Here is a 57,107-nt window from a genome sequence, read left to right on the forward strand (position 1 = left end):
AGGTGCATATCGGTCGGCAGTCGATCGCCGAGTTCTACAGGGCCGCTGAGAATACCCAGATGGTGACCGAACTGCTCCAGATCCGCGTAGGGGGGCGCTCGGCGGCGTTTCTCTTCGCGGTCACCATCGGCGCGGGTGAGGACCGGATACGCATCGAGCCCATCGAGACGATGACTTTCAATGGTGCCGGTGAAATCGCCTCGATGAAGGCCTACTGGTCGCCCGCCGACATCACGGAGGTCTAGAACGCAACAAACGCCGATGCCCCTGGCGTATTGCCGGACCCATATTCCGCTCATTGGGCTGTCTCTCGTTCTTGAGGTGAATCATCAATAGGATCAACGCTGTCCACATGTGGAAGAAGGCTGATGACGACACAGACCCCCGTAGGCACAGAGCTGCATGAGACCGTCGACCTGCTGGTGGTCGGATCGGGCACCGGCATGGCGGCCGCGCTGGCCGCCAGCGAGCTCGGAATGTCCTCCCTCATCATCGAGAAGACACACCAAGTAGGTGGTTCGACGGCGCGGTCCGGCGGAGCGTTCTGGATTCCGGTCAACCCCATCCTCAGGCGCTCCGGCTCCCCGGACTCCCTCGAGGAAGCGCGCCGCTACCTGGCTACGGTGGTCGGCGACCAGGCGCCCGCGGATCGTTGGCAGAGCTTCCTCGAACACGGATCGGCGACCGTCGACATGCTCTCACGCACAACTTCGATGAAGTTCGAATGGGCCGAGGGATATTCGGACTATCACCCGGAGGAGCCAGGTGGCAGTGTTGCCGGCCGGACCTGTGAGTGCCGCCCCTTCAATGCGTCGGTGCTCGGTAGGCACCGCAAGGCGTTGCGCCCGGGTGTGTTGAACCCGCCGATCCCCATGCCGATCACGGGAGCGGATTATCGGTGGATCAACTTGCTGTCCAGAGTGCCACGAAAAGCGATACCGCGGATGATGAAGCGGATATTCCAGGGTATTGGTGGGTTGCTTGTCGGCCGTCGTTATCTCGCGGCAGGTCAAGCGTTGGCGGCCGGAATGTATGCCGGGGCTCTGCGCGCCGGCATCCCGGTGTGGACCGATACGACGCTGGTCAGACTCACAATGGACAACGCCCGGGTGACTGGNGCCGTGCTGACGCGGGGCGGCAGCACGGTCAAGGTTGTGGCGCGGCGCGGTGTCGTGCTGGCCGCCGGTGGATTCGACCACCGGATGGACTGGCGCTGGAAGTTCCAGTCTGAGTCGCTGGGCGAAGAACTCAGCCTTGGAGCCGAGGGAAACACCGGCGATGCGATCCAGGCTGCCCAGGAGGTGGGCGCCGATACTGCGTTGATGGACCAGGCATGGTGGTTCCCGGCGTTCGCCCCGCTGCCCGATGCCAAACCTCAGATGATGCTGTCGGAGAGGTCGCTGCCGGGCTCGCTGATCGTTGACCAGACCGGCACCCGCTTCGTGAATGAGGCGTCTGACTACATGTCGTTCGGACAACGAGTTCTGGAACGCGAACGGGCCGGAGAGCCGATCGAAGAGATGTGGCTCGTCTTCGACCAGCAGTACCGCAACAACTATCTGATGGCTGGCGAGCTCTTCCCTCGTATGCCGATCCCGCGAGCCTGGTACGACGCCGGTATCGCCCACCGCAGCGATGATTTCACGGAACTCGCCGCGAAGGCAGGCCTGCCCGTGGGCGCGTTTACGGCCACCATGATGCGTTTCAACCAGATGGCTGCGGCCGGCCATGATCCTGACTTCAACCGAGGCCAGAGTGCATACGATTGGTACTACGGCGACCCGACCATCACGCCGAACCCGAACCTGCGTCCGTTGACTCGCGGCCCGTTCTACGCAGTAAAGGCGGTGCTCAGCGACCTGGGTACTTGCGGGGGCCTGCGCGCTGACGCGCGCGCCCGGGTTCTGCGTGAAGACGGGGCAGCCATCGACGGGTTGTACGCGATCGGCAACACGGCCGCCAATGCGTTTGGGACCAGCTATCCCGGTGCGGGTGCAACGATCGGTCAGGGCTTGGTGTTCGGCTACATCGCCGCACACGATGCCGCGGAACGGCGCGGTTCTGCCTAGCAGAACTGTGTATCAATGAGCACGTCCTCCGTCGAAAGCCGGACTGCGCCCGCACGTCAGTAAGCGTATGCGCCGCAGAGTGGGCTCGAGTGCTCCCGCACGGCCGCAACGGATCTCGAATACCCGATCGCTAACATCGGCCTCCCGCCAAGCGGAACCGGGCTGGTGATCACGTAATGAGGCGCGCAAGATCATTGAAGCGCCATGGCCACAGCGTCTGTAGGTCAGGAAAGGGATGGAGACACGTATGAGCACCCAGATCGACACAGCCGCGGCCGATGTCGGGATGATCGAAAGCGGCACGGGCCCTGCACGGTTCGCCCGTGGGTGGCACTGCTTGGGGCTGGCGAAGTCGTTCCGTGACGGCAACCCCCATCAGATCGACTCGTTCGGCACGGCGTTGGTCGTCTTCGAGTCCTCTGACGGGCAGCTCAATGTACTCGATGCCTACTGCCGTCATATGGGCGGAAACTTGGCGCAGGGCACCATCAAGGGAGACGCGGTGGCGTGCCCGTTCCACGACTGGCGGTGGGGCCCGAGCGGGGCCTGCACGGGTGTCCCATACGCGCGCAGAGCGCCCAGGCTGGCCCGGACGAGATCCTGGCCGACCCTGGAGCGCAACGGGTTGCTGTTCGTATGGAACGATCCTCAGCGCCGACCACCCCCGGATGACGTCACGATTCCGGTCCTCGACGGGTACGGGACAGGCGAGTGGACCGACTGGAGTTGGAACTCGCTGCTGGTCGAGGGCAGCAACTGCCGCGAGGTGATCGACAACGTCGTCGACATGGCGCACTTCTACTATGTGCATCTGGTGAAGCCGACGTTCTTCAAGAACGTCTTCGAGAACCACATTGCTTCGCAATACATGTCGGCGACGGGACGCCCGGACATCGAGCTGGACTCCAACTACGGCCAGCAGGGTCTGCTGATGGACTCCTGGGCGACGTACTACGGCCCGTCTTTCATGGTCAACGGGCAGACGCTCACCTCGGGGGGAATCTCTTCAGAGGGTCTGCTCATCAACTGCCACTATCCGGTGACTGCGAACTCCTTCGTCCTGCAATGGGGCGCCATCGTGAAGAAGTTGCCGGGAATGTCGGATGCCGAGGGAGAACAGCTGGCCACCACCTTCTCGGACAGCCTCGGCGACGCCTTCATGCAGGACGTCGAGATCTGGCAATCCAAGACCCGTGTCGACAACCCGCTGCTGTGCGACGAGGACGGCCCGGTGTACCAGTTGCGCCGGTGGTACGACCAGTTCTACGTCGACGTCGAAGACATCAGCCCCGACATGGTCAACCGATTCGAGTTCGAGGTGGACACGACTGAGGCACAGGCTAAGTGGGATGACGAGATGGCCCTAAGCGTCGCTGCCCGTGCGAACCAGATGGCCCCAGCCAACCAGACCTAGGACGGCAGAACAGGAGTTGCACCATGACCACCCCAGTGCTTGAGAAGTTGTTGTGCGCGGCGGACCAAATTCGACTCGATGCTCTCGAGGAGGAGCAGCTCTGCCGGCTGACCACCGCGACGGCCACGGCCCTTCGCGATGCCGGCATGATCAAGATGCTCCAGCCGAAGCGATACGGCGGCCACGAGGCGACGCCCCGTGAATTCGCGGAGACCATCATGGGTTTGGCGGCAATCGATCCGGCAGCAGGATGGGTCAGCGGGGTCGTGGGCGTACATCCATGGCAGCTGGGATTCGCTGATCCGCTGGTCCAGCAGGAGATATGGGGTGACGACGACGACACTTGGATCGCTTCCCCCTACGCACCCCAGGGCATTGCAGTACCCGAGGATGGCGGATATCGGTTGAACGGTCGGTGGCAGTTCTCTTCCGGCACCGACTACTGCCGGTGGGTCATTCTCGGCGCCATGCTCGGTGGAGCCGACGGGAAGGTTCAGCAGCCGCCGGTGATGCTCCACGTCATTCTGCCCCGCACTGACTACGAGATCGTGTCTGACTCCTGGGATGTATTGGGACTGCGGGGCACCGGATCGAAAGACATCATCGTCCGAGATTCCTACATCCCCGGCTACCGCGTGATGAACGGTGACCATGTGCTCGGCGGGCAGGCGCAGGCGGACGCGGGCTGTCAGGAGACCTTGTACCGCTTGCCGTGGTCGCATGTCTTCCCTCTGGGGATCAGTTCAGCGGTCATCGGCGCTGCAGAGGGTGCACTCGCCGCACATCTGAGTTATCAGCGCTCACGGGCGGACGCGATGGGCGCGGCAGTGCGTGAAGATCCGACGCTGCTCTATGCCATCGGCGAGGCGTCCGCAGAGATCGACGGAGCACGCCAGGAGTTGCTGGGTAACGCCGATCGGATGTGGGATGTGGTGGACTCCGGCAAAACACCGACTTTCGAGCAGCGCGCGATGGGACGTCGCACCCAGGTGCGGGCGGTGTGGCGCGCTGTCGGCGCCGTCGATGCTTTGTTTGCGCGTTCGGGCGGCAACGCCATCCGCAACGGCAATACGTTGCAACGGTACTGGCGGGATGTGCATGCCGGACTCAATCACGTGATCCACGTGCCCGGCAACGTCTACCAGACTGCGTCGATGGCGATGCTCGGCATGGAGCCGTCGCCGAAGATGAAGTTCATGATCTGAGCCCAAACCGGCGACACGGTCATCCGCAAACCACATCGATAGGAACTCCCAGCATGCTCCATGACGGCCCCCTACTCAGTTCTCTTGGCTACATGCGAATTCAGGCAACGGATCTCGCGCGCTGGCGCACCTTCGCCTTCGATGTGCTCGGGTTCGCCGAGGGCAATGGACCCGACCCGGCGGCGCTCTACCTGCGGATGGACGAGCACTGTGCGCGCTTGGTCGCTGTCGCCGGTGATGTCGACCGGGTGCTAGCGGTGGGATGGCAGGTAGCCGACGGTGAGGCGCTTCGGAACGTGGTTGCCGCAGTGGAGAAGAGTGGAATCGAGGTCCGGTCCCACTCCACCGGTGAGGCCGATGAACGCCGGGTCGAGGAGTTGGTCTCGTTTGAGGACCCATCAGGGGTGACCCTGGAAGTGTTCCATGGTCCGCGGCTCGACCACTCCCCGGTGGTTCCGCCCTTCGGAGCGCGTTTTGTGACCGGGCCAGCGGGGCTGGGCCACGTGGTGCTGCCGGTGGACGACATCGACACCAGCTTCGACTTCTATACCCAAGTCCTGGGCTTCTTGCCCCGGGGTGCGTTCCGACTGCCGCTGCCGTTGGGGGTTCCACCCCAGCGCGTCCGATTCCTGGGTATCAACGAGCGCCATCACAGCCTGGCGTTGTGCCCGACACCAGGTTTCGGTTCGCCGGGCCTGGTTCACGTGATGGTCGAAGTAGATACCCTCGATGCAGTCGGTCAGGCGCTGGATCGGGTTGTGCAGCAGGGGTTCTCTGTCTCGTCGACGCTGGGCAGGCACACCAACGACAAGATGGTGTCGTTCTATGTGCGTGCGCCAGGTGGTTGGGATATCGAGTTCGGCACGGACGGATGGCAGGTCGACCGTGGCTACCACTGTGCTGAGGAGATCTCGGCGGACAGCTACTGGGGCCACGACTGGTCGGGCAGCGAGCCGTTGGCCGCGTTGCGTCCGGCGACTCAATGAGGATGGCCGGCGGCGCGGCCCGGCACACCAACATTCGCCCCACCGAACCCCACGGGGTTGCAGCCCACAGAATCCAAACGCCTTCAACGGCGAAGTAGAGAAGTAGAGGAAACGACATGACGGGTCGGCTTCAAGGCAAGGTCGCTTTGATCTCGGGAGCGGCTCGTGGGCAGGGACGCGCCCATGCTGTGCGTTTCGCCCAGGAGGGTGCCGACATCATCGCCTTCGACATCTGCGATCAGTTGGCTACCGCCCCCTACCCGATGGCCTCGCTGGACGATCTCAAGGAAACCCAGCGCCTCGTCGAGGCGTTGGGGCGGGGGATCGTCACCGCTGAGGCCGACGTGCGCGACGGCGCGGCTGTCAGGTCACTGGTTGCGGCGGGGGTCAGAGAGTTTGGGCGACTCGACATCGTCAGTGCCAACGCCGGTTTCATGAGCTGTGTGTCCAACACCTGGTCGATCACCGAGGAACAGTGGACTGAGTTGATCGGGGTCAACCTCACCGGTGTGTGGAAGACCGTGTCGGCCGCCATCCCGGCGATGATCGAAGCCGGCAACGGGGGATCCATCGTCATCACCAGCTCGGCGGCCGGCACCAAGGGCATGGCCAACCTCGCGCACTACGTCACCTCAAAGCACGGCCTCGTCGGGTTGATGCGCACGCTGGCCAACGAGCTCGCCCCACACGCCATTCGGGTCAACACCGTCCATCCGTCGGGGGTGCGCACCAAGATGCTCGACAATGACCACCTCCACGACTTCATGGCCGCGCACCCCGAGTGGGTGGCCAACCTCGTCAACCCGTTGCCGGTGGATCTGTTGGAGCCAGAGGACGTCAGCAATGCGCTCGTGTGGCTGGCATCTGAGGAGGGCCGCTACGTCACCGGTGTGGCGTTGCCCGTTGACGCCGGCTTCACAGTCAAATAGTGAAAGGACACCCATGACCGCGAGCCCTGAGCTGGCAACGTTGGCCGGATATGAGAGATTCGCGCCGTGGCTTCTGGTGGACAAGGTCGGCTCCGTCCACGTGGTCCGTATCAACAGGCCAGAACAGTTCAATGCCGTCAATGAAGAACTCCACCAAGCGTTTGCCCATGTCTGGGCACAGCTCGCTGCCGACCGGGACGTGTTCTGCGTGGTTGTCACCGGTAATGGGAAGGCTTTTTCGGCGGGCGGCGACATGCAGATGTTCAGTCGGATGATCGACAACACGGCCATGCGCCGAGCCATGTTCGCAGAGGCACGTTCGTTGTTCCTCGCAGTGATGAACTTTCCCAAACCTCTGGTTTCGGCTGTCAACGGTCCGGCGGTTGGTCTCGGTTGTTCCCTCGCGCTGCTCAGCGACCTCTTGGTGATGGGCGAGCGCAGTTATCTGGCAGATCCCCATGTTCCGGTGGGACTGACTGCCGGCGACGGCGGTGCCGCGATGCTCCCGCTGCTGGTGGGAATGATGAAGGCCAAGGAGTATGTGCTGCTGGGCGATCGCATCACGGCCGCAATCGCGGACAAGCTCAATCTCGTCACCAGGGTAGTCCCGGACGACCGTGTGCTCGACGAAGCGCTGGGACTTGGCGAACGTCTTGCCCGCCTCCCCGCTCAGGCAGTGCAGACATCAAAGGTGGCGATGAACCTGCATCTGAGCCGTGCCGCCCTGGGGGTACTCGAATACGCGCTCGCCGAGGAATATACGTCCTTTGGGACACCCGAGTTCAACGACAACGTGGTGGCTTTCCGATCGCGGCCAACGGGCTCAAACCAGTAGCGAGCTAGGCGATTACGCGAACTCTATAGGTGTCCCGCTGACCGGTAATCGACTAGGCGGCGATCATTCGCGGCATCTACTGTCGAACGTGACGGACAACACACAAGATGGGCTCGAGCGAAGGCGGGCTGCTTGCAAAGAGTTCGTCCTCTCGGCGCCGGCGCACGTGGCCGCACTTCGAGTGTCTTCCTGAACAAGGAGTGTCATGATCCTGCCAACCACGACCGCAAGAGTCCTGCGGCTGCGGGGTGCTTGCGTTCGGAGCCCCCGTGGTCTGGGGCCGCACGCTTGTCGAGTGCGCTGTGCCGCAACGTCGTACATGAATCGGATCGGCTCTGAATCGGGGGCAAGGTCTATGCTCTTGCCGGGCCTGCTCGGAGAACTGGGATGAGCAACGGACGCGCCGACTTCGCCAAGCCTCTGCGCGGTTTGGGTGACTTCTACGCGACGGCTTTGGACACGTTGATCCTGATCCCACAGCGACCGTTCGCCTGGCGTGAGTTCCTGCTTCAGAGCTGGTTCATCGCTCGGGTGTCCATCGTGCCTGCACTGCTGCTCGCTGTGCCCTTTACAGTGCTGGCGGCCTTCACTCTCAACATCCTTTTGTTCGATTTTGGCGCCGCGGACTTCGCCGGTACCGGCGCGGGGATCTCGCTGGCGCAGCTCGGGCCGATCGTCACGGTGCTTGTGGTCGCAGGGGCGGCGGCGACCGCGATCTGCGCTGATCTGGGGGCTCGGACCATCCGTGAGGAACTTGATGCTCTGCGGGTACTGGGTATCAACCCACTTCAGTCCCTGGTGGTACCAAGGGTTCTCGCCGGCGGCGTAGTGGCAATCCTGTTGTCGGCGATCGTGTCGCTGGCTACCCTGATCGGCTCCTTCTTCTTCTCGGTGTTCGTCCAGCACGTGACACCCGGCGCTTTCGTCGCAGGCCTGACATTGCTGACGGGGCCAGAAGACGTTGTCGTCTCGCTGGTGAAGGCCGGGTTGTTCGGTCTGGCGGCAGCAATGATCGGCTGCTACAAGGGCATTTCGGTCGGCGGAGGACCTGCCGGGGTCGGTAATGCGGTGAACGAGACGGTGGTGTATTCGTTTGTCGCGCTCTACGTCATCAACCTCGTGATCACGGCCGTCCAGTACGGAGGACCACAATGATTGCGAGCGCTCCCAGCCGACTGCCAGCGCTGCGGCGGCGCTACGACCGCTGGGCAGCGGGCTGGGTGCGCATCGGACGCCAGACCCAATTCTACGGTCACACCATTAGATCCACGGCCGACGCCTCATTGCACTACAGCACGGAGATCGTGCGGTTGATCGCCCAGATGAGCCTGGGAACCGGGGCGTTGGCGCTCATCGGAGGGACCATCGTCGTGGTGGGCTTTCTCACGCTGTCCGCGGGTGCGTTGATCGCCGTCCAGGGATACAACCAGCTTGCGGGTATCGGCGTCGAGGCGTTGACGGGCTTCATCTCGGCCTATGTCAACGTGCGGATCATCGCCCCGGTGACGGCGGGGATCGCGCTGGCCGCCACCATCGGCGCCGGTGCGACCGCGCAGATCGGAGCGATGCGCATTTCGGAGGAGATCGACGCACTGGAGGTGATGGGTATCCGATCGGTCGCCTACCTGGCCTCCACTCGGGTCATCACCGGCGTGATCGTGGTGATCCCGCTGTACTGCATTGCCGTGCTGATGTCGTTTCTGGCCGCGCGGGTCGGTACGACATTCGTCTACGGACAGTCAAGCGGCGTCTACGACCACTACTTCAACACCTTCCTCATCCCCACCGATCTGCTGTGGTCGTTCGTTCAGGCGATCACGATGGCGATAGTCATCATGCTGGTCCATACCTACTACGGGTACACGGCGTCCGGGGGACCTGCCGGTGTCGGTGAAGCTGTGGGACGGGCAGTTCGAGCATCTCTGGTGTCCGCCGTGACGGTGAGCCTTCTGGTTTCGTTGGCGGTGTACGGCCAGTCCGGCAACTTCCATCTGGCGTCGTAGCTGATGGAACCGCGACCCGGACAGCGCAGTCTGCACCCAGGCTGGTGGACACTGATACTTCTCGCCGTGATCGTCCTGCTGGTCGGGTTGACGGGCGCCCTGTACAGCGGGTCGTTCACGTCCTACGTGCCTGTGACGCTGTCGTCCGACCGCGCAGGTCTGGTGATGGAATCCGGTGGCAAGGTGATGATGAACGGAGTCCAGGTCGGACGCGTTGCGGCCGTCGCCGGGGCCCGGGATCCGGTCAGCTTGACACTTGAGATATCACCCGCCGAACTGGACAACATTCCGGCGAACGTCGGTGCGCAGATCCGCGCGACCACAGCGTTCGGTGCAAAGTTCGTCGACCTGATCTACCCCGCGGATCCCAGTCCGCAGCGACTCGCCGCTGGCGCGGTCCTGCGCTCACGCAACGTCACCACCGAGGTGAACACTGTCTTCGAGAACCTGGTGGGTCTGCTCGACCAGATCGATCCCGCGAAGCTCAATGCGGTGCTCACCGCCTTGTCCGATGGCTTCCGGGGGCAGGGTGAACGCATCGGTGAGTCCATCACCGACGCCAACCAGGTCCTGCTGGCGATCAATCCGCGCAGCGACGCGATGGGTGAGAACTGGCGTGCCTTTGAGGAAGTCAGCGACATCTACGGCCGATCGGCCGACGACATCCTTGCGGTACTCGACGCCGCAAGCACCACCAGCACGACGATCACGCAGCACAGTGCAGCCCTGGATCAGCTGCTCCTGCAGACGATCGGGTTCGCCGAAGCAGGCACAAACCTTCTCGCCGTGAACCAGAAGAACCTCGTAGACACCATCACCACGGCTGCACCCACCACCGCGCTACTGCTGAAGTACGACCCGACGTACACGTGCATGCTCCTGGGCGCGCAGTGGTGGCTGGACAACGGCGCCCGTGCCGCGATCGGTGGCAACGGACGTACATATGTCGCAGATGCCGCGGTCCTGCTGGGTGATGACAAGTACGACTACCCGAGACACCTGCCGATCGTCGCGGCGAAGGGCGGCCCGGGCGGCAAACCGAGCTGCGGTTCACTCCCCGATGCGACCAAGGCGTTCCCGGTGCGCCAGCTGGTGACCAACACCGGGTGGGGCACCGGGGTGGACATCCGGCCCAACCCCGGCATCGGGCACCCGTGTTACGCCAACTACCTGCCGGTGACACGAGCGGTACCGGAGCCGCCGAGCATCCGGCAGTGCATTCCGGGTCCGGCGCCGGGCCCCATCCCATATCCGGCCGCGCCGCCCTACGGAGCGCAACTCTACGGCCCTGGAGGGCAACCACTCTGGCCCGGACTCCCACCTGCCCCCGGATTGCCTGCGGCGCCCGCCGAAGGGAACCCATATTCGCCAGGCGGCAGCCCCGCGGCGGCACCATGACAACCCGACAGAGCAGGACCGACGAGGTGAGAACACGATGACACAGAGTCTTCGGGGTGCGGTCTGGCGCCTGATGATCTTCGTACTGGTCTGTTCGACGGGGATCATGGGGCTGTTCGCCATCTTCGCGCAACTCCGTTTCCAGGAGGACCGCCTCTATCGCGCTGAGTTCGCCAACATCAGTGGGCTGGCCACCGGGAACTTCGTGCGCGTCGCCGGGGTCGAGGTCGGCAAGGTGAAGGCCATCTCGCTGGCGCGCGATGCGACGGTGACCGTCGAATTCTCGGCCGATCCCTCGGTGGTCCTGACGGAAGGCACCCGGGCGGAGATCCGTTACGACAACCTCATCGGTGGCCGCTACCTGGCGCTCGAAGAGGGGGCCGGTGAGGCAAGGGTACTGCGACCCGGCGCCACGATACCGTTGGCGCGCACCGCCCCTGCCCTCGATCTCGATGCTCTCACCGGTGGGTTCCGCCCGCTGTTCCGGGCGCTGGACCCCGATCAGGTCAACGAGCTGACGCAGCAGTTGATCTCGGTATTCCAGGGCGAAGGAGCCACCATCGGTTCACTTTTGGCGCAGACTGCCGCGGTGACGGGCACCCTCGCCGACCGCGACCAGCTGATCGGGCAGGTGGTGACGAACCTCAACACCGTGCTGGCCTCGCTCGGGGAGCACAGCGGCCAGTTGGACACCACGGTGACTGCATTGTCAGAGCTGGTGGAGGAGTTGGCCGACCGAAAGACCGACATCAGTACCGGTTTGGCATATGCCGACGCAGCTGCCGGCAGCACCGCCGAGCTGCTTTCCAATGCGCGACCAACGGTCAAGGACATCGTTGCCCAGACCGACCGGGTGGCAGACACCGTCATCTCTGACCGCGAGTACTTCGACAAGCTGCTCGAGACCTTGCCGGACAAGTACCGGCTGCTCGGGCGCCAGGGACTCTACGGCGATTACTTCAGCTTTTATCTCTGCGACATTGTTCTCAAGCTCAACGGAAAAGGTGGCCAGCCGGTGTACGTCAAGGTTGCCGGCCAAGACACCGGGCGGTGTGCGCCCAAATGAGACCGTTCGTGGAGCGCAACAAGATCGTCGTCGGTGCCACCGGGGTCGCGCTGACCATCTCAGCAGTGCTGGGGGTCCTCAATTCTCATCGAATCCCGTTCATCGGGTCGGGAACCGCGCACTCGGCCTACTTCGCCGAAGCGGGTGGTCTCACCTCCGGTGCGGCCGTCCAGGTCTCGGGCTATCAGGTGGGCAGCGTCACGGGCGTCGACCTCGACGGAGACCGCGTCCGAGTGGACTTCGAAGTCAAGGGCGATGTTCATCTGGGTGAGTGGACAGAAGCGGTGATCCGGACCAAGAGCCTGCTGGGCGCAAAGGTGCTGGACGTGCTGCCGCGCGGGGACGGCGACCTCTCGGGTCCGATTCCGTTGGACAACACGACCTCACCCTACGAACTCGGCGACGTGCTCGGCGATCTCGCAACGACGATCCAGCAGACGAACACCGATCAGCTGTCGACGTCGCTGGCGACGCTGGCGGAGACCTTCGCCGACACGCCACCCGAGCTGCAGGTCGCCATCACGAGTCTTTCGCGGTTCTCCCAGACGCTCAACGCTCGCGACCAGCAACTCCGAAATCTGCTTGCCAACGCCAACAAGGCCACGGGCGTACTGGCGCGGCGCAGCGACCAGGTAGTCGGGCTGATCGCCGATTCCAACGCGCTCCTGGGGCAGTTGCGCACCGAAAGTATCGCGTTGGACGAGATCGCGGGCCAGATCAAAGGTTTGGCAGGACAGTTGTCGGGATTCATTGACGAGAACCGTGACCAGTTGCACCCCGCGCTGGACAAGCTCAACACGGTGCTGACCATCGTCGCCAACCGGAAGGAGCGTGTTCAGGAATCGATACACCGGCTCAACGGTTTTGCGATGTCGCTGGGTGAATCGGTGTCGTCAGGACCGTTCTTCAACGCTTATGTGGCAAACCTGCTCCCGGGTCAGTTCCTACAACCGTTCATCGACGCGGCGTTCTCGGATCTGGGCCTGGACCCGAACGTCAAGCTTCCCTCGGAGTTGACCGACCCGCCTGTCGGCCAGCCCGGTACTCCGGCACTGCCCGTACCGTTCCCCCGCACGGGGCAGGGGGGCGAACCTCGGATGACGTTGCCTGATGCGATCACCGGCAAGCCTGGGGATCCGCGCTATCCCTACCGGGAGCCCCCGCCCGCGCCACCGCCGGGTGGGCCGCCGCCCGGCCCTCCGGCAGTCACGACGTCTCCTGGCGGCGCGCCCGCCGAACCGACGCCGTCACCTGTCCGTAACCCGGCACCCGAGGTGCCGCCGACGAACGAGGCCGCACAGTGATAAGCAAGGGGCGCATTCGAATTGGATTGTCTGCATCGCTGGTGGCGCTGCTGCTGGCCGGCCTGGGAACGCTCACCGACATCGGCTCTGGAGTCGGGAGGACCCAGGTCACCGCGTACTTCGACAACAGCAATGGGATCTATCCCGGTGACGAGATCCGCATCTTGGGGGTGCCGGTCGGCGAGATCGAGTCGATAGAACCGCAACCCCAGCGGGCCAAGATCACCTTCTGGGTCGACAACAAGTACCAGGTTCCGGCGGAGGTGACGGCGGTGATCCTGTCGCCGTCGCTGGTCACCGCCCGCGCGATCGCGCTCACCCCGGCTTACTCCGGCGGCCCGGTGTTAGGGGACAAGGCCGTGATCCCGCAGAACCGGACCGCCGTGCCGGTGGAGTGGGATCAACTGCGCAGCCAGCTGGACAAGCTGAGCCGAACTCTGGCGCCCACCGATGGCGGCGGTGTGTCGACGATGGGGGCTTTCGTCAACACGGTTGCCGACAATCTGCGCGGACAGGGCGCCAACATCCACGACAGTGTGGTCAACCTGTCGCAGGCGCTGTCGATACTCGGAGATCAATCCAAGGACGTGTTCGGGTCACTGAACAACCTGGCGGTGCTGGTGTCGGCGTTGCAGCACAGTGCGGACCTGACGGCGTCGTTGAATCGCAACCTCGCCGCGGTGACCGCGCTGCTGAGCAACGACGGCGACGAAGTAGGTGAGGCGGTGGTCGCGCTGCGGACACTCGCCGACGACGTTCAGGCGTTTGTCGGCGAGAACCGCGACGCGGTGGGGACCACCACCGACAAACTGTCGGAGGTGACGGCGGCGTTGGGGGAGCGCATCGATGACATCGAGCAGGCCTTGCACCTGTTGCCCAGCACGCTGGCCAACTACGTCAACATCTACCAGCCCGCCCAGGGATCGGTGACCGGCGTGCTGGCCGGAACGAATTTCAGCAATCCGATCGAGTTCCTTTGCGGAGCAATACAAGCCGCGTCACGAATGGGCGCCGAACAGTCGGCCAGGCTGTGCGTGCAGTACCTGGCGCCCATCGTGAAGAACCGTCAGTACAACTTCCTGCTACCGATCGGCTTCAATGCGTTCGTCGGCGCCCAGGCACGCCCGAATGAAGTCACCTACAGCGAGGACTGGCTCCGGCCGGACTACGTCCCACCTGCGGCGGCGCCCGTGACCGTAGGTGGTGGTGCTCCCGAGGAGCCGAGCACTCCGGCTGCGCCGGCCAGTGCCGTGGCCACCGATCCTGCGGCCGGTTTGCCCGGGTTGATGGTTCCCCAAGGAGACGGTTCATGAAAGGGGCGGTGCTGCGCCGGCTGGTGATCGGGCTGTTCGTCGTGCTGGCTGTCCTCGGCACTGCGGGGTGCGGATGGCGGGGGCTGAACTCGTACCCGCTGCCGGGGACGAGAGGCGGAGGCCCCGACTCCTACCTGATCGAGGCCCAGATGCCTGACGTCAGCAACATCCAGGAGAACTCGCGGGTCAGGGTGGGCGACGTCAACGTCGGCACCGTGACCAAGATCGAACGGCAGGGTTGGCACGCGCTGCTGACGATGCGTATCGACGGCGGCGTCGAATTGCCGGCCAACGCCACCGCCAAGATCGGACAGACCAGCCTCTTCGGGTCACTGCACATCGAGTTGGCACCACCGATCGGAGTTCCGCCCGAGGGGCGCCTGAGGAACGGATCGCTCATCGCGCTGACCAATGCAGGCGCCTACCCGAGCACCGAACAGACCTTGGCGGCGGTGTCGCTGTTGCTCAACGGTGGCGGCGTCGGGCACATCCAGGAACTGGTCGAGACGTTCAGTACCGCGCTGCGTGGCCGCGAGGACGAGTTGCGCAGTCTGATCGACCAACTCGACGTGTTCTTCACCAACATCAACGGCCAGACCGACGACATCATCGCCGCCACAGACAGTCTCGACAGGCTGGTCGGGCGCTTCGCCGAGCAACGGCCCGTGCTGGATCGTGCATTCGAGACGATACCGGAAGCGCTTGCGGTCCTTCGTGACAACCGCGCCCACCTCGCCGAGGCGGTCGACAAGCTGGGTGAGTTCAGTGCGTTGGCTGCAGACTCGGTCAACCAGACCAAGGAGAACCTGGTCCGCGAACTCAAGGACATTGCCCCCGTGCTCAAGTCGCTGGCCGACGCCGGTCCTGCGCTGACCCGCTCCCTGGGAATGCTGGCGACGTATCCGTTTCCCCTGGATACGCTCGACAACTGGTTCCGTGGTGACTACGGCAACATGACTGCGATCGTCGATCTGACGCTGAGCCGGCTGGATGCGGCGCTGTTGACCGGGACTCGATTCGAGGGTGCGCTCACCGAGCTGGAGATGCAGTGGGGCCGGACGATCGGTCAGATGCCGAGCCCCTACACCAGCGTCAATCCACTGGTGGTGCCCTACCACCACGATCAGGGGCGCTGACATGCGGGTGAACAGACGCATCAAGGTCCAGTTGGTTGTCTTCGCGGTCATCGCGCTCATCGCTGGGTCGGTGATGATGCTCGGCTACGTGCGGTTGCCGGCGATGTTCGGTGTCGGCCGTTACACCGTGACAATGGAGCTGCCCAACTCGGGCGGTCTGTACCCCACAGGCAACGTCACCTACCGGGGCACCCACGTCGGCAAGGTGACATCGGTGGCTCTGGAACCGGATGGCCTGGTGCGGGCCCAGCTATCGCTGGATTCCGGTGTTTCGATCCCGTCCAACCTCCGGGCAGAGGTACACAGCCAGTCCGCGATCGGCGAACAGTATGTGGCGCTGCTGCCGCGTGACGACACCTCCCCGCCGCTGAAGAACGGCGATGTTCTTCCCCTCGCGGACACCTCCGTGCCACCACCCATCGACGGGCTTCTCGACTCGGTCAACGTGGGACTGCTGGCGATACCGCATGACAGCCTCCGGACGGTCGTCGACGAGTCGTATCTGGCCTTCGGTGGCCTGGGCCCTGAACTGTCGCGAATCGTCAAAGGTGCCACCACCTTGTCCGCCGATGCGCGAACCAACCTGGACTCCATCACCACCCTGATCGACGAATCCCAGCCGTTGCTCGACGCACAGATCGACACCGCCGACGACATCCACTCCTGGGCGAGAAACTTGGCGGACATCACCGGTGAATTGCGGGACAACGACCAGGCACTGGCCGGATTGATCGACACCGGTGGACCCGCCGCTGCGGAGACCACAGCGCTGATCGACAGGGTGGCGCCGACGGTCCCGATCATCCTGGCCAACTTGGTGAGCCTCAGCCAGGTCGCGGTCACCTATCACGATGGAATCGAACAGCTACTGGTGCTGATACCTCAGGGTGTGTCGATGGCACAGGGCGGAATGGTGGCCAACCATGGCCACCAGCAGGATTACAACGGCACCTACCTGGACTTCAACCTGAACATCAACCTGCCGCCGCCCTGCACGACCGGTTTCCTGCCCCCATCGCAGCGCCGCACACCTGCACAGACCGACGCACCCGACCGTCCCGTCGGTGACCTGTACTGCCGCATTCCGCAGGAAGCTCAACAGAATGTCCGCGGGGCGCGCAACATCCCTTGTCAGACACGCCCCGGTAAGCGGGCACCGACGGTCAAGATGTGCGAGAGCGATGAGCAGTACGTCCCGCTCAACGACGGCATGAACTGGAAGGGTGATCCCAACGCGACACTGTCCGGTCAGGGCGTCCCGCAGCTGCCGCCGGGCACGCCGCCGGTCGCTGCGGCGTCACCGGCACCGCCGATACCGGAGGCTCCACTCGCGGTTGCTCAGTACGACCCGTCCACCGGTTCCTACATCGCACCGGACGGGCGCGTGTACACGCAGGCTGAACTGTCCCGGGTCGCGCCGGAGGAGAAGACGTGGCAGACGATGTTGCTGCCTGGCGGTTAGCCGCGCTGGGGGCGGCAGGCCGGTGCGCCCGCCGGGCTACCGGCGGATCTGCTTGGGCAACCGCAGGATGTGGTCGGCGATGAGACCGCGCTGCACCTCTGCCGAGCCGCCCATGATCGTGGCGGCGCGCGAGTACCACCACTGTGCCCGCGCCGCGTCCAGCCCGCGGTGCGCCGGTTCCTCGCCGTTGATCATCCACGCCTGGCGAACATCGAAGACCAGATCCTGGACTCGCTTTTCAGCACTGCTGAACAGCAACTTGTCAACGCTGCTCCCGGGACCGATCGTCTGTCCGCCGGCGAGCTGACGAACTGTCTGCGCTGCTCTGGCCTGCGCGGCCACCACCTCGATGTAAGTGCGGGCGAAGCGGTCGCGGTTGGTGCCAGAAGTGCCCTGAACGCTGATCTGCGAGCGCAACGTCGCCAACTCGGCAAGCATGGTGGTCAGTAGCGCATATCCGTACATGCCGCGTTCGAACTGCATCAGGTACATCGCGACCGCCCATCCGTCGCCGACCTCGCCCACGAGTCGGTCTCGCGGCACCCGGACGTCGTCGAAGAACACCTCGGCCAATTCGCGGCGACCACTTGCCAGTGCGATCGGACGGATGGTGACACCGGTGGTGTCGGCGTCGACCATCATCATCGTCAACCCGCGGTGCCGGCTGTCGGCAGGTCCGGTGCGCACCAACACCAGCAACCGCGTCGCGGTAGGCCCCTGGCTCGTCCAGATCTTCTGGCCGTTGACGGTGAAGCCGTCGGAGCCGTTGTCCGCAGCCCTGGTTCGCAACGCCGCGAGATCGCTGCCCGCCTCCGGTTCGGAGAAGCACTGTCCCCACCACTCGGTACCGGCGAGGTACGCCGGCAGATGCGCTTGCGCCACAGCCGGTGCGAACGCCAGGAGCGCGGGACCCAGCGTTTCCAGGGTCCAGTGCTGGGCCGGTACCGGAAGGCCGGCTCGGCCGAGTTCTTCGTAGTACGTCGCGCGATGGATCTCGTTGCCGCCCAGCCCTCCTGCAGCATGCGGCCAGCCGTACCTGTTCCAGCCCGCCTGGTACAACCTGGCAAGTACACCGGCGTCGTGGGCCATCTGGTCCTCGGCACTGGTGGATGTTGCCGCTCGCCACTCCTGCGCCCAGTCGAGGTCGGCCAGGTAGCGGCGGAACGCCTGCCGGTACGAGGCGACGTCGGCTACGTACCCGGAACACGGCTCGGCGACGGTCGATACGGTGTTTTCAGCCACCGGAGGCCTCCTACTGGCGGTGGTGATGGTGATCATGATCGAGCGAGTTGGATGGCCCGCCTCAGGTGTTTCATCCGGTGCCTGGGTCAGCTGACAGGACGTGCCTGCAGATCTGTCGCATGCGCTGCGGTAGAGGATGTTCGGGCAGCATGGCGGCCCGCACGCCTGCCGGAGAACACACAATCGGCCAGCGACAGCCCACTCACATAGGATTTCGAGCAGATCCCGACAGCGGTGCGGCCTGCGGCGTACAGTCCTTCGACCCTGTCCCCGGCTGCCGTGCGGACGTTTCCGGTCGCTGTGTCGACTGTCAGGCCACCCAGCGTCAGACCCGGCACAAAATCAGCGGGTGACGATTTTAATGAGATGTCGACACCGTAGAACGGCGGTTGCAGAATCGGCGTGCACAACTCGGCGGCCTTGTGCATGGGATCATCGCGTCCGTCGGCGATGGCACCGTTGTACGCGGTGACGCTGTCGGTGAGGCCCGTTCCTGACACGCCGAGCTTGTCGGCCAGTCCGGCGAGGGTGTCCGCCTTGCGATGGGCCACGGCGAACACCGGCGCCATGGTGGCCCTCTGAAACAGCTGTGTATGGGATAGCAGCTGTGACCTCGCGCGTCGCCAGACGCGCGAATCCACGATGAGGAAGCCCTTGCCGCCGTAGTGCCTGATCATGGCTTCAGCGTGAGTGGCGCCGTAGAGGTCTTCGTTGGCGATCCGCGTTCCGTCGATGCCTACCGCGATTCCTTCGACCAGCGCCGAGGGGGGAGAGATGAAGCGCCAGGCGGTGACCTGATTGAGGTGGGCCGTCGCCCCACCGGCACTGACCCCTAGCGCGATTCCGGAACCGTCGTCACCTTCGGTGCCGAGTGGGGACACCAGAACGTGAGTGGGAGCGTGCCGCCTCAACATGTCCCTGTTGAAGATGAACCCGCCGGCGGCCAGCACGACGGTCGGCGCGTGAACGGTGCGCGGCCGCGCGGTCCGTCGCCAGGACCGCTCAGCGCGTCGATTGAGTAGGTGCCCCAGGGGCGGTGTCCAGTTGGTGAGCTTGGCTGCCGCCGAGGCCGCCCGCTGATATCTTCGTGAATTCCTACTGCCATCGTCCACCATTGTCCGACAGCGGATTCCGGCGACATGACCGCCTTCGAGGATGAGTTCGTCGACCAGTGTCCTCGGCCAGAACGTGACACCGAGTCGGAGTGCCGAGTCGCGCAGTGCCTCCCAGAGCACACGGCCGGAACTCATGCCCTTGGCTACCTGTCGGTGTCCCCGTGGCGCGGGAGACGAGTGCAGGTGGAACGGATAGGCCTTCTCGTTTCCTGAGTAGTACAGATAGTGCTCGTCGGTGGGATAGGAAGTCTTGTAGCCGCACAATGACGAGTCGAAGCGGGCGCCGTGGCTCTCCAGCCACTCCAGTTGCTCGACGCTGCCGTTGCAGAACCGGCGGAGAGTCTCCTCGTCAACAGCGTCCTGTACCTCTTGGCGTAGGTAGTCGAACATGTTGTCCGGGTTGTCGTCGACACCGGCTGCCTGCTGGTAGGGGGTGCCACCACCGGCGTATACGATGCCTCCGGAAAGCGCCGAGGCGCCCCCGCCGAGTGCGCGGTCCACGACGAGCACTCGCGCGCCTGCCTCGGCCGCGGCGAGGGCCGCACAGGCGCCCGCAGCGCCGAAGCCGACGACTACGACGTCGAAATCACTTCCTGTGCTGTTCAATTCGAGCCTCTTGGGTAGCGTCGGGTGCGGCAACGATCTACGCACTGAGTGGCGACCACTGACGCTATGTAGGCGCGGCCAGGGTGTCAACGAGGGTTCCGCCGAACGGGACGGAGGCCGCGGTGAGCGGCGCCAAGCCTGTGGATGAAGTGCGGACTGTGCACAACTGGTTGCCGAGGCCAGAACCTGTCGGTGCGGCCGGGCACGGTGGCGTCATGGGTAAGGCAGTACGAAACAGGATCCGCTGATGGCACTGGGCAGAGCGTTCTCGGTGGCGGTGCGCGGTGTGGAAGGCGAGATGGTGGAGATCGAGGCGGACATCACCGCGGGACTGCCGGGTGTCCACCTGGTCGGGTTGGCCGACGCGGCGTTGAAGGAGTCGCGGGACCGGGTACGCGCGGCCATCACCAATTGTGGGTTCGATTGGCCGATGGCTCGGCTCACCCTCGCGTTGTCGCCGGCGACGCTGCCGAAGATGGGCTCGGTCTATGACATCGCGCTGGCCGCTGCGGTGCTGTCGGCGCACGGCAAGAAGGCCTGGCCGCGCTTGGAGAAGACGGTGCTGCTCGGTGAACTGGCGCTCGACGGCCGGGTTCGCCCGATCAAGGGAGTGTTGCCCGCGGTGTTGGCCGCACAGAAACAGGGTTGGCCCGCGGTGGTGGTGCCGATCGACAATCTGGCCGAGGCCTGCCTTGTCGACGGGATCGAGGTCTGGGGCGCGAGAACGCTGCGCCAGTTTCAGCGGTGGCTGGCGGGCAAGGGAGACCTCGATCCGCGGATCGACGAGCCACCCGAGAAGCCGGAGACGGCTGCTGACCTCGCCGACGTACTCGGGCAGCCACATGCCCGCTACGCGGTCGAGGTGGCGGCAGCCGGTGCCCACAACCTGATGATGACCGGACCGCCCGGTGTCGGAAAAACGATGCTGGCGCAGCGGCTTCCGGGGCTCTTGCCGACACTCTCTCACGAGGAATCCCTGGAGGTCACGGCGATTCACTCGGTCGCAGGGTTGTTGACCGGCGAGTCACCGCTGATCACCCGGCCACCATTCGTCGCCCCGCACCACACATCCAGTGTGGCAGCGTTGGTCGGCGGCGGACCGGGGATGGCGAGACCTGGCGCGGTCAGCCGTGCCCACCGCGGGGTGTTGTTCCTCGACGAGTTCGCCGAGATCAACAGAGGCGCGCTCGAGGCGCTGCGAACACCGTTGGAAGACGGCGAGATCCGACTCGCCCGACGGGAAGGCGTCGCGAGGTATCCGTCCCGGTTCCAGTTGGTGCTCGCCGCCAACCTGTGCCCGTGCGCACCGCCTGACCCGCGTGACTGCATCTGCGCCTCTCCGGAGAAGCGGCGTTACCGCACCAAGCTGTCCGGGCCGTTGCTCGACCGCGTCGATCTGCGTGTCGAGATGCACGCCTCCCGCGGAGGTCCGTTCGCCTCCGAGCCGGGGGAGGCCACGTCTGTGGTGCGGCAGCGGGTCTGGGCGGCGCGCAAAGCCGCCGAGGAACGCTGGCGCCCGTACGGGATCGCGACCAATGCCGACGTCGGCGGCGCGCTGTTGCGCAGCAAGTTCTGGCCCTCGACCGAGGCGATGGCCCCGCTGCGAACCGCCCTGGACCGCGGGCAGTTGACGATCCGGGGAGTGGATCGGACGCTGCGGGTCGCGTGGACGCTGTGTGACCTGGGAGGGCGGACCTGCCCGGGCAAGACGGACGTCATGACGGCGCTGTCTTTTCGGCAGGGAGGGGCGCTCTGATGGACGCCGAGAGTCGCCGCGCGTGGGCGTACCTTTCCCGGGTCACCGAACCGCCGAATCCGCTTCTGGCCCAACTGGTCTCTTCGGTCGGTGTGGTCGAGGCTGCCGCCCGGGTCCGACGCCGCGATCTCGAGAACGACCGACTGAAGCGGGCCACCGCGGCCCGGTTCGACATCGACTGCGCCGACGCGGATCTCGAGATACTCGACCGGATGGGTGGACGTCTGGTCACCGCGGAGCACGAGGAATGGCCGCACCTCGCGTTCGCCGGCTTCCACACGCTGAACCATGAAAAACGGCCGCAGGGGCATCCGCCGCTGGTGCTGTGGGTGGTCGGTCCGCTGGAGCTGTGGGATGTCGCCGAGCGGTCGGCCTCGATCGTCGGCACCAGGGCCATCACCGCCTACGGCGATTATGTGGCCGCAGATCTTGCTGCCGGCCTGGTCGAGCGCGACGTGGCGGTCGTGTCCGGCGGTGCGTACGGTGTCGACGGTGCCGTTCACCGAGCGACCTTGGCCGCAGACGGGCGGACCGTTGCGGTTCTCGCCGCGGGCATCGATGTGCCTTATCCGGCAGGGCATTCGGCGCTACTGCACCGGATCGGGCGACACGGTTTGGTGGTCACGGAATACCCACCGGGAATGCGGCCGACCCGCCGGCAGTTCCTGACGCGCAACCGGCTGGTGGCCGCACTGGGGCGGGCGACGGTGGTCGTCGAGGCCGGAGTCCGCAGTGGTGCGGCCAACACGGCGTCGTGGGCCAAGGCGTTGGGGCGGCCGGTGGGCGCCGTCCCCGGCCCGATCACATCCTCGGCGTCGGTCGGTTGTCATGACTTACTCGCCGATCGCGCGAAGGTCATCACCAGGGCTGCCGATGTGGTCGAACTTGTCGGGCAGGTGGGGGAGCTCGCCCCGGACGTGGCGCGCCCGGCCACCGGTTTGGACGATCTGACCGACGAGGAGCTCACGGTCTACGAAGCCCTTCCAGGACGCGGGAAGCGCGCGGTGCAGGAGATCGCGGTGGCGGCCGGACTACCGGTCACCGAGGTGCTCGGGCCGTTGACGATGCTCGAGGTGCGGGGACTGGTCACGCAGCAGGAGGGCAGTTGGAAGCTGGCCAAACATTAGTCCCGGGGGACACACGGACAGCCCTGATTCGGCGGCGGCGCTCGTATAGTCGGACAGGACAACCGAGCAGAGGATGGGTTGAAGTGGCAGGACGTCCCGTGCACACCTTCGAGGTGGTCCGCACTGAGCAGTTGACACGACACATGGTTCGGGTGGTGCTCGGCGGCTCGGGAAAGGGAACGGGTTTCGACACCTTCACTCCCATCGATAGCACCGACGCATATGTGAAGCTGGTGTTCGTCGACGACGCCGTCGATGTCGGTGCCCTCGACCAGCCGCTGACACAGGACAGCTTCACAGCGGTGGAGCACACGGTGCGCACCTACACCGTTCGCCGTGCCGACGCGCAGCAGCGCGAGATCACCATCGATTTCGTCGTCCACGGCGATCACGGCGTGGCCGGCCCGTGGGCGGCCGCCGCCACCGTCGGGCAGCGAATGTTCGTGATGGGTCCCAGCGGAGCGTACGCACCGGATCCTGCCGCCGACTGGCATCTTCTGGCCGGTGACGAGGCCGCGCTCCCCGCGATCAGCGCGGCGTTGGAAGCCCTGCCGGATGATGCGATTGGCAAGGCGTTCATCGAGGTGGCCGGACCGGAGGACCAGATCGAGCTGATCGCGCCGCCCGGTGTCGACGTCGCGTGGATCTACCGGGGCGGGCGCGCCGACCTGATCGGTGACGAGAGCGCCGGCGACCACGCCCCACTGATCACCGCCGTCAAGGAAGCCGCCTGGCTGCCGGGTCAGGTCCAGGTGTTCATCCACGGTGAAGCGCAGGCCGTGATGCACAACCTGCGTCCCTACATCCGCAAGGAACGCGGCGTCGACGCGAAGTGGGCCGGATCGATCTCCGGGTACTGGCGACGGGGTCGCACCGAGGAGACCTTCCGGCAGTGGAAGCGCGAACTGGCCGAGGCCGAGGCAAAATAGCCCTGCCGATCCGGTGACCGGTGGCACCCTTACGCCATGACCTTCGGTAACTACCAGCTCGAGATCTACCTCCAGGGCCTGTCCGGCGTACTGCCGTCCCTTCCCATGGATTACGCCGGCTGGGAGGCCAAGGCCGAGGTCGCGATGCCACCGTCGATCTGGTCGTATGTCGCAGGCGGCGCCGGTGACGAACGCACCCAGCGCGTCAACCGGACGGCCTTCGACCGCTGGGGACTGATGCCGCGGATGCTGGTCGGCGCCACCGAGCGCGATCTCACCGTCGATCTGTTCGGCATGACTCTCGCGTCGCCGCTGTTCATGGCGCCGGTAGGGGTGATCGGGATCTGTGCCCAAGGCGGGCACGGTGACCTGGCGACTGCCCGCGCGGCCGCGCGCACCGGTGTTCCGATGGCGGTGTCCACGCTGACCGAGGACCCGATCGAGGACGTCGCCGCCGAGTTCGGGGACACCCCGGGCTTTTTCCAGCTCTACACACCGACCAACCGCGACCTGGCCGCCAGCCTGGTCAGTCGCGCCGAGGCCGCGGGTTACAAGGCCGTCATCGTCACCCTCGACACCTGGATCCCTGGATGGCGACCGCGGGACCTGGCGGGTTCGAACTTCCCGCAGCTGCGGGGGCACTGCCTGGCGAACTACACCAGCGACCCGGTCTTCCGCAGCCTGCTTGCCCAGCCACCCGAAGCGAACATGCAGGCCGCGGTCATGCAGTGGGTGCAGCTGTTCGGCAATCCGTTGACCTGGGAGGACCTGCCATGGTTGCGATCGCTGACCGATCTCCCGCTGGTGCTCAAGGGCATCTGCCATCCCGACGACGTCCGCCGCGCGAAGGACGGCGGCGTCGACGGCATCTACTGCTCCACCCACGGCGGCCGGCAAGCCAACGGCGGGCTGCCGGCGATCGACTGCCTTCCCGACGTGGTGGCGGCTGCCGACGGGATGCCGGTGCTGTTCGATTCCGGAATCCGCAGCGGCGCCGACATCATCAAGGCGCTGGCGCTGGGGGCGACCGCCGTCGGCGTCGGCAGGCCCTACACCTACGGCCTGGCCATCGGCGGCGAGGACGGCATCGTGCACGTGTTGCGGTCGCTGCTGGCCGAAACAGACCTCATCATGGCCGTCGATGGCTATCCCACGCTGGCCGATCTCACCCCGGACACGTTGCGGCGCGTCACCTGAGTCGCGGTGCCGGCGTCTGCCACGGTGATGGAGTGGAGGCCATCCTCGAAGAGTTCGACCAGTACCTCGCGCTGGAGCGCGGTCGCTCCGAGCACACCCGTCGCGCCTACCTCGGTGACCTGCGCTCACTGTTCGATTTCCTGGCTCAACGCGCCCCCGAGGCCGAGCTCCGCAACCTGAGGCTGCCGGTGCTGCGTTCCTGGCTGGCGGCGCAGGCCGCCGGCGGAACCGCGCGCTCGACACTGGCCCGTCGCACCTCGGCGCTGAAGACGTTCACCGCCTGGGCGGTGCGGCGCGGTCTGATCACCGACGACCCGGCGACCCGTCTGCAGGTGCCCAAGGCGCGCCGCACCCTTCCGTCGGTGCTGCGTCAGGACCAGGCGATCGACGCCATGGACGCCGCGAAATCCGGTGCCGAACAGGGTGATCCGCTGGCTCTTCGGGACCGCCTGATCGTCGAGATGCTGTACGCCACCGGCATCCGGGTCAGCGAACTGTGCGGTCTGGACGTCGACGACGTCGACACCTCGCGACGGTTGCTGCGGGTGCTGGGCAAGGGCAACAAGCAGCGGACAGTGCCCTACGGCGAACCCGCGCACGTCGCGCTGACGCAGTGGCTGACCGAGGGGAGGCCGGCTCTGGCGACCACAGGCTCGGGCGCCGCCCTGCTGCTCGGTGTCCGCGGTGGTCGGCTCGATCCGCGGCAGGCGCGCACGGTGGTGCACCAGACGATGACCGCTGTCGCCGGTGCGCCCGACATCGGACCGCACGGCCTGCGGCACAGCGCTGCCACCCACCTGCTGGAGGGCGGTGCCGATCTGCGGGTGGTGCAGGAACTGCTCGGCCACTCGTCATTGGCCACCACGCAGCTCTACACCCATGTCACCGTCGCCCGGCTGCGCGCCGTGCACGACCAGGCTCACCCCCGCGCCTGAGTGCCTGACAACCTCCCCCGGAACCTCCGCCGGAACTGTGTTCCAGCATGGCTGCACTCGAGCGTTTTCTACTGGAACACAGTTCCGGCGCGAGGGGGTCAGCGGAGTGGCTTGAGCCGGATCGGCGTGCTCGTCAGCAGCCCGATCGGATCGACGTAATCGGCGCGCGCAGCCGAACCCCACATCGCCCCCCAATGCAGGCACGCGGAGGCCGCGCAGCCAGGATGTCCCGCTCTCAGCGCGCCGATCACGGTCGTTGCATTCACCGCCTGACCGCGCCGGACCGCAGGCTCCACCGGCTCGTAGCTGGTGCGCAGGCCACCGGGGTGGGCGATCGACACCAGAGGACGGCCCGCCAGCTCCCCGGCGAACACCACGGTTCCCGGTCCGGCTGCATAAACCGGCTGCCCGGCCGTCGCCGCCAGGTCGACGCCGCGGTGGCCGCGTTGCCAATTGGGTGACGGCGCGTCGAACGCACGCACCACCTGCGGGGATGGCCGGATCGGCCAGTCGAGCCGCCCGGTGTCGGCCGATGCGGCCGTCGCGCCCAGCAGCAACAGGGCGAGGACCGCCGTGAACACCCGCATACTGGCAGTTCAGCGGATCGGCGCGGCGGTGCGCCAGCCCGAGAACGGCCTGCTGGGGATGGCCACCGCGATGGTAAAACCACCGCTGTTCAGCGTGTAAACTTCTTTCCGCAGCTCGCAACTGCGGGCTGACTTCGCGTGTCTGCGCATGGCCACCCACTGGCGGTCATACCCGGATGCCGGCGGTCCCGTCCCGATCTCCTCGGAACGGGTCCGGCAACCAGCAGACACCAGGGCTCGGCGTCACCCGACGCTGCGCGCACAACCGACACAGTGAGGAATGGCCGATCATGGCTGTTGTAACAATGAAGCAGCTGCTCGACAGCGGCGCCCACTTCGGGCATCAGACCCGTCGTTGGAATCCCAAGATGAAGCGGTTCATCTTCACCGACCGCAACGGCATCTACATCATCGACCTGCAGCAGACGCTGACCTACATCGACTCCGCCTACGAGTTCGTCAAGGAAACCGTCGCCCACGGTGGGTCCATCATGTTCGTCGGCACCAAGAAGCAGGCGCAGGAGTCCATCGCCCAGGAGGCGACCCGCGTCGGCATGCCGTATGTGAACCAGCGCTGGCTGGGCGGCATGCTCACCAACTTCCAGACCGTGCACAAGCGCCTTCAGCGGATGAAGGAGCTCGAGGCCATGGAGCAGACCGGTGGCTTCGAGGGTCGCACCAAGAAGGAAATCTTGATGCTGACCCGCGAGAAGAACAAGCTCGAGCGGTCCCTGGGCGGTATCAGGGACATGCAGAAGGTGCCATCGGCCATCTGGGTCGTCGACACCAACAAGGAGCACCTCGCGGTGGCCGAGGCGCGCAAGCTGAACATCCCGATCATCGCGATCCTGGACACCAACTGCGACCCCGACCTCGTCGACTACCCGATCCCGGGCAACGACGACGCCATCCGCTCGGCGGCGCTGCTGACCAGGGTGGTGGCCTCCGCCGTCGCCGAGGGTCTGCAGGCCCGTTCCGGTGCCGGTGCCGAGAAGCCGGAGGCCGGCCAGGATGGGCTGGCCTCCGAGCCGCTTCCCGAGTGGGAGCAGGAGCTTCTCGCAGGCGCCACCGCCACCGCCGCCGCGCCGGAAGCCGCCCCGGCCGAGGCTGCTGCGGCAGAACCCACCTCCTGACCGCTTCGTCTCTAAGGAAAGACCGATATGGCTAACTACACCGCTGCCGACGTCAAGCGCCTCCGGGAGCTGACCGGCGCCGGAATGATGGACTCGAAGAACGCGCTCGTCGATTCGGACGGCGACTTCGACAAGGCCGTCGAACTGCTTCGGATCAAGGGGGCCAAGGACGTCGGTAAGCGCGCTGAGCGTGCCACCGCCGAGGGTCTGGTGGCGGCCAAGGACGGAGCGCTCATCGAGCTCAACTCCGAGACCGACTTCGTCGCCAAGAACGCCGAGTTCCAGTCGGTCGCCGACCAGATCGTCGCTGCCGCGGCGGCCTCGAAAGCGGCCGACGTCGACGCACTCAAGGCCGCCAAGGTGGGAGACACCACGGTCGAGCAGACCATCGCGGACCTGAGCGCCAAGATCGGTGAGAAGCTCGAACTGCGCCGCGCCACCTACTTCGACGGCACGGTCGAGGCCTATCTGCACAAGCGGGCGGCCGATCTGCCGCCGGCGGTGGGTGTGCTGGTGGAGTACACCGGCGCCGACGCGGCCAAGGCCAAGGAGGCTGCCCACGCGGTCGCCCTGCAGATCGCTGCGCTCAAGGCCAAGTACCTCACCCGCGAGGACGTGCCCGAGGACGTCGTCGCCAACGAGCGCCGTATCGCCGAGGAGACCGCCAAAGAAGAGGGCAAGCCCGAGCAGGCCCTGCCCAAGATCGTCGAGGGCCGGGTGAACGGTTTCTACAAGGATGTCGTGCTGCTGGATCAGCCGTCGGTGTCCGACAACAAGAAGTCGGTCAAGGCGCTGCTCGACGAGGCCGGCGTGACCGTGACGCGGTTCGCCCGCTTCGAGGTCGGTCAGGCGTAGCCACCTCGCCACCGAAGTCGCTTTCTCCACCGGAACCCCCGAGACCCAGGTCTCGGGGGTTTCGTGCATTTCGGCAGGCTCAGTGCCGCGCACAACGCTGAGGTCACAGACAACGACAGCGTGGAACTTCCGCCGTTGCCAGCTCACGGGGTCCGGGAGCGGGTTCATGTCGCGGACTGCGCCACGCAGATAAATCGCCTGACTTCCAACCGTGCGATCGATAGCGGTGATGTTTGCCGGATGCGGGTTCGACGTCGTTTGGCAAAGGCCCAGCAAATCGTTCCACGCATTGGCTGGGTCATTGAGTCCGCAAATCGCGTTGCTCCGGATGTAGTCGAGTTAACCTCATACTATGGGCGAACGTGCGAACGAGCGTGGTCACGTTGACCGACACGATTAGTTCCTCCCAAGCCGCAAACCTGATGTCCGCGCATGGCGGTGCGCCCGACGATCAGCGATCGGCCGACCAGCAAAAGAGGTCGACGCGGTGGATGCCGTATGCAAGCGCGCTGGTCGACCTCACCTCCGCGTCGCTGGCGGTGGCCGTCGGAATGACGTGGGCCAACCGGGCCGATCAGCTTTTGCCGCCGAGCTGGATGGTGTGCTTATTCGCTCCGACCGTCGTAGCAGTGTCGGCGCTCGGCGGCCGGTACCGGCGCAAGCTGAATCGCTCCTTTCTCGAAGAGCTGCCGACGATCGAGGCCGTCACCGCCCTCGCGGCGATGTTGCTGCTCAGCGGCCTCATCTTCAACGCCGGGATCACCGGGTCCAGCAGCGGTGCGGTGGCCCGTGTCTGGATGTGCGCTGCGGTCCTGATTCCGGCCGGCCGGTGGCTGTGGATCGAATGGAAGCGCTTCTGTTTCCGGCGTAACCGCCTGACCGCTCCCACGCTGATCGTCGGCAACGGGCGGATCGCCGAGAAGGTGCTTGAACGAATCGCTGGTTCGACCGCGTACGGCTTGCGCGCGGTCGGGATCATCGATGACGAGGTTCCCTCAATGGGTCCCGATCGAAAATCGCCGGCTGCCGTACCGTACCTGGGGAAGCTGGCCGAGATCGAGCAGGCAATCGCTCGCACCGGCGCCGAGTCCATCATCGTCGCGTTCTCGCGAACCCGCGACGAGGCCATGTTCGAAGTGGTCCGCGTCGCCCACAAGCACGGCATGAACGTGTGGATAGTTCCGCGGATCTTCGACGCGATCGGCGTGCACTCTCGCATCGATCACGTGGGCGGCCTGCCGTTGATCTCGGTGGCCCGCACGAACCCGCGCGGCTGGGAATTCCACGCCAAGCACATCTCCGACCGGGTGTTCGCCACGGCTGGGCTGGTGTTGATATCTCCGTTGTTCCTCGCGTTGATGCTGCTGGTGCGGCTCAGCTCCCCGGGGCCGATCTTCTACGGCCAGGATCGGATCGGTCGCGATGGCCGGGTGTTCCGCTGCCGCAAGTTCCGGTCGATGCGGCCGCTGCGTGAATCGGATGCCACGTTCACGCCCGGCGACGGTTCCGCGCCGGGCGGCGTCGAGGGCGTGGACCGCCGTACGCCGATCGGAAAGTTCATGCGGGCCACGTCGCTCGACGAACTCCCGCAATTGCTCAACGTCATCAAGGGTGAGATGAGCCTGGTGGGTCCGCGTCCCGAGCGCCCGGAGTACGTCGACCTGTTCAACGCTCAGATCGCGCGGTACGGCGACCGGCACCGGGTGAAGGCGGGGATCACCGGCTGGGCTCAGGTACACGGACTGCGTGGACAGACGTCGATCGCCGACCGCGCCGAATGGGACAACTTCTATATCGAGAACTGGTCGATCTGGCTCGATTGTCGGATCTTGGCGATGACGGTCATCGCGGTGCTGCGTCGCGCCGAGTAAACCCGCGACCCGCTCCGGTACGCTTTGGTACCGTCGTGCGATGGACCGGATTTCCGCTTTCTGCGATGACGCACTGGGCGACCTCGATGCCGTCGGTCTGGTGGAAGCGCTGCGCGCCGGGACAGTATCTGCACCAGAGCTCGTCGACGCCGCGATCGCCCGTGCCGAGGTGGTGAACCCCGAACTCAACGGTCTGGCGTACGAGGCGTTCGAGCAGGCGAAGGCACGCGCGCGACTGCGCCGGCCGTATGGCGGTTTCTTCGACGGGGTGCCCTCGTTTCTCAAGGACAACGTCGCCGTCGCCGGCATGCCGACGATGAACGGCACGGATGCCTGGGATCCGCGACCCGCCGACGCCGACGGGGATTTCGCGCGTGCGTACCTGGCGACCGGCCTGATACCGCTGGGCAAGACGCAGCTCTCGGAGTTCGGTTTCAGCGCCTCTGCGGAGCACGCTCGGCTGGGCTCGGTTCGCAATCCGTGGAACACCGACCACACCGCCGGCGCCTCGTCGTCAGGCTCGGGGGCGTTCGTGGCCGCAGGCGTGGTGCCGGTCGCGCATGCCAACGACGGCGGAGGCTCGATCCGGATTCCCGCGTCCTGCAACGGGCTGGTGGGTCTCAAGCCGTCGCGGGGCCGGCTCCCGCTGGACAAGGACATGCGGCAGATGCCGGTGCGCATCGTCCACAACGGCGTGCTCACTCGTTCTGTCCGCGACACCGCCGCGTTCTACCGTGAGATGGAACGCGTGCACGCCAGCCCCAAGCTGCCCCCGATGGGCGACGTCGCCGGACCCGCCAAGAATCGGCTGCGAATCGCCGTGTGCGTCAAGTCGATCACCCGCGAAGCCGGTCCTGAGGTCAGCGCGTTGACGTTCAAGACCGCCGCGTTGCTCGAGGAGCTCGGTCACACGGTGACGCCGATCGACAACCCGGTGCCGGCCCGTTTCATGGACGACTTCCTGCTGTACTGGTCGTTTCTGGCGTTCGCATTGGTGAGAGGCGGCCGCCGTTCCTTCGGGGACACTTTCGACCGCGACCGGCTCGACAACCTCACTCTGGGGCTGGAGAGCTACGCCGCACGCAACCTGCACCGGCTACCGCTGGCCATCGCCAGACTGGCCCGGGTCCGGCGGATCACGTCGCGGCTGTCGGCTACCTACGACGTGCTGCTGACGCCGACGCTCGCCGATGTCACCCCGCGCATCGGCCACCTCGACCCGACCGCCGACTACCAGCAGATCATCGACCGGCTGGTCGAATGGGTGGCCTTCACGCCGCTGCAGAACGCGACCGGCGAGCCGGCGATCTCGTTGCCGCTGGCGGAATCCGCGTCCGGGCTCCCGGTCGGGATGATGTTCTCGGCCGCGCTGGGTCAGGATGCCCGGTTGCTCGAACTCGCCTACGAGCTCGAGCAAGCCCGGCCATGGGCCCGAATCCAGGCCTGAGGACGCACCTCGTCGGCAACGAGCGCGCGCGAAATGCCATGAATGTCGGCGTGCCGACGTACAGACACGCGCGCTCGCGGGAAAGGGGCGACGAAATCCGTTGCAGCGAAGACACATCGCTGTAACGCGACTGGCAACGTGTTAACAACGCCGACACTGCAGGTGGCCGTCGGCGAAACGTTGCGCTCGCACCATCGCTTCTCGTGGAGGCCAGTCAGGTCAACAACGCGCCCACATCCATACGATCGCCGCAGATCCCTACCGGTACCGGAAACACGTTCGCGTGTCTGGTCCGGTTCGCGCTGGCCAACATCCGTCGACGGCCGGAACGGTTCATCTTGTCCGTTCTCGGGATCGCGCTGGCGATCGCCTGCGTGACGATCGTCCGGACCATCTCGACCAGTTTCGCCATCACCGGCGAAGACTCGGTCATCGACGTCCTCGGCGACGCCCAGTTGTGGGTGGTGCCCGCGGCCGGGGTGCACTACGACCCCGGCGCGCAGGCGCTGATCGCCGACGGTCCTGCTCCGGCGATCGCGCCACCTGACGGGTGGACCGGGGCCCGGGTGCTGTCCGGCGTCGTCGAACTCGACGGGCAGTCGGTGTCGTTGCGCAGCAGCGATCAAATCGCCAGTGGTGAAGCAGCTTTGGGTGCTCAACTGGCCGCCCGCCTCGGTGTCCGGCAGGGGGAGAGTATCACCGTCGGGGGGCAGGGTCTGCGCGTCGGGATCGTCGGCGACGGTCAGTCGATGGCGGTGCCGACAGCGGTGGCGAGATCGCTCGTCGGGGACAACGGATGGTGGCTGGTGTACGCGCCCTCCGGTGCCGAACAGCGCCGAGACCTCGCCCAGACCCTCGGTGGCGCCGTCGGCCTGCCGTCGACGCCCGACCCGTCCGTGACGCCGGATCCGAAGGGAGACGGGTTGATCTACGACACCGTCGGCGGGTCCGGGCCGCTGACATTCGAGCAGAAGTTCTCGGCTCTGTTCTCGGGCAAGGTCACCAGTTCGGCGCTGGGACTGATCTCCACCGTCGGGCTGGGTCTCGGCTTCGTGATCGCGGTGTCGTCATTTCTGGCCGCGGTGACCGAGCGACGCCGCGAGTTCGGCATCATGTCCAGCATCGGTCTCGCCGACGAGGTGCTCTACTTCTTCCTCGTCGAATCTGCGATCGTGTTCCTCGTCGCCTACATCGTCGGCGTTGTCGCCGCGGGTGCTGCTGTGGCACTGGTGATCCCGAGCCTCACGACGGTCACTGCCTGGGCGCAGGGCGCCGCGGTGACGGCGATGTTCCTGCCTGCGATGGCCATCGTCGGGGCGCTGGTGCCGGTGCACCGGTTGCTTCAGCAACGGCCGGTGTCACTCCTGGAGGAACGGTGACGGTCAGCAAGGGTCTTGCCTACGGGTACCTCTCGGCCCGGCGGAGGATGCGGGAGATGATGTTGCCCGTCGTCACCACGGCGACCGGCGCTTTCCTGGTGGTATCGGTGTTCGCGATGTCCGCACGCATCAGTGCACAGTCCGCGTCGCTGGGTCATGCCGAAGAGATCGGCCGCGCGGTGACGCTGATCGCCGTCACCGTCCTGCTCGTCGGGGTGGTCGAGGTGGCGGTGGCCACCACCCGCACCGTCGCCCACCGCACGGTCGAACTGGGGGTGCTCAGCGCCAACGGTATTCCTCGCGGGCCCGTGGTAGCGGCACTGCTCGTCGAACCTGTCGTCGCGGCGGTACTCGGCGCCCTGCTCGGCGCGCTGCTCGCGGCGGTCGCCGGGATCGTCCTGGCCACACTGGGGTTCGTCGCCTCGGGAATCTCCTACGGCGGCATGGCCACCGGAGTGCTGATCGCAGCCTCCGTCAGCGTCGTGGCCGCCCTCGCCACCAGCATCGTGCCCACGTGGAACGCGGTGTCGCGGCCACCCATCCGATCTCTGACTGCGGGAGGTTGAACCGTCCATGACCGCACTCCACGATCCTGCCGAAACCACCGCCACCCCGGCGGCCGACAGCGAGGTAGCGCCGAAACCGGTGATCGAGATCAGCGACGTCTGGAAGCTGCACAAGCTCGGTGACGAGGTCGTCAAGGCGCTCGTGGCAGCCGAATTGCAGGTGATGCCCGGGGAGTTCGTCTGTCTCATGGGTCCTAGTGGCAGCGGGAAGTCCACGCTGCTCAACATCGTCGGCGGCCTGGACCGCCCCACCAAGGGCACGGTCAAGATCGCCGGTCGCGACACCGCCGAGCTCTCCGAGAGCCAGTTCGCCGCGCTCCGCCACGACACCATCGGGTTCATCTTCCAGAGCTACAACCTGATCCCGTTCCTGTCGGCGGTCGAGAACGTGGAGCTGCCACTGATGTTCGAGCCCTACGACCGCAGGTCGCTTCGCAAGCGGGCAACCGAACTGCTCGAACTCGTCGGGTTGGGTCACCGTGTGCACCATCAGCCGACGAAGATGTCCGGGGGCGAGCAGCAGCGCACCGCGATCGCGCGGTCGCTGATCAGTAGCCCGGCGCTCGTGCTGGCCGACGAACCCACCGCCAACCTGGATCACCGAACGGGGGAGACGGTGGTGCGGATGCTGCGCGAGCTGTGCTCGACCATGGGCGTCACCGTGGTCGCGAGCACCCATGATCCCACGGTGGCCGACGAAGCGAGCCGTGTTGTCCGGATGAAAGACGGACAAATCGTCAACTGACCCGACGATGTTGGGTTCCCTATCGGTTCGGAGCATTGATGACCCAAGAACTCGAGGCTGCACGGGCGCCGGGCCCCGCCGACCGCGACAAGCTGATGACCACCGAGCTCGTTCCCGAGCAGATCCTGCCCAAGGTGATGAGCACCTTCGGGCTGACCGCCGCCTACGTCTTCATCATCTGCTGGGTCACCGGCTCGTCGGTGATGGCGGGCGGCGGCTGGACCGCCATCCCGATGTGGGTGCTCGGCATCCTGACGTTCCTGATCCCCGCCGGTATGGCCGTGGTCGAACTCGGCAACCTGTGGCCGGGCCAGGGCGGCGTCTACATCTGGGCCTACCGCACCATGGGAGAAACCTGGGGATTCATCGGGGGCTACCTGTCGTGGGTGCCGGTGATCCTCAATGCGGCATCCTCACCCGCGGTGGTGCTGCAGTTCCTGCTGCTGGCCTTCCACGCCGAACTAGGGTTGACGACGAGCATCATCCTGCAGTTGGTCATCCTGTGGACGGTGATCGGATTGGCGCTGGCGAAGCTGGCGGCGAATCAGCGCATCATGAACGTCGTGTTCGTCGTGTACGGCGTTCTGACGCTCACGATCTTCACCTGCGGACTGCTGTTCGCCGTCGAGAACGGCTCGGCCACGCCCTTCAGTTGGGCAGAGGCGACCATCCCCAACTTCGCGGTGGCAGGCTTCCTCTACGGCACCGTGCTGCTGTACCTGCTCGGCGTCGAGACTCCGTACAACATGGGCGCGGAGTTCCTCTCGGTGCGCAGAAGCGGTCCGCGAATGATCCTGTGGGGCTCCACCGCGCTGGTCGCGATCTACCTGCTGACCACCCTGGGCACCATGATGGCACTTCCCGGCGACGAGATCGACCCGGTCACCGGTGTGATCGGCATGCTCGACGTATCCGGATTCCCCGGCCTGATGGAGATCTGTGCGGTGGTCCTGGCCGGCATCATCATCGTCGCCCTGATGACGTACCAGGTCGCCTATTCGCGGCTGATCTTCGTCTCCGGACTCGAGCGGCACCTACCCCGCATCTTCACTCACCTCAACCCTCGAACGCGTAACCCGGTGTCGGCCATCCTGATCCAGGGTGTCATCTCCTCGCTGATCCTGGTCGGTCTGTATTCGCAGAGCAGCATGGCCAACGTCACCATCTACCTGCAGGGCGGCTTGAGCACCGTGTGGCTGCTGTCCGGGTTCTTCTTCCTGATCCCGCTGATCGTGGCGCGAAAGAAGTACGCGGATCGGTATGTCAACGAGAAGTTCTGGCGCATCCCCGGCGGCATGGTGGGGGTGTGGCTGGTGGTCATCGTCGGCTCGTTGGGCACGGTCGGCGGCATCTACTACTCGTTCGTCACGCCGTGGATCGACGTACCCCAGGGCACCTGGATGACCTGGGTGGGGAGCATCAGCCTGGGGATGTTCGCGCTCGGCCTCGCGGTGTACGTGTTCGGCCGCAGGTCGGCGCACAAGGCCAGCCAAGAGGACTCACTGGCACATCTCGCAGTGTTCGACCTCACCAAGAAAGACGCGGAGGAGACGACAAAATGACCATGGACAGCACAATCGTGAGCACACCGGGTGCCGGTGACTCGGTCCGCTATCCGCTCGACCCACTGTCGGGCGCCGAGATCGAAGCGGCGGCGCGGATCCTCTCGGAGTCCGATTACGGCACGCCCACAATGAAGTTCGTGATGATCCAGCTCTGCGAACCGGCGAAGACCCCGGCGTTGAGGTTCGATCCCGCGCTGCCGGTGCCCCGGCGGGCGTTTGCCACCATGTACGACACCGCCGCGAAGATGATCTACGAAGCCGTCGTCGATGTCCTTGCGGGCACCGTGGACGAGTGGAAGGAGATCCCGGGCCGGTTCCCGTCCTACCTCGTGGAGCACATGACGGGGGTGGAGGAGAAGGTGCGGGAAGACCCGCGCTGGCAGGAGGCGATGCGCAAACGTGGGGTGACCGACTTCAGCTTGGCGATGATCGACCCCTGGCCCGCGGGTTACTATGGCGCGCAGGACCATTACGACAACTCCGCTCTCATCTGCCGCCCGCTGACCTTCGTTCGGGCCGCTCCGTCCGAACACGGGTACGCACGCCCCGTCGAGGGTCTGATCGTCACCTTCGACCTCGACGCGATGGAGGTCATCGACATCGAGGATCACGGCGTCGTGCCACTGCCGCCGACCGCGGGCAACTACGCCGAGAAGTTCATGTTCGATCCCAACAACCGTCCGGCGTTCAGCGAGTTCAGGCAGGATGTCAAGCCGATCGAGATCACCCAGCCCGAGGGGCCCGGTTTCACCGTCGACGGCTGGCAGGTCAGTTGGCAGAAGTGGTCGCTGCGCATCGGCTTCAACCCGCGTGAGGGGATCACACTGCACGAGGTGACCTACACCGATCGTGGCGAAGCCAGGCCGATCATGTACCGCGCATCGCTGTCGGAGATGGTGGTGCCCTACGGGGACAGCTCACCGACCCACTGGAACAAGAACGTCTTCGACATGGGTGAGGTCGGCATGGGGTTCTCGGCCAATCCGTTGACCCTCGGATGTGATTGTCTGGGGGAGATCTACTACTTCGACGGCACGGTCAACGATTCCAGCGGTCACGCGGTGACGATCCCCAACGCCATCTGCATGCACGAGGAGGACTACGGAATCTCCTGGAAGCACACCGATTTCCGCACCGGGGAGGTCGAGGTGCGACGGTCGCGGCGACTGGTGATCTCGATGATCTGCACCGTCGGCAACTACGAGTACGGTTTCTTCTGGTACTTCTACAACGACGCCTCGATCGAGGTGGAGGTCAAGCTGTCCGGGGTGCTCACCACCGGGGCCATCTCCGACGGTCAGCAGCCCCGCTGGGGCAAGATGGTCGCGCCCGGCCTCTACGGTCCCAATCATCAGCATTTCTTCAACTTCCGGCTCGACATGAGCGTCGACGGGCCGGGAAACAGCGTGTACGAGGTGGATTCGATCTCCGAACCGGACCCGGAGCTCAACCCGCACCGCAACGCGTGGATCACCCGGGACACGCTGGTGGCCTCGGAGTCCGACGGTGCGCGGGACTGGGACTGGTCCACCGGCCGGTACTGGAAGGTGTCGAACCCGTCGAAGATCAACGAGCTCGGACAGCCGGTGGCCTACAAGCTCACCCCCAAGGACGTGGTGCCGGTGATGGTGCAGGAAGGTTCACACATCTACGACCGCGCCCGGTTCGTCCAGCACAACCTGTGGGTCACGAAATACGACCCGGCCGAGAAGTTCGCGGCGGGCGACTACATGTACCAGTGCGCGGATGCTCAGGGACTGCCGCAGTTCATCACCGACGATGCGCCGCTGGAGGACACCGACGTCGTGCTCTGGTACACGGTGGGGGCACACCACGTGGTGCGGCCCGAGGACTGGCCGGTGATGCCTTGCGCCTACACCGGATTCCATCTCAAGCCGGTCGGTTTCTTCGACGGCAACCCGGCACTGGACATTCCACCGTCGCCGCCGAAGGCCTGCCACCAGCACTGACGTAGGTGGCGGTGCCACCGCGCGAATCGGATAGCCGTATCAGCGGCTGTCGCGGCCCGGCGTCGTTTATATTTTGGGCGTGCCAGAGATGGATCGCCGCCACCTGATGTTCATGATGGGTCTGGGTGCGGCGGCCGCCGCATTGCCGGTAGCCACGGCCCGCGCCCAGCCGGTCCCCGGTGACATTCCGCCCGTTCCGGGCCCACCCGGAGCGCCCGCACCCGACGCCGTCGAGCCCGCGATGCTGTTCCAGGATGAGTTCAACGGCCCGGCCGGATCGCCGCCGGACCCGGCGGCGTGGTTCATCGTCCCCGCTCGGGAGACCATCAGGAACCCCCACGAGTGGGACAAGCCCTTCAACATGGGGCGCTATGTCACTGATCAGGAGCACGTGTTCCAGGACGGCAACGGCAATCTGGTCATCCGGGCCACCCGCGGGCCCGGGACCACCATCCAGGAGAAATACGCCAGCGCGAAGATCGTCGGCAACTGGCGCGGCGGGATGGGCACCACCTGGGAAGCGCGGGTCAAGCTGGACTGTCTGACCGACGGCGCCTGGCCCGCCTTCTGGCTGATCAACGACAACCCGGTCCGCGGCGGTGAAATCGACCTGGTCGAGTGGTACGGCAACAACGACTGGCCGTCCGGGACCACGGTGCACGCCCGGTTGGACGGCACGTCGTTCGCCACCCACCGCCATCCTGTGGACAACGCGTGGCACACCTGGCGGATGACCTGGCTGCCCAGTGGCCTGTACTTCTGGAAGGACTACCAGCCGGGCATGGAGCCGTTCTTCGAGGTGCCGGCGAACTCCATTGCGGACTGGCCGTTCAACGACCCCGGTTTCACGATGGCCCCGGTGTTCAACATCGCGGTCGGCGGCTCCGGTGGCCGTGAGCCTGCCGCGGGCACCTATCCGGCCGAGATGCGCGTCGACTGGATCAGGGTCTTCTGACGCCCTAACCGAGTGCGGCGAGCAGCTGCCGGAACTCCCGCCGCTGCGCGTCCGTCAGCGCAGCCAGCACCCGTTCCTCGGCGGCGTGGACGGCGGCCTCCAGAGTGCGCAGCAGGTCGATGCCCTCACGCGTCAATTGCGCGGGTAGCGAGCGACCGGATGCCGCCGAGGGCGGACGGCCCACCACGCCACGCGCTTCGAGCGAGCGCAGCACCACGTTCATCGCTTGTGGGGACACGTTGAGGTCACGGGCCAGGTCGGCATTGGAACGCCCCGGGTGCTGGGACAGGATGCGAATGCAGAGGTATTGGGGGAACGACAGATTCAGCGGCTCCAGCGCGGAGGCGCAGACTTCGGTGCGCAGACCCGACGCCGCTCGGTACAGCAGATAGCCCAGCGGCTGATCCTCGGGAGTCGGCATGTCAACTATGTTGACATATATCAATGACGTTGATAAACCGGACTCATGACGAACCCGACAGACCAGATGTTCGAATCGGCGTACCGCGGTGAAGCTGCGGAGATGGGGGCAGGCGTCAAGCCGCCGTGGAGCATCGGCGAACCACAACCGGAGATTCTGGCGCTGATCGAGGCCGGGAAGTTCCACGGCGACGTCCTCGACGCCGGATGCGGCGAGGCGGCGGTGTCGATGTACCTCGCCGAGCGCGGGTTCACGACGGTCGGGCTGGACCAGTCGCCGACAGCGATCAGGCTGGCCCGCGAGGAGGCCGCCCGGCGGCGGCAGCACTGCGCCGCTTTCGATGCCACGTTCGACGTTGCCGATATCAGCGCGTTCACCGGATACGACGGCCGGTTCGGCACCATCGTCGACAGCACGCTGTTCCATTCGATGCCCGTGGAACTGCGAGAGGGCTACCAACAGTCGATCCTGCGGGCCGCCGCGCCTGCCGCGTCGTACTTCGTGTTGGTGTTCGACGCCGCCGAAATGCCTGCCGACGGGCCGGTCAACGCTGTCACCGAACCCGAACTGCGCGCCGCGGTGTCCCCGTACTGGCAGATCGACGAAATCAGGTCGGCCCGCATCCATGCCAACGTCCCGGCGGGGATGAACCTCGAGGCCTTCGCCGGATCCGGGATCCGCGACGAGGCGGACGGCCGGAAGTCGATGCCGGCCTGGCTGTTGTCGGCGCACCGGAGCTGAGGACACACCGGCCCCCGACGTGGTGCACTGGTCGCGATGAGGCAGGATTAGGGGAGCCGTCCGCGGCATCGGAGGGGTGGCGATCGCATGCGAGGACCGCGAAGGAGTCGGATGGCGGAATCCACGAGTTCCAACGGTGCAGGCTCGTCGCCCCTGATCAGGCCCGCCTACTCGCGCGTGCTGCTCAAGCTCGGTGGCGAGATGTTCGGCGGCGGGCAGGTGGGCCTCGATCCGGACGTGGTTGCACTGGTCGCGCGTCAGATCGCCGAGGTGGTGCGCAGTGGCGCCCAGGTGGCCGTGGTCATCGGTGGCGGCAACTTCTTCCGCGGAGCGCAGCTGCAGCAGCGGGGCATGGAGCGTAGCCGCTCGGATTACATGGGCATGCTCGGCACCGTGATGAACAGCCTTGCCCTGCAGGACTTCCTGGAAAAGGAAGGCATCCAGACCCGGGTGCAGACGGCCATCACGATGGGGCAGGTGGCCGAGCCCTACATTCCGCTGCGGGCCCGGCGGCACCTGGAGAAGGGCCGGGTGGTGATCTTCGGCGCCGGGATGGGGCTGCCGTACTTCTCCACCGACACCACCGCTGCGCAGCGCGCGCTGGAGATCGGCGCCGAGGTGGTGCTGATGGCCAAAGCGGTCGAAGGTGTGTTCACCGCAGACCCGCGGCTGCACCCCGACGCCGAATTGCTCACCGCGATCAGCCACCGTGAGGTCATCGACCGCGGACTGAAGGTCGCCGACGCGACCGCGTTCAGCCTGTGCATGGACAACGGTATGCCGATCCTGGTGTTCAACCTGCTCACCGATGGCAATATCGCGCGTGCGGTGGCGGGTGAGAAGATCGGAACACTGGTCACCACATGATCAACGGACCGCGCTCGCGCGGAGCAGGAAAGTAGGAGCACAGTGATCGACGAAACGCTCTTCGATGCCGAGGAGAAGATGGAGAAGGCCGTGTCGGTGGCGCGGGACGATCTGGCGTCGATCCGCACCGGCCGTGCCAACCCCGGCATGTTCAACCGGATCAACATCGACTACTACGGATCCGCCACCCCGATCACCCAGCTGTCCAGCATCAACGTGCCCGAAGCCCGGCTGATCGTGATCAAGCCCTACGAAGCCAACCAGCTTCGCAACATCGAGGACGCGATCCGCAACTCCGACCTGGGGGTCAACCCCACCAACGACGGCAACGTCATCCGGGTGGCGATCCCGCAGCTGACCGAGGAGCGTCGCCGCGACCTGGTCAAGCAGGCCAAATCAAAAGGCGAGGACGCCAAGGTGTCGGTCCGCAACATCCGGCGCAAGGCGATGGAGGAGTTGACCCGCATCAAAAAGGGCGGCGACGCCGGTGAGGACGAGGTGACCCGCGCCGAGAAGGACCTGGAGAAGAGCACCCACCAGTACACCAGCCAGATCGACGAGCTGGTCAAACACAAAGAAGGCGAGCTGCTGGAGGTCTGAGGTGACCGATCAGCGAGCGATTCCCGTGGCAGAGCAGCCGGTCAACGAACCGCCGCAGAAGAAGGCGTCGCGCGCAGGACGCAACCTGCCCGCTGCGATCGCCGTGGGGGTGGTCCTCGGCGGTGGGCTGATCGCCATCCTGCTGTTCGCGCCCTACCTGTGGCTCGCCCTGGTCGCCGTGGCGGTGGCCATCAGCACCTACGAGGTCAGCCGGCGACTCGAAGAGGCCGGGTACCACATCCCGCTCATCCCGCTGCTGGTCGGTGGCCAAGCCACGCTGTGGCTGACCTGGCCGTTCGGGCCGGCGGGCGCACTGGGCGGGTTTGCCGGCACCGTCGTGGTGTGCATGATCTGGCGCCTGGTCGGGCGGGGGCTCAACCACGCGCCGCAGAACTACTCCCGCGACATCAGCGCCACGGTGTTCCTCGCGACCTGGGTCCCACTGTTCGCGAGTTTCGGCGCCCTGCTCATCTACCCCGACGACGGTGCCAACCGGGTGTTCTGCCTGATGCTCGGGGTCGTCTTCTCCGACATCGGCGGTTACATCGCGGGGGTCCTCTTCGGCAAACACACGATGGCGCCGGCGATCAGCCCCAAAAAATCCTGGGAGGGGCTGGCCGGGTCGCTGTTGTTCGGCGTCACCGCCTCGGTGCTGGCCGTGATGTTCCTGCTCGACAAGCCCTGGTGGGCCGGCCTCGCGCTGGGCGTGATGCTGGTCATCACCGGCACGCTGGGCGATCTGGTCGAGTCACAGTTCAAGCGTGACCTCGGCATCAAGGACATGAGCAATTTGCTACCGGGTCACGGCGGGATGATGGACCGCATCGACGCCATGCTGCCGTCGGCGGTGGCGACCTGGATCGTGCTGACGCTGCTGGCCTGACCCCCGTCGCCGATCAGGGGTTCGCACCGTCGGATGCGATACTGGGTGCACATGCCCAATCCGCTGCCGCTCGTCTTCGATCCGCCCCGCCGCGCCAAGCCGCCGCGGCACTTCGCCGACCTCGATGACGCCGATCTCGCGGGCGTCGTCGCCGACCTGGGGCTTCCGGCGTTCCGTGGCAGGCAACTGGCCAATCAGTACTACGGCCGGCTGACCGCCGACCCCGCGCAGATGACCGACCTGCCCGCGGCGATGCGCGCACAGGTCGCCGATGCGCTGTTCCCGACGCTGTTGACGGCGACCCGGGAGATCGAGTGTGACGCCGGGCAGACCCGGAAGATGTTGTGGCGCGCCGTCGACGGGACGACGTTCGAGTCGGTGCTGATGCGCTACCCGGACCGCAACACCGTGTGCATCTCGTCGCAGGCGGGGTGCGGCATGGCCTGCCCGTTCTGCGCGACCGGCCAGGGCGGACTGCAGCGCAACCTGTCGACCGCCGAGATCCTGGAACAGGTCCGCGCGGCCAGTGCGGAGCTGCGATCCCGGGATGGTGGGCGCCTGTCCAACATCGTGTTCATGGGCATGGGGGAGCCGCTGGCCAACTACAACCGGGTGCTGGCCGCGGTGCGCCGTATTACCGCGTCGTCTCCCGACGGATTCGGTATCTCGGCCCGGTCGGTCACCGTGTCCACCGTCGGCCTGGCACCTGCCATCCGCAAGCTGGCCGACGAGCGACTCAACGTCACGCTGGCGCTGTCGCTGCACGCTCCCGACGACGAACTGCGTGACACCCTGGTCCCGGTCAACAACCGTTGGAACGTCAGCGAAGCCCTCGACGCGGCGCGGTACTACGCAGACGTCACCGGCCGGCGGGTGTCGATCGAGTACGCGCTGATCCGCGACGTCAACGACCAGCCGTGGCGGGCGGATCTGCTCGGCAAGCGACTACACGGTGCGCTGGGGCCGCTGGTGCACGTCAACCTGATCCCGCTCAATCCGACACCGGGCAGCGAGTGGGACGCCAGTCCCAAACCCGCCGAACGTGAGTTCGTCAGGAGGGTCAGGCAGCGTGGGGTGTCGTGCACGGTGCGCGACACCCGCGGCCGCGAAATCGCGGCAGCCTGCGGACAATTGGCTGCCGAAGGCTAGCGGGCGCACGAGATCCGAGTTTTGCAGAGCCGCACTCGACGTTTGTCTGCAGAAGTCGACTCTCGTCGTGAGCGGGCGGATTCATCCCCTGCCGGGAGCGTTGACGAACCAGACGTTCTCTTCGCGCAGGCGGCGGCTGCGCCAGCCGTCGGGGGTGCGCACCAGTTTGTGATGGTAATAGCCGCCGCAGGAACTCTGTTCGGACATCCCGGGCAGTTGCATCGGGTTGTAGAACATCGCCCGCACCGTGGCTGAGGAGCCGTTGTTGTCGAGGATCTCGATGTTGGTGATGTAGTGCATGCTCCACGGGATCACGCCGAACCCTGCGGCGAGCCAGTCGGCGACCTCGTCGCGGGAGCCCACGGCCGCACCGGCCGACGAGTAGTCGATGTGGGCGTCGGCGGTGAACACCGACCGGTAGAGCTCCCAGTCCTTGGAGTCGACCGCGCGGGCGTACCGGTACAACAGCGCGGCGATTTCGGCCTCTTCGCTCATATCCGTGGTTCGCGCGCAAGCGTCGCTCATATTCATGATTCGCTCGCAAGCGTCGCTCATTGGTCGGGCATGCCGATGGTTTTGGCTTCCAGGTACTCCTTGTAACCTTCGGCGCCGTTGCGATAGCCCAGGCCACTCTGCTTGGTGCCGCCGAACGGGCTGTCGATGCCGAAGTGGCTCTTGCCGTTGATCGTCACGTTGCCGGTGCGCATCCTGGTCGCGACCGCGAACGCCCGGTCGATGTCGCCGCTGCTGACCTCTCCCGACAGCCCGTAGATGCTGTTGTTGGCGATGGCGATCGCCTCGTCGTCGGTGTCGTAGCCGGTGACCGTCAGGACCGGGCCGAAGATCTCCTCCTGGGCGATCTGCGAATCGGGGTCGACGTCGGCCAGCAGCGTCGGCTGGGTGTAGTAGCCGACCGGCAGGTCTTCGGGGATGCCCCCGCCGGTGACCAGGCGGGCGCCGGAATCGATGCCGGAGCGGATCAGGCCGAGAACCTTCTTCCGTTGACCTTCGCTGATCTGTGGGCCCTGCATGTTGCCCGCAGTCCACGGATCACCGACCGGGAACCCTTCCATCATCCCTTTGAGGATCTCGATACCCTCTTCATAACGACTGCGGGGCAACAAGATCCGGCTGGGCAGGATGCAACTCTGGCCGGACATCACGCACGCCATCATCGCAGCTATCGGCAGTGCCGAAGAGAAGTCGGCGTCGTCGAGCACGATGTGGGCGGATTTGCCGCCCAGTTCCAGCAGTGTCTTCTTCACGGTCGGGGCACCTGCGGCCAGGATCGCCCGGCCGGTCGCAGTCGAGCCGGTGAACGTGATCATGTCCACCCTCGGGTCGGCCGACAGCGCGGCACCGACCTCGTTGGCGTTGGAGACCACCACGTTGAAGACGCCTGCGGGGATGTCGGTTTCCTCGGCGACGATGCGGCCGTACTCGCTGCCCGACCACGGGGTCAGCTGAGCGGGCTTGAGCACCACGGTGTTGCCGGCCATCAACGCGGGAACCGTCTCGGCGACGTTGAGATAGAACGGAACGTTCCACGGCGTGATCGCACCCACGACCCCGACGGGCTCGTAGTGGATCTTGCGCCGGGCCGGGCCCAACTGCGTCGGGTGGACCCCGGTGTCGACCAGGTACTCGAACGCCTTGCCGTGCTCGGCCCAATGCCGGACCTCCTCGATCGGGCTCTCGATCTGGGAGCCCGATACCGTCACCGGGCAGCCGACCTCGGTGATCAGGATCCGGCGCAACCGCTCCTTGTTGCGTTCCAGCGCTTCGTGCAACTGGGTCAGACAGTGGTAGCGGAAGTCGAGGTCCCGGGACCACTCGGTGGTGTCGAACGCCCGTCGAGCCGCGCCCACAGCGCGGGCCATGTCGTCCACGGTGCCGTCGGTGGCACGGCCCGCCACCTGTTCGCTGGCCGGATGAACAACATCGAATGTCGCTCCGCTCGCAGTGAATTGCAGTTCGCCGTCGATGAGCATCCGCTCGTCACCGGCCAGCACGCCCGTTTCAGTCTCCGCTGTCGTCATCCCGCTAGCTTTACAAGTTTTTGCCCGAGTGTCACGCGTTCGGGTGGACTTCCCCGGGCGGGGCTCAGCTGTTTCGGACCCCGACGGCGTGTCGCAACTGCGCCAGGAACTGGTCGTCGTCGTCGCTGCGGACGATGTAGTGCGACACGGCGACGCGGATCGCCGTGGCCGCCTTGACGGCTCCATTGGGTCCCGGCAGCAGCTTCTCCAGCTGAGTGCGCATTGTCGGGATGATGTGCGCCAACCGGCCGATGACGACCTCGGGTTCGATGTCGACCAACCGCACCCCCGAGTAGGACTGCTGGTATTCGACGATGAAGCGCATGGCGGCGTCGACGCGGTCGTTGCCGCGCAGGCCGGCGGTGGCCTTGGCGATGCCGGTCTCGAACATCTCGCGCTCGTAGATCCCGAAAGCGTCGAGCAACTCTTTTTTGGAGGCGAACCAGCGGTACAGCGTCGGGCGGGACACCCCGGCCTGCAACGCCACCTCGGACAGGCTCAGCTTGGTCTGCCCACTACGACCGAGCACCTCAGCGGTGGCGGCGAGGATCCGGTGCCGCGTCGAGGTGTCCTCGGCGGCGTCGGATGTCTCGCGTGCTGGTTCGTTCACGACCTGGCCTCGACTGCAGCTTTCGGTGGGGTTCGCTGTTGATCGTAGAGGGTGCTCGGCGTCGTGACCTGTGGCCGTCCGGGAGTGTCGGTCACAGAGCCTTCTCCAGCAGCGCGACGGTGTCGAGGTCCTCGAGTGCGGTGAGGCTGCGCTCCAACCCCTTCATCGCGATGTCCTCGATCTGCATGCCACCCATCCCGGCGGTGATCAACGCCGCGACGTACGGGTACAGCGCCGCCTGCCGGTAGCGGTCCCAGAGCTCGTCACGGTCCATTTCGGGTCCACCGGCGCGGACGAGCGCATCACGGTAGACATCGAGCAGATCCCGCTGCGCGGCGCGCCGCTGTTCAGTGGCCATGCTGGTGACCAGGGTGTAGGCGAGCTCCCGGCTGGGGTGGCCGCGACGCACCGCCTGCCAGTCCAGCAGTCCTGCCTGCCCGCCGCGGAAGTACAGGTTGCCCGGGTGCGCGTCGCCGTGCATCACGGTGTGGGGCGGACGGTCGATCAGCGACGCGACCGCGCGGTAGTGCTCGTTGATGAACCGGCCATTGTCCAGGGGCAGATCGGTCCGTGCGGCGAGGCGACGCGACGATGTCTTCAACAACGGGCCGGTCAGCAGCGACGCGCTGTCGCCGGAGGCTGTGTAGAGCCAACCCAGCGGACCCCTTCCGGCGCGGGCGGGCAAGCGCTCCCAGAACGTCGCGTGCAGCCGGGCCAGCAGCTCGACCACCTTCGCGGCCCGGTCTGGGTCGATCGGGTGCAGGGTGTCGGGGAACTCGCACGGGGCGGCGGACATGTCGGACGGGTCCGCGAGGTCCTCCAGGACGAGCACGAACCTGCCGGTCCAGTGATCGAACTGCGACCCATAGCTGCGCGGCACCCCGGTCAGCTGAGGCGCCAGCTGCCGGTAGAAGCGGGTTTCGGTGTCGGCCAGGTTGCCGAGTTCGCCCATCAAACGGGTGGCGACGGTCTCGGCGGCCATTTTCACGAAGACGGTGGCGGGGACGTCCGCACCGGTGAGTGCCAGCCGGGCCCGTGAGGAGGTGCCCGCGTCGCCGCCGAGTAGCGACACCGACGTCACGACGCGTCCGGTGAGCTGCGACATGGTGAGGGCATCAAGCTCCCCGACGGTGCGGGGCATCGACCGCAACCGGCCGATCGCGGAGTCGGCGGCGATGCGTCCCATCCCACGGCCCAGGTGTGCGGCCAACCCGGCGACAGGCGCGATCCGGTTTTCCAGGACGGACACCACGAGCCTCCCTAGGCTTGAGCTACAGCCCTAACGGCTTACAGCAGTGCGCCCTTTTGTAAAGGGTCGCGGAAAAGGAAGGCTACATGGCCGGACCGTTGGAGGGCGTCAGAGTCGTCGAACTCGGTGTGTGGGTGGCGGGTCCCGCCGCCGGAGGCATCCTCGCGGACTGGGGCGCCGACGTCGTCAAGGTCGAACCGCCGACCGGTGATCCCGCCCGGATGTTCGGTCGGATGCTGGGCATCGACCCACAGGATCGCCACCATGTCAGCCCGCCGTTCGAGATGGACAACCGCGGCAAACGCAGCGTCGTGCTGGACCTGGTCGGTGCCGACGGCCAGTGTCGAATGCGGGAACTGCTCAGCGACGCAGACGTTTTCATCACCAATATCCGCACCGGCGCGTTGCGGCGCATCGGGCTGGACTTCGAGGCGGTCACTGTCGACAACCCGCGCCTGGTCTACGGGTTGATCACCGGCTACGGGACTGCCGGACCCGACGCCGACCGGGCCGCCTACGACGTCGCGGCGTTCTGGGCGCGGGCGGGGTTGGCACACCTGCTGACCCGGCCCGGGGACTCGCCACCGTTTCAGCGCGGCGGGATGGGCGATCACACCGCGGGCATGACGCTGGCCGCGGCGGTGTGTGCCGCGCTGGTCGCTCGGGGGCGCACCGGAGCAGGGCAGCTGGTGTCGACGTCGTTGTACCGCCAGGGTGCCTACACGGTGAGCTTCGACCTCAACACGTTTCTGCTCACCGGTCATCGCATCGCGATCGGGCAGCGGGAATCGATGGGCAACCCCTGTATGAACAACTACACCGCGGGGGACGGCCGCCGCTTCTGGCTCGTGGGCCTGCAGGGGGATCGGCACTGGCCTGCGCTGTGTGCTGCGATCCAACGCCCCGGTTGGCTGACCGACCAGCGGTACGCGACTGCGCGGTCGCGGGTGGCGAACGCGGTGGAGCTGATCGGTGAGCTCGACGTGATCTTCGCGGGCAAGTCACTCGACGAGTGGGCCGAAAGCTTTGCCGCCCACCCTGATCTGTTCTGGTCGCCGATCAACTCGATCGAGGACGTGGCTGCCGACGAACAGTTCCACGCCGCCGGCGGCATCGTCTACGTGCCCGACGACGACTCCAGTGTCCCGATGGTGGCGTCGCCCGCGGACTTCTCCGCCACTCCGTGGGAGGCGCGTTGCTGCGCCCCTGAACTCGGCGAGCACACCGGGGAGGTGCTCGCCGAGCTGGCTGGGCGGGGGGAGCGCGCGACGTAGGGTCCGGTCGAGATCGGTTCAGTGATCGACGATCTCGCCGACCGTTGGCTCGGCATGGTGTTTCACCCGAGCTGCATGGCGCAGCTGCGCCAGGAAATCCGGGCTGTCGTCGCTGCGCACCAGGTACTGGGAGATCGCGACTCGAACCGCGGTCGCTGCCGAGAGGGCGGCGTCGGGTCCCGTGCACAGCCGCTCGAGTCGCTCGCGCATCAACGGCAGCACCTGCGCCATCCTCTTGATCACCTGGTCGGGTTCGATGTCGACCATCCGCAGGCCGGGATAGGACAGTTGGTACTCCACGATGACACGAAGCGCGGCGTCGAGCCTCTCGTGAGCGGGCAGCCCGGCGGTGGCCGCGGCGATGGCGTGCTCGTAGTAGCGGCGTTCCCACACCACGAAGACGTCGAGCAACTCGCGTTTGCACGCGAAGTACCGGTAGAGCGTGGGCCGCGAGACGCCGGCCTGGGTTGCCACTTCGGACAGCGACAGCTTCGACATGCCGTTGCGGCCAAGGACTTCTGCGGTGGCCGCGAGAATGCGTTGACGGGTCGAGTTGTCGGGGCCTTCGGGACCGTCTGGCCCCTGACGATCACCCGGGAGCATTCGCGGCATGCTGACAGCTTTACAAAGTTACGTCCGAGTGTCACGCTAATTCTGTGACAGCACCCCCGTCGCATGAGCGTGAGCACAGCGCGATCGACATCACCTCACACGATTTCTGGAGCCAACCGTTCGCGGTGCGCGACGAGACCTTCGCGCGGCTTCGCGCGGGTGACGGGCTGACCTGGCATCGACCGTTCGCGTCGCTGTTCCCGATGGAGGAGCCCGGATACTGGGCGTTGACCCGACGGGCCGACATCGCCTATGTCAGCCAGCATCCCGAGCTGTTCACGTCAGAGCGCGGGGTGGCGCTCGACCCGATGCCCGCCGAGATCCAGCGCTTTGCGTCGTTCTTCCTGGCGATGGACCCGCCGCAGCACACGACGTATCGGCGGCTGATCAGCTCGGCGTTCACGCCCCGCAACGTCCGTCAGATCGAGGAGCAGATCCACCGCGGCGCGGTGGCCATCGTCGACGATCTCGTCGGCGCGGGCGACATCGACTTCGTCGCCGACTGCTCGGCGCGACTCCCCATGTTGACCATCATGGAGATGCTCGGTGTACCGGCAGCCGATCAGCCCGCAGTGGCCGAGGCCGCCGAGAAGCTCTTCTCGATGAGCGACGACGAGTACAGCTCCATCGAGGAGCGCGCCGCCAACACCATGAACGAGATCATGCTGCTGTCCAGCACCGGCGCCGAGCTGGCGAAGTTCCGGCGCAACAACCCAGGCGACGACCTCATGACCAGCATCGTCAACGCCGAGGTGGACGGTCAGCGGCTCACCGACGAGGAGATCGGTGCGTTTTTGATCCTGCTGTCCTCGGCGGGCAACGACACCACCAAACAGACGACCACCCATGTGATGATGGCCCTCGTCGAGAATCCCGACCAGCGTGCCTGGTTGATGGCGGACTTCGACAACCGGATCGGCACGGCCGTCGAGGAATTCGTGCGGTGGTCTGCCCCGGTCTTGCAGTTCGCCCGCTTTGCCACTCGGGACACCGAGATCAACGGCCACCCCGTCGCCGAGGGTGACAAGGTCGGGCTGTTCTACTGCTCGGCCAACCGCGACGAATCCGTGTTCGACGAGCCGGGGCGGTTCGAGCTGGGGCGCTCGCCCAACCCGCATCTGGGGTTCGGGGGTGGCGGCCCGCACTTCTGCCTGGGCAACCAGCTTGCGAAGGCAGAGCTGCGGAACATATTCCGGGAACTACTGACTCGGTGCAAGACCATAGAGTTGCGTGAACCCGATTTGCTGCACAGCAGCTTCGTCCACGGCGTGAAGCGGCTGCCCGCGCACGTCCGGTGACTCTATGGTCCGATCGGACACCCGAAGTGGAGAAGCGATGAAGGTTGAAGTCGATCTCACCAAGTGCACCGGGCACGGAATCTGTGAATCCATTGCCGAAGAGGTCTTCGAAGTGCAGGACGACGGCACGGTGGTGATCCACGACGCCGAGCGCCCGGAATCCGATCGCGAGCGAATGCAACAGGCGGTCACGCAGTGTCCGGCCGCGGCGCTGACACTTCACGACTGAGGTCCGTCCCGCGAAATATCATTCCAGGTTGTGCTCGGGTCTGATTCCGCAACCCGGAACGATATTTCGCGGAGATCATTTCGGAGGGCGGGGGCGCACCAGGACCGACTGCTGGATCGCGCCGACGGCGCCTTCCTGGTCGAACAGCGTGCCGATGGTGGTGCCGATACCGTCGGGTCCGTAGCTGGTCTCCGCGCGGATCCCGATCCACTGACCCTCGGGAACCCGGTGTACGTGCACCACAAGGTCGGTGTTCAGGAACGTCCACCGCCGGATGTCGAGCTTGGTCCCGATCCCGTTCGCGTCGTCGGCGACCGCGAACAACCGCTCCAGCGGAGTCATCGACTCACCCTTGACCAGATCGACTTCCGGCCTGATCCAGGACTCTCCGGGCCCGGCGCTCATCGGCTCGGTGAGCCAGCGCCAATCCAGGCTGTGGACGTAGTTTCGGTCCCAGTCCTTCTTCATGTCCCTGCCGGTCGCCTCGGCCACCGGGCGCAAAGGCGGGGCGGGAGCGTACCCGACCGCGGCGGTGTCGAGAGTCTGCAGCCGCCACCCACTGGCCCGGGCGACCGGCCGTGGTGTGCCGTCGGGACCGGGTGCCAACATCTCGGCGGTGATCAACTCGATCTGCTTACCCGGGCGTTCCCGCCGCGTGCGCACCCACAGCTCACCCTCGGCGGGTACCGGACCCAACAGATCGACCAGAACCCGGCTGAGCCTGGTGTCCTCGCGGGCGTGGCACCGTTGCAGCCCGCGCACCAGCAACGCCGAGACCGGCGCGGCGTGCTGGATGGCCGCAGACCAGGTGCTGCGGACGAAGTCGGTCGCAACGAACCGCTGGCCGGCGGCGTCCTCATCGACCAATTCGTAATAGCAGTCAGACATCTCCACCTTTCAGCGCGGTTCAGGACAGTACGACTGCAGGGACATCAACGATGGTGGCGTCCAGGCGTGACAGCTTCGTCCCGACAAGTCGCTGGGGATAGGCGTCGGTGGACGACAACAGGAACAACGTCCGTCCCTCCGGACCACCCAGCGCGCACGCGATGGCCGTCCGGTCACCCATGTCGATCCGGTCGGTCACGATGGCTGGACTGCCGGCACCGGCGGCGATCCGCTCGAACCGGTGGGCCAGTGTCATCGCCGTCCACACCCCACCGGCGTCGTCGAGGCAGATGCCGTCCGGCGGCCCGTCCAGGTTGTCGGCGAAAACCCTTCGATCGCAGAGGGATCCGTCTGAGGCAATGGTGAACGCGGTCAACCTGCGCGCGGTCGACTCCGCGACGATCAGCGTCGCGCCGTCGGGAGTGATGGCCATGCCGTTGGGGAAGTCGAGGTCGCGGGCCACCACGGTGGCACGCTCGGCGCCGTCGCGCTCAGGGTCGATCCGCACGATCACCCCGCCCTCGCGCGCCTGCGAGCCGACATAGGCACACCCGTGCCGATCCATCACCAGGTCGCCGAGATCGGCGGGCACCAGCCCCGACAGGTCGGCCACGGTGGTGACCACCTCACCGTCGTATCCGAGCACCTGCCTGCGCTGAGTGGACACGATCAGCAGCGTCCCGTCGGGGCGAAATCCCAGCCCGGAGGGCGAATGGCCCGGCAAGTCCAGCGTGCTCATCTCGCCGCCGAGAGTGACGGTGTGCACGGCCTCGCCGAGCATGTCGGAGAACCACACCAGACCCTCGAACCAACGCGGACCCTCCCCGAAGCAGAACCCGTTGGCCAGCGGTGTGGGCGTCATCGGCTCAGCACCCGCCCGGGACGATTCGAGACTTTACAAAACACGCGACAAGTGTCACGCTCGCTGGGTGTCACTGTCAACTACCTGCAACATCGGCGCATTCCCTGGTGGGAATCGCCGGCGGTGAACATGAAGAAATACCACGGCCACACCCTGCTGTACCTGCACGAGACGATCGATCTGGGCTCGGCGGGCAGTACCCAGTTCGTCTCGGAGTTCAGCGACGTCTACCAGCCCATGATGACCGAGCTGGGCGCCCGGCTGTTCGCGATGTGGGAGACGACGCCGTACAACGGGCACTGGCCGCAGATCACCATCATCTGGGAGATCGATGCGTTCGCCGACTATGCGCGTATCGGTCGCGCGCAGGCCCACGGCGGCAGCCATCAGACGGCTGCCGGCAAGTGGGCGATGTATCTGCGCGAGATCGGGGCGCGCGGCGAAGGCCGGATCATGTATGCCGGCCGGAGCAACAAGACGCTGGCTCAGCTACAAGAGGCGGATTTCCAGGCGGGACTGGTGATCCAGGAGATCATGCAGACCAAGCCGGGGCGCCAGGACGACTACATCCGCGAACTCGAGCGGCTCTACGTGCCCTGGTCGGAATCCACCGGCAAACGCTGGCTCGGCTCCTTCATCACCACGTTCCGGTTCAACGAGGTGATCCACTATTGGGCACTCGAGGGGGACTGGGCCTGCTTCGAGAACCATTACCCGTCGTGGAAGGACAGCCCACCCGCGGAGATCGTCACGTGGATGAGCGTCGCCCCCGCGTTGCGCGACGGCTGGGAGGACTCGATCCTGGCCGCGCTGCCGCCGTCCCCACTCCGGTGAACACGGAAATGCCGACAACGCAGTTCACCTACGATCCCTTCGATCCGGCGGTGATGGCCGACCCGCTCCCGTTCTACCGGGTGCTGCGCGACCAGTACCCGGTGTACTACCTCGAGAAGTGGGACACCTACGCGCTGTCACGATTCTCTGACATCTGGAACGTGTTGGAGCTCAACGACGGAACGTTCGTCGCCTCTGAAGGCACGCTGCCCGCGGCGGCCGTGCTGGCCCAGCACAACGACGGGCCGGTCCCCGACCCGCCCCTGCACCCGCTGCCGTTCCACGCGAACTTCGACGCACCCATCTACGATGAGGTCCGCCGCTGCACCGCCGCGCCGTTCCGGCCGAAGTCGGTCCCGAAGCTCGCCGAACGGATCACCACGCTGGCCAACGAGCGGCTCGACGAACTCCTGCCGCGCGGCCGGTTCGATCTGACCCAGGAGTACGGCGGAATCGTGGCCGCCTCGGTGGTCTGCGAACTCGTGGGTCTACCAGTCGATCTCGCGGCCGATGTGCTCGCCACGGTCAATGCGGGCAGCCTGGCCCAGCCGGGCAGCGGGGTCGAGGTGGCCAACGCGCGTCCGGGCTATCTGGAATACCTGACCCCGGTGGTCAAGCGCAGGCGGTCCGACGAGGGCCACGCATGCCCGATAGTGGACAACCTGCTCGCCTACCGACTTCCCGACGGATCAGCGCTGACCGACATGGAGGCCGCCGTACAGATGCTCGGTGTCTTCATCGGCGGCACCGAGACCGTTCCCAAGATCGTCGCGCACGGACTGTGGGAGCTTTCCCGCGAACCTGACCAACTCGCCGCGGTGCGCGCCGATCTGGGGGCCAACGTCCCCCTCGCCCGCGAGGAGATGATCCGCTACTGCGCGCCTGCGCAGTGGTTCGCCCGCACGCTACGCCGGCCGTTCACCCTGCACGGCACCACGATCCGGCCCGGTCAGCGGATCATCTCGCTGCTGGCCTCGGCGAATCGCGATGAGCGTGAGTATCCCCGGGCCGACGAGTTCATCTGGAACCGGCCGATTCCACGTCTGCTCGCGTTCGGCCGCGGTCAGCACTTCTGCCTCGGAGCTCACCTCGCACGGTTGGAGATCACCATCATGGTGACCGAATGGCTCAAGCGGGTACCGGATTTCCAGGTGGACGTCGAATCGGCGTGCCGGCCGCCGTCGAGCTTTCAGTGGGGATGGAACACGATCCCGGTGGAGGTCTGAGATGTGGTCCCACCGTCTCGTCGCACCGTTCACGTTCGAGAAAACCGAGGTGCCGCAACGCTCGCCGGAATCGCTCGACGACGGGCAGGTGTTGTTGCGGTTTCTGGCCGCCGGCATCTGCGGCAGCGATCTGCCGGGATTCCGCGGCGCCCAGGGCAGGGTGCCCGGCGACACCGGTGCCTGCGCGGCGGAGAAAGACGGTTTCCCGATCCACGAGGTGGTGGGCGAGGTGATCGCCAGCCGTCACCGCAGTCACCAACAGGGCGATCGGGTGGTCGGGTGGGCATCGGGCTTCGACGGGCTGATGGAACAGGTCGTCACAGCCGGTGACGGTCTGGCGCCCTATGACCCGTCCCTCGACCCCGAGCACGCCGTCGGCCTGCAGCCATTGGCCTGTGTGCTCTACGCGGTCGAGCAGTTGCCAGACCTGGCCGGCCGGCACGTCGCGGTGCTCGGTCAGGGCTCGATCGGACTGCTGTTCTCCTATGTCGCCAAAGCGGCGGGCGCGGCACACGTCACCGGCGTCGACCCGGTGGACCGAGACGATGTCGGCCCGGTGTTCGGGGTGGACTCCGTGGTACGTGCGACCAGTGACCGCTGGGTCGGTCGGCTCGCGCCGGATGCCAAGCCCGACATAGTGATCGAAGCGGTCGGCCATCAGGTCGCCACCCTCACCCATGCGATCGAGGCCGTGGCTCCCGGCGGCACGGTCTTCTACTTCGGCGTGCCCGACGACGATTCGTACCCGATCAGCATGCGGACCATGCTGCGCAACAACCTCACCCTCAAAGCCGGTGTGACACTGGACCGGCGGCGGGTTCTGGACCGGGCAGACGCCTTCGCCCGCGAGCATCCCGGTCTGCTGCACCGCTACCTGACGCACACCTTTTCCGCCGACGACGTACAGGCCGCGTTCGAGCTGGCCTGCCGGCCGGTGCCCGGCAGGATCAAGACCGCCATCGTGGTCAGAGACTCATGAGGGCAGCGAGCAGGCTGCAGGACGCGTTGGCGGCGAAGACGCCTGTGTGGGGCGGCTGGGTGGTGGCTCCGACAATCCTGGGACCCGAGGAATTCACCAGCAGTGGTTACGATTTCGTGGGATTCGACGTTCAGCACGGATACCTCGGCGACGCCGACGTATCCCTCATGCTGCGCAGGCTCGAGTACCTCCCGATCGCCACCGTGGTGCGGTTGCCGACACCGGAGCCCGCCCCGATCGGCAGGGTGCTCGACGCTGGCGCCGACGGCGTCATCATCGCGATGGTCGAGTCCGCCGGGCAGGCAGCGGCCGCAGTCGCCGCGACCCGCTACGCCCCGTCCGGGGTGCGCAGCTACGGCCCACTGCGCACCAGCATGGGGACCGACCCTGCTGCTCTGCAGGAGAGGGTCTCGGTGTTCGCGATGGTCGAAACCGCACGTGGACTCGCCACAATCGACGAGATCTGCGCGGTCGACGGATTGAGCGGTGTGTATGTGGGCCCGGCGGATCTCGCGATCTCCATGGGCCACGGGCCGGCCGATGCCTGGACCCACCATGACGTCCGGGACGCCATGGCGCGGATCCATCACACCGTCACCTCGGCGGGGCTGGTCAGCGGCGTCCACGCGGGCACCGGAACGCTCGGCCGCACCGCCGCGCAACTGGGGTTCCAGATGATCACGCTGGTCTCGGAGTCGCAGGCGTTACGGCACGGCGCCGCAGCCCATCTCACCGAGGCCCGGGGAGCACCGGCCGCGGCACCCGACCGGCAGGGGCAGTACTGATGGCCGCTGCCGACCGCGTGGCGCTCGTCACCGGGGCCGCACGCGGGCAGGGCGCGGCCATCGCGGCCCGCCTCGTCGACGACGGGTTCTACGTGGCCGCATGCGATGTGCTGGTCGACGAGGTGGCCGCGACGGTGACAGCACTCGGTGGGGACCGGGCGATCGCGGTGGCCCTCGATGTGACCTCGGCGCCACAGTGGACACACGCGGTGAGCACCGTCGTCGAACGGTTCGGTGCACTCACCACGCTGGTCAACAACGCCGGCGTGTTGCATCGCGCCGCACTGTCGGACGAGACGCCCGGCGGTTTCGAGGGGAGTTGGCGGGTCAACTGTCTTGGCCCGTTCCTGGGGATCCAGGCGGCGCTGCCGCAGCTGCGTGATGCCGACGGCGCCTCGGTCGTGAACACCTGCAGCACCGGGGCGATCCGCCCGTTCCCCAACCACGCGGCCTACGGCTCG

General features: G+C 66.0%; 54 protein-coding genes (2 of these 54 cut by a window edge). 43 read left to right on the forward strand and 11 right to left on the reverse strand.

Annotated features, from left to right (window positions below; translation table 11 throughout):
• From BEMPMBAN_RS02905 to BEMPMBAN_RS02975, 15 genes are all read left to right on the forward strand, one after another.
• On the forward strand, positions 1-245 hold the 3' portion of the coding sequence (locus BEMPMBAN_RS02905) for a nuclear transport factor 2 family protein (protein WP_159228885.1). It extends 178 nt beyond the left edge of the window; the window shows 245 of its 423 coding nt (coding positions 179-423); its start codon lies beyond the left edge, outside the window; its stop codon occupies positions 243-245.
• A gap of 123 nt (positions 246-368) precedes the next feature.
• Positions 369-2,069, forward strand: a complete 1,701-nt coding sequence (locus BEMPMBAN_RS02910) for a 3-ketosteroid-delta-1-dehydrogenase (RefSeq protein ID WP_159228886.1) — start codon at positions 369-371, stop codon at positions 2,067-2,069.
• 247 nt (positions 2,070-2,316) lie between these two features.
• Complete coding sequence (locus BEMPMBAN_RS02915) at positions 2,317-3,483, forward strand: 3-ketosteroid-9-alpha-monooxygenase, oxygenase component (RefSeq protein ID WP_159228887.1); 1,167 nt, start codon at positions 2,317-2,319, stop codon at positions 3,481-3,483.
• A gap of 23 nt (positions 3,484-3,506) precedes the next feature.
• Positions 3,507-4,688, forward strand: a complete 1,182-nt coding sequence (locus tag BEMPMBAN_RS02920) for an acyl-CoA dehydrogenase family protein (protein ID WP_159228888.1) — start codon at positions 3,507-3,509, stop codon at positions 4,686-4,688.
• Positions 4,689-4,741: 53 nt separating this feature from the next.
• Positions 4,742-5,674 (forward strand): VOC family protein, encoded by a 933-nt coding sequence (locus BEMPMBAN_RS02925; protein ID WP_159228889.1) that lies wholly within the window; start codon positions 4,742-4,744, stop codon positions 5,672-5,674.
• A 116-nt stretch (positions 5,675-5,790) separates the two neighbouring features.
• The gene (locus BEMPMBAN_RS02930; protein WP_159228890.1) at positions 5,791-6,603 is read left to right on the forward strand and encodes a mycofactocin-coupled SDR family oxidoreductase; all 813 of its coding nucleotides are present in this window, start codon (positions 5,791-5,793) and stop codon (positions 6,601-6,603) included.
• A gap of 13 nt (positions 6,604-6,616) precedes the next feature.
• On the forward strand, positions 6,617-7,438 hold the full coding sequence (locus BEMPMBAN_RS02935; RefSeq protein ID WP_159228891.1) for an enoyl-CoA hydratase/isomerase family protein: 822 nt from the start codon (positions 6,617-6,619) through the stop codon (positions 7,436-7,438).
• Positions 7,439-7,825: 387 nt separating this feature from the next.
• On the forward strand, positions 7,826-8,593 hold the full coding sequence (locus tag BEMPMBAN_RS02940; RefSeq protein ID WP_159228892.1) for an MlaE family ABC transporter permease: 768 nt from the start codon (positions 7,826-7,828) through the stop codon (positions 8,591-8,593).
• On the forward strand, positions 8,590-9,441 hold the full coding sequence (locus BEMPMBAN_RS02945; protein WP_159228893.1) for an ABC transporter permease: 852 nt from the start codon (positions 8,590-8,592) through the stop codon (positions 9,439-9,441). The genes BEMPMBAN_RS02940 and BEMPMBAN_RS02945 overlap by 4 nt, the downstream gene beginning before the upstream one ends.
• A 3-nt stretch (positions 9,442-9,444) precedes the next feature.
• Complete coding sequence (locus BEMPMBAN_RS02950) at positions 9,445-10,839, forward strand: MCE family protein (RefSeq protein WP_159228894.1); 1,395 nt, start codon at positions 9,445-9,447, stop codon at positions 10,837-10,839.
• A 37-nt stretch (positions 10,840-10,876) separates the two neighbouring features.
• On the forward strand, positions 10,877-11,905 hold the full coding sequence (locus tag BEMPMBAN_RS02955) for an MCE family protein (protein ID WP_159228895.1): 1,029 nt from the start codon (positions 10,877-10,879) through the stop codon (positions 11,903-11,905).
• The gene (locus tag BEMPMBAN_RS02960) at positions 11,902-13,209 is read left to right on the forward strand and encodes an MCE family protein (RefSeq protein WP_159228896.1); all 1,308 of its coding nucleotides are present in this window, start codon (positions 11,902-11,904) and stop codon (positions 13,207-13,209) included. The genes BEMPMBAN_RS02955 and BEMPMBAN_RS02960 overlap by 4 nt, the downstream gene beginning before the upstream one ends.
• 26 nt (positions 13,210-13,235) lie before the next feature.
• A complete protein-coding gene (locus BEMPMBAN_RS02965; protein WP_425294920.1) occupies positions 13,236-14,522 on the forward strand; it encodes an MCE family protein in 1,287 nt (428 codons plus the stop codon).
• Positions 14,519-15,658, forward strand: coding sequence for a virulence factor Mce family protein (locus tag BEMPMBAN_RS02970; RefSeq protein ID WP_159228897.1), 1,140 nt, complete (start codon positions 14,519-14,521; stop codon positions 15,656-15,658). The genes BEMPMBAN_RS02965 and BEMPMBAN_RS02970 overlap by 4 nt, the downstream gene beginning before the upstream one ends.
• Before the next feature lies 1 nt (position 15,659).
• Entirely contained in the window at positions 15,660-17,120 is a 1,461-nt protein-coding gene (locus BEMPMBAN_RS02975) for an MCE family protein (protein WP_159228898.1), read from the forward strand.
• A gap of 36 nt (positions 17,121-17,156) precedes the next feature.
• Here BEMPMBAN_RS02975 and BEMPMBAN_RS02980 read toward each other — a convergent pair whose 3' ends face one another.
• On the reverse strand, positions 17,157-18,362 hold the full coding sequence (locus BEMPMBAN_RS02980) for an acyl-CoA dehydrogenase family protein (RefSeq protein ID WP_234897269.1): 1,206 nt from the start codon (positions 18,360-18,362) through the stop codon (positions 17,157-17,159).
• A gap of 86 nt (positions 18,363-18,448) precedes the next feature.
• The gene (locus BEMPMBAN_RS02985) at positions 18,449-20,083 is read right to left on the reverse strand and encodes an FAD-binding protein (protein WP_159228900.1); all 1,635 of its coding nucleotides are present in this window, start codon (positions 20,081-20,083) and stop codon (positions 18,449-18,451) included.
• Positions 20,084-20,330: 247 nt separating this feature from the next.
• Between BEMPMBAN_RS02985 and BEMPMBAN_RS02990 the strand changes: the two genes are divergently transcribed.
• From BEMPMBAN_RS02990 to BEMPMBAN_RS03010, 5 genes are all read left to right on the forward strand, one after another.
• On the forward strand, positions 20,331-21,839 hold the full coding sequence (locus BEMPMBAN_RS02990; protein ID WP_159228901.1) for a YifB family Mg chelatase-like AAA ATPase: 1,509 nt from the start codon (positions 20,331-20,333) through the stop codon (positions 21,837-21,839).
• The gene (dprA, locus tag BEMPMBAN_RS02995; protein ID WP_159228902.1) at positions 21,839-22,966 is read left to right on the forward strand and encodes a DNA-processing protein DprA; all 1,128 of its coding nucleotides are present in this window, start codon (positions 21,839-21,841) and stop codon (positions 22,964-22,966) included. The genes BEMPMBAN_RS02990 and dprA overlap by 1 nt, the downstream gene beginning before the upstream one ends.
• An 83-nt stretch (positions 22,967-23,049) precedes the next feature.
• On the forward strand, positions 23,050-23,895 hold the full coding sequence (locus tag BEMPMBAN_RS03000; RefSeq protein WP_159228903.1) for a siderophore-interacting protein: 846 nt from the start codon (positions 23,050-23,052) through the stop codon (positions 23,893-23,895).
• 36 nt (positions 23,896-23,931) lie between these two features.
• Complete coding sequence (locus BEMPMBAN_RS03005; RefSeq protein ID WP_159228904.1) at positions 23,932-25,092, forward strand: alpha-hydroxy-acid oxidizing protein; 1,161 nt, start codon at positions 23,932-23,934, stop codon at positions 25,090-25,092.
• A 32-nt stretch (positions 25,093-25,124) separates the two neighbouring features.
• Positions 25,125-26,027, forward strand: a complete 903-nt coding sequence (locus BEMPMBAN_RS03010) for a tyrosine recombinase XerC (RefSeq protein WP_159228905.1) — start codon at positions 25,125-25,127, stop codon at positions 26,025-26,027.
• A 98-nt stretch (positions 26,028-26,125) separates the two neighbouring features.
• Here BEMPMBAN_RS03010 and BEMPMBAN_RS03015 read toward each other — a convergent pair whose 3' ends face one another.
• Entirely contained in the window at positions 26,126-26,614 is a 489-nt protein-coding gene (locus tag BEMPMBAN_RS03015; protein WP_159228906.1) for a M23 family metallopeptidase, read from the reverse strand.
• 290 nt (positions 26,615-26,904) lie between these two features.
• On the opposite strand from BEMPMBAN_RS03015, the gene rpsB reads away from it, so the two are divergent.
• The 10 genes from rpsB (at position 26,905) to BEMPMBAN_RS03065 (ending at position 39,100) form a co-directional block, all read left to right on the forward strand.
• Positions 26,905-27,747 (forward strand): 30S ribosomal protein S2, encoded by an 843-nt coding sequence (rpsB, locus tag BEMPMBAN_RS03020; RefSeq protein ID WP_159228907.1) that lies wholly within the window; start codon positions 26,905-26,907, stop codon positions 27,745-27,747.
• A gap of 27 nt (positions 27,748-27,774) precedes the next feature.
• Positions 27,775-28,602 carry a translation elongation factor Ts gene (tsf, locus tag BEMPMBAN_RS03025; protein WP_159228908.1) on the forward strand — a complete coding sequence of 276 codons (828 nt, stop codon included), beginning with the start codon at positions 27,775-27,777 and terminating at the stop codon, positions 28,600-28,602.
• Between the two features lie 491 nt (positions 28,603-29,093).
• Positions 29,094-30,473, forward strand: a complete 1,380-nt coding sequence (locus BEMPMBAN_RS03030; protein WP_234897270.1) for a sugar transferase — start codon at positions 29,094-29,096, stop codon at positions 30,471-30,473.
• A 40-nt stretch (positions 30,474-30,513) separates the two neighbouring features.
• A complete protein-coding gene (locus BEMPMBAN_RS03035; protein ID WP_159228909.1) occupies positions 30,514-31,920 on the forward strand; it encodes an amidase in 1,407 nt (468 codons plus the stop codon).
• A gap of 203 nt (positions 31,921-32,123) precedes the next feature.
• Complete coding sequence (locus BEMPMBAN_RS03040) at positions 32,124-33,299, forward strand: FtsX-like permease family protein (RefSeq protein WP_159228910.1); 1,176 nt, start codon at positions 32,124-32,126, stop codon at positions 33,297-33,299.
• Positions 33,300-33,355: 56 nt separating this feature from the next.
• A complete protein-coding gene (locus tag BEMPMBAN_RS03045) occupies positions 33,356-33,865 on the forward strand; it encodes an FtsX-like permease family protein (protein ID WP_200845851.1) in 510 nt (169 codons plus the stop codon).
• 7 nt (positions 33,866-33,872) lie between these two features.
• Positions 33,873-34,610: an ABC transporter ATP-binding protein gene (locus tag BEMPMBAN_RS03050; protein WP_159228911.1), complete on the forward strand. Its 738-nt coding sequence runs from the start codon at positions 33,873-33,875 to the stop codon at positions 34,608-34,610.
• Positions 34,611-34,648: 38 nt separating this feature from the next.
• Positions 34,649-36,172, forward strand: a complete 1,524-nt coding sequence (locus tag BEMPMBAN_RS03055) for an APC family permease (RefSeq protein ID WP_200845844.1) — start codon at positions 34,649-34,651, stop codon at positions 36,170-36,172.
• Complete coding sequence (locus tag BEMPMBAN_RS03060; RefSeq protein ID WP_159228912.1) at positions 36,169-38,145, forward strand: primary-amine oxidase; 1,977 nt, start codon at positions 36,169-36,171, stop codon at positions 38,143-38,145. The genes BEMPMBAN_RS03055 and BEMPMBAN_RS03060 overlap by 4 nt, the downstream gene beginning before the upstream one ends.
• Before the next feature lie 88 nt (positions 38,146-38,233).
• A complete protein-coding gene (locus BEMPMBAN_RS03065; protein WP_200845852.1) occupies positions 38,234-39,100 on the forward strand; it encodes a glycoside hydrolase family 16 protein in 867 nt (288 codons plus the stop codon).
• Between the two features lie 4 nt (positions 39,101-39,104).
• On the opposite strand, the gene BEMPMBAN_RS03070 is transcribed toward BEMPMBAN_RS03065, so the two are convergent.
• Positions 39,105-39,521 carry a MarR family winged helix-turn-helix transcriptional regulator gene (locus BEMPMBAN_RS03070; RefSeq protein WP_159228913.1) on the reverse strand — a complete coding sequence of 139 codons (417 nt, stop codon included), beginning with the start codon at positions 39,519-39,521 and terminating at the stop codon, positions 39,105-39,107.
• 45 nt (positions 39,522-39,566) lie between these two features.
• Here BEMPMBAN_RS03070 and BEMPMBAN_RS03075 point away from each other — a divergent pair, with 45 nt between their 5' ends.
• The 5 genes from BEMPMBAN_RS03075 to rlmN all read left to right on the forward strand — a co-directional run bounded on the left by BEMPMBAN_RS03075 (position 39,567) and on the right by rlmN (position 43,761).
• The gene (locus BEMPMBAN_RS03075; RefSeq protein ID WP_200845845.1) at positions 39,567-40,262 is read left to right on the forward strand and encodes a class I SAM-dependent methyltransferase; all 696 of its coding nucleotides are present in this window, start codon (positions 39,567-39,569) and stop codon (positions 40,260-40,262) included.
• A 111-nt stretch (positions 40,263-40,373) separates the two neighbouring features.
• Entirely contained in the window at positions 40,374-41,129 is a 756-nt protein-coding gene (gene pyrH / locus BEMPMBAN_RS03080; RefSeq protein ID WP_159228914.1) for a UMP kinase, read from the forward strand.
• Between the two features lie 42 nt (positions 41,130-41,171).
• Entirely contained in the window at positions 41,172-41,729 is a 558-nt protein-coding gene (gene frr / locus BEMPMBAN_RS03085) for a ribosome recycling factor (protein ID WP_159228915.1), read from the forward strand.
• Between the two features lies 1 nt (position 41,730).
• Entirely contained in the window at positions 41,731-42,612 is an 882-nt protein-coding gene (locus BEMPMBAN_RS03090; protein WP_159228916.1) for a phosphatidate cytidylyltransferase, read from the forward strand.
• 51 nt (positions 42,613-42,663) lie between these two features.
• Positions 42,664-43,761, forward strand: coding sequence for a dual-specificity RNA methyltransferase RlmN (gene rlmN, locus BEMPMBAN_RS03095; RefSeq protein ID WP_159228917.1), 1,098 nt, complete (start codon positions 42,664-42,666; stop codon positions 43,759-43,761).
• Between the two features lie 81 nt (positions 43,762-43,842).
• Here the strand turns inward: rlmN and BEMPMBAN_RS03100 are convergent, their stop codons facing one another.
• The 4 genes from BEMPMBAN_RS03100 to BEMPMBAN_RS03115 all read right to left on the reverse strand — a co-directional run bounded on the left by BEMPMBAN_RS03100 (position 43,843) and on the right by BEMPMBAN_RS03115 (position 47,659).
• Positions 43,843-44,256, reverse strand: a complete 414-nt coding sequence (locus tag BEMPMBAN_RS03100) for a nuclear transport factor 2 family protein (protein WP_159228918.1) — start codon at positions 44,254-44,256, stop codon at positions 43,843-43,845.
• Positions 44,257-44,312: 56 nt separating this feature from the next.
• The gene (locus BEMPMBAN_RS03105; protein ID WP_159228919.1) at positions 44,313-45,800 is read right to left on the reverse strand and encodes an aldehyde dehydrogenase family protein; all 1,488 of its coding nucleotides are present in this window, start codon (positions 45,798-45,800) and stop codon (positions 44,313-44,315) included.
• Positions 45,801-45,864: 64 nt separating this feature from the next.
• Positions 45,865-46,410, reverse strand: a complete 546-nt coding sequence (locus tag BEMPMBAN_RS03110) for a TetR/AcrR family transcriptional regulator (protein ID WP_159228920.1) — start codon at positions 46,408-46,410, stop codon at positions 45,865-45,867.
• Between the two features lie 91 nt (positions 46,411-46,501).
• Complete coding sequence (locus tag BEMPMBAN_RS03115; protein ID WP_159228921.1) at positions 46,502-47,659, reverse strand: phosphotransferase; 1,158 nt, start codon at positions 47,657-47,659, stop codon at positions 46,502-46,504.
• An 86-nt stretch (positions 47,660-47,745) separates the two neighbouring features.
• Here BEMPMBAN_RS03115 and BEMPMBAN_RS03120 point away from each other — a divergent pair, with 86 nt between their 5' ends.
• Positions 47,746-48,933 (forward strand): CaiB/BaiF CoA transferase family protein, encoded by a 1,188-nt coding sequence (locus BEMPMBAN_RS03120; protein ID WP_159228922.1) that lies wholly within the window; start codon positions 47,746-47,748, stop codon positions 48,931-48,933.
• Between the two features lie 18 nt (positions 48,934-48,951).
• Here BEMPMBAN_RS03120 and BEMPMBAN_RS03125 read toward each other — a convergent pair whose 3' ends face one another.
• Positions 48,952-49,545, reverse strand: coding sequence for a TetR/AcrR family transcriptional regulator (locus BEMPMBAN_RS03125; RefSeq protein ID WP_159228923.1), 594 nt, complete (start codon positions 49,543-49,545; stop codon positions 48,952-48,954).
• A gap of 44 nt (positions 49,546-49,589) precedes the next feature.
• Here BEMPMBAN_RS03125 and BEMPMBAN_RS03130 point away from each other — a divergent pair, with 44 nt between their 5' ends.
• A complete protein-coding gene (locus tag BEMPMBAN_RS03130; RefSeq protein ID WP_159228924.1) occupies positions 49,590-50,843 on the forward strand; it encodes a cytochrome P450 in 1,254 nt (417 codons plus the stop codon).
• A gap of 37 nt (positions 50,844-50,880) precedes the next feature.
• On the forward strand, positions 50,881-51,072 hold the full coding sequence (locus BEMPMBAN_RS03135) for a ferredoxin (RefSeq protein ID WP_159228925.1): 192 nt from the start codon (positions 50,881-50,883) through the stop codon (positions 51,070-51,072).
• Positions 51,073-51,147: 75 nt separating this feature from the next.
• Here BEMPMBAN_RS03135 and BEMPMBAN_RS03140 read toward each other — a convergent pair whose 3' ends face one another.
• Both BEMPMBAN_RS03140 and BEMPMBAN_RS03145 read right to left on the reverse strand, forming a co-directional pair.
• Positions 51,148-51,960 (reverse strand): thioesterase family protein, encoded by an 813-nt coding sequence (locus tag BEMPMBAN_RS03140; RefSeq protein WP_159228926.1) that lies wholly within the window; start codon positions 51,958-51,960, stop codon positions 51,148-51,150.
• A 19-nt stretch (positions 51,961-51,979) separates the two neighbouring features.
• Positions 51,980-52,822, reverse strand: a complete 843-nt coding sequence (locus BEMPMBAN_RS03145; protein ID WP_159228927.1) for an SMP-30/gluconolactonase/LRE family protein — start codon at positions 52,820-52,822, stop codon at positions 51,980-51,982.
• Between the two features lie 129 nt (positions 52,823-52,951).
• Here BEMPMBAN_RS03145 and BEMPMBAN_RS03150 point away from each other — a divergent pair, with 129 nt between their 5' ends.
• The 5 genes in view from BEMPMBAN_RS03150 to BEMPMBAN_RS03170 are tightly spaced (at most 8 nt apart) and all read left to right on the forward strand, a layout consistent with a single transcriptional unit that may run on beyond the window.
• Complete coding sequence (locus tag BEMPMBAN_RS03150) at positions 52,952-53,656, forward strand: NIPSNAP family protein (protein ID WP_159228994.1); 705 nt, start codon at positions 52,952-52,954, stop codon at positions 53,654-53,656.
• A gap of 8 nt (positions 53,657-53,664) precedes the next feature.
• Complete coding sequence (locus tag BEMPMBAN_RS03155) at positions 53,665-54,882, forward strand: cytochrome P450 (RefSeq protein ID WP_159228928.1); 1,218 nt, start codon at positions 53,665-53,667, stop codon at positions 54,880-54,882.
• Between the two features lies 1 nt (position 54,883).
• A complete protein-coding gene (locus BEMPMBAN_RS03160; RefSeq protein WP_159228929.1) occupies positions 54,884-55,861 on the forward strand; it encodes a zinc-binding dehydrogenase in 978 nt (325 codons plus the stop codon).
• The gene (locus BEMPMBAN_RS03165; protein WP_159228930.1) at positions 55,858-56,646 is read left to right on the forward strand and encodes an HpcH/HpaI aldolase family protein; all 789 of its coding nucleotides are present in this window, start codon (positions 55,858-55,860) and stop codon (positions 56,644-56,646) included. Before BEMPMBAN_RS03160 ends, BEMPMBAN_RS03165 begins: the two co-directional genes overlap by 4 nt.
• A protein-coding gene (locus tag BEMPMBAN_RS03170; RefSeq protein ID WP_159228931.1) for an SDR family NAD(P)-dependent oxidoreductase crosses the window boundary here: on the forward strand, positions 56,646-57,107 show its 5' portion. Its footprint extends 273 nt past the window's final position; the window shows 462 of its 735 coding nt (coding positions 1-462); the start codon lies at positions 56,646-56,648; its stop codon lies beyond the right edge, outside the window. Before BEMPMBAN_RS03165 ends, BEMPMBAN_RS03170 begins: the two co-directional genes overlap by 1 nt.

Source organism: Mycolicibacterium austroafricanum, from assembly GCF_902705885.1.
In the GTDB taxonomy this organism is placed as follows: Bacteria; Actinomycetota; Actinomycetes; order Mycobacteriales; family Mycobacteriaceae; genus Mycobacterium; species Mycobacterium vanbaalenii_A.

Bases quoted from the DNA above. Each gene is read 5' to 3' on its own strand.
- BEMPMBAN_RS02920 (WP_159228888.1), top strand. From the start codon at position 3,507: ATGACCACCCCAGTGCTTGAGAAGTTGTTGTGCGCGGCGGACCAAATT.
- BEMPMBAN_RS02955 (WP_159228895.1), top strand. From the start codon at position 10,877: ATGACACAGAGTCTTCGGGGTGCGGTCTGGCGCCTGATGATCTTCGTA.
- BEMPMBAN_RS03160 (WP_159228929.1), top strand. From the start codon at position 54,884: ATGTGGTCCCACCGTCTCGTCGCACCGTTCACGTTCGAGAAAACCGAG.
- BEMPMBAN_RS03165 (WP_159228930.1), top strand. From the start codon at position 55,858: ATGAGGGCAGCGAGCAGGCTGCAGGACGCGTTGGCGGCGAAGACGCCT.
- BEMPMBAN_RS03135 (WP_159228925.1), top strand. From the start codon at position 50,881: ATGAAGGTTGAAGTCGATCTCACCAAGTGCACCGGGCACGGAATCTGT.
- BEMPMBAN_RS02925 (WP_159228889.1), top strand. From the start codon at position 4,742: ATGCTCCATGACGGCCCCCTACTCAGTTCTCTTGGCTACATGCGAATT.
- BEMPMBAN_RS02950 (WP_159228894.1), top strand. From the start codon at position 9,445: ATGGAACCGCGACCCGGACAGCGCAGTCTGCACCCAGGCTGGTGGACA.
- BEMPMBAN_RS02975 (WP_159228898.1), top strand. From the start codon at position 15,660: ATGCGGGTGAACAGACGCATCAAGGTCCAGTTGGTTGTCTTCGCGGTC.
- BEMPMBAN_RS03075 (WP_200845845.1), top strand. From the start codon at position 39,567: ATGACGAACCCGACAGACCAGATGTTCGAATCGGCGTACCGCGGTGAA.
- BEMPMBAN_RS03155 (WP_159228928.1), top strand. From the start codon at position 53,665: ATGCCGACAACGCAGTTCACCTACGATCCCTTCGATCCGGCGGTGATG.
- BEMPMBAN_RS02970 (WP_159228897.1), top strand. From the start codon at position 14,519: ATGAAAGGGGCGGTGCTGCGCCGGCTGGTGATCGGGCTGTTCGTCGTG.
- BEMPMBAN_RS02930 (WP_159228890.1), top strand. From the start codon at position 5,791: ATGACGGGTCGGCTTCAAGGCAAGGTCGCTTTGATCTCGGGAGCGGCT.
- BEMPMBAN_RS03055 (WP_200845844.1), top strand. From the start codon at position 34,649: ATGACCCAAGAACTCGAGGCTGCACGGGCGCCGGGCCCCGCCGACCGC.
- BEMPMBAN_RS03100 (WP_159228918.1), bottom strand. From the start codon at position 44,256: ATGAGCGAAGAGGCCGAAATCGCCGCGCTGTTGTACCGGTACGCCCGC.
- BEMPMBAN_RS03050 (WP_159228911.1), top strand. From the start codon at position 33,873: ATGACCGCACTCCACGATCCTGCCGAAACCACCGCCACCCCGGCGGCC.
- BEMPMBAN_RS02990 (WP_159228901.1), top strand. From the start codon at position 20,331: ATGGCACTGGGCAGAGCGTTCTCGGTGGCGGTGCGCGGTGTGGAAGGC.
- BEMPMBAN_RS02945 (WP_159228893.1), top strand. From the start codon at position 8,590: ATGATTGCGAGCGCTCCCAGCCGACTGCCAGCGCTGCGGCGGCGCTAC.
- BEMPMBAN_RS03060 (WP_159228912.1), top strand. From the start codon at position 36,169: ATGACCATGGACAGCACAATCGTGAGCACACCGGGTGCCGGTGACTCG.
- BEMPMBAN_RS03070 (WP_159228913.1), bottom strand. From the start codon at position 39,521: ATGCCGACTCCCGAGGATCAGCCGCTGGGCTATCTGCTGTACCGAGCG.
- BEMPMBAN_RS03140 (WP_159228926.1), bottom strand. From the start codon at position 51,960: ATGTCTGACTGCTATTACGAATTGGTCGATGAGGACGCCGCCGGCCAG.
- dprA (WP_159228902.1), top strand. From the start codon at position 21,839: ATGGACGCCGAGAGTCGCCGCGCGTGGGCGTACCTTTCCCGGGTCACC.
- BEMPMBAN_RS02915 (WP_159228887.1), top strand. From the start codon at position 2,317: ATGAGCACCCAGATCGACACAGCCGCGGCCGATGTCGGGATGATCGAA.
- BEMPMBAN_RS03150 (WP_159228994.1), top strand. From the start codon at position 52,952: ATGAAGAAATACCACGGCCACACCCTGCTGTACCTGCACGAGACGATC.
- BEMPMBAN_RS03035 (WP_159228909.1), top strand. From the start codon at position 30,514: ATGGACCGGATTTCCGCTTTCTGCGATGACGCACTGGGCGACCTCGAT.
- BEMPMBAN_RS02935 (WP_159228891.1), top strand. From the start codon at position 6,617: ATGACCGCGAGCCCTGAGCTGGCAACGTTGGCCGGATATGAGAGATTC.
- BEMPMBAN_RS03045 (WP_200845851.1), top strand. From the start codon at position 33,356: ATGATGTTGCCCGTCGTCACCACGGCGACCGGCGCTTTCCTGGTGGTA.
- pyrH (WP_159228914.1), top strand. From the start codon at position 40,374: ATGGCGGAATCCACGAGTTCCAACGGTGCAGGCTCGTCGCCCCTGATC.
- BEMPMBAN_RS02960 (WP_159228896.1), top strand. From the start codon at position 11,902: ATGAGACCGTTCGTGGAGCGCAACAAGATCGTCGTCGGTGCCACCGGG.
- BEMPMBAN_RS02940 (WP_159228892.1), top strand. From the start codon at position 7,826: ATGAGCAACGGACGCGCCGACTTCGCCAAGCCTCTGCGCGGTTTGGGT.
- rlmN (WP_159228917.1), top strand. From the start codon at position 42,664: ATGCCCAATCCGCTGCCGCTCGTCTTCGATCCGCCCCGCCGCGCCAAG.
- BEMPMBAN_RS03105 (WP_159228919.1), bottom strand. From the start codon at position 45,800: ATGACGACAGCGGAGACTGAAACGGGCGTGCTGGCCGGTGACGAGCGG.
- BEMPMBAN_RS03065 (WP_200845852.1), top strand. From the start codon at position 38,234: ATGGATCGCCGCCACCTGATGTTCATGATGGGTCTGGGTGCGGCGGCC.
- BEMPMBAN_RS03125 (WP_159228923.1), bottom strand. From the start codon at position 49,545: ATGCCGCGAATGCTCCCGGGTGATCGTCAGGGGCCAGACGGTCCCGAA.
- BEMPMBAN_RS03030 (WP_234897270.1), top strand. From the start codon at position 29,094: ATGCCGTATGCAAGCGCGCTGGTCGACCTCACCTCCGCGTCGCTGGCG.
- tsf (WP_159228908.1), top strand. From the start codon at position 27,775: ATGGCTAACTACACCGCTGCCGACGTCAAGCGCCTCCGGGAGCTGACC.
- BEMPMBAN_RS03005 (WP_159228904.1), top strand. From the start codon at position 23,932: ATGACCTTCGGTAACTACCAGCTCGAGATCTACCTCCAGGGCCTGTCC.
- BEMPMBAN_RS03120 (WP_159228922.1), top strand. From the start codon at position 47,746: ATGGCCGGACCGTTGGAGGGCGTCAGAGTCGTCGAACTCGGTGTGTGG.
- BEMPMBAN_RS03145 (WP_159228927.1), bottom strand. From the start codon at position 52,822: ATGACGCCCACACCGCTGGCCAACGGGTTCTGCTTCGGGGAGGGTCCG.
- BEMPMBAN_RS03015 (WP_159228906.1), bottom strand. From the start codon at position 26,614: ATGCGGGTGTTCACGGCGGTCCTCGCCCTGTTGCTGCTGGGCGCGACG.
- rpsB (WP_159228907.1), top strand. From the start codon at position 26,905: ATGGCTGTTGTAACAATGAAGCAGCTGCTCGACAGCGGCGCCCACTTC.